This is a genomic window from Bacillus sp. FSL P4-0334 (assembly GCF_038004825.1).
Taxonomy (GTDB): Bacteria; Bacillota; Bacilli; order Bacillales; family Bacillaceae; genus Bacillus; species Bacillus velezensis.
The window spans coordinates 3,251,380-3,307,843 of sequence record NZ_JBBORX010000001.1; the positions used below are offsets into that span (position 1 = coordinate 3,251,380).

Below are 56,464 nucleotides of genomic sequence, written 5' to 3' on the forward strand. Positions count from 1 at the left end.
GGGCTTTTTCATATTTTTATAGATCTTTCTCAGCCGATCGGAATGGATAGTTCAACGTGGCAGACAAACGCTTCCGGATCAATGACTGATTGATCGGTCTGTTTGGGCGGCGTTTCTTTAAATGTCTTCAGCTGGGCTGAGGAATAGTTGACGATGCCGAGTCCGAGCTCTTCTCCCTGCTGATCAAGCAGCCTGACAACCGCTCCGCTGCTGAATCTGCCCTTAATCTGCTCGATGTCCTGCGGTGACAGCTCCATATTTCCGTTTGCGACATCGCGGCTGCTTTCTTTTTCCATCACAATTTCGCCTTCGGGGCCGGAATTAAATGCAAGCCATTGTTCTTTGTGGTTTAACGGCAGGGTTCCTTTCGCTTCAAAATAAGTTCCTTCAGCCGCCTCATCTACCGCTTGAAGCAGAATGTCCGGAATGTTAGCCTGCCCGAGAAAGCCTTTAATACCGGAGGCCATCACAATTTTAAAAGCATCCAGTTTCGAACGCATTCCGCCGGTTCCCATGTCACTCCCGGCATCTCCCGCGCTTGCTTCTATTTCCGGAGTGATGTCACTTACATGACGGATTCTTTTCGCTTTCGGGTTGCTGCGCGGATTATCATCATATAAACCGTCAATGTCTGATAAAATCACAAGCATGTCGGCATCAATTAAACCTGCCACCTTCGCTGCGAGTGTATCGTTATCTCCGAATTTCAGCCGGTTGACTGTGACCGTGTCATTTTCATTAATAATCGGAATAATGCCCCGTTCCAAAAGGACGTTCATCGTATTGCGCACATTATGGTAGCGGTATTCATCGGAAAAGTCGCTTCTTGTAATTAAAATTTGTGATGCGACATAACCGTGCGCTAAAAACAGCTTTGAATAAGCCTCCATTAATAATCCCTGCCCGATGGAAGCAGAAGCCTGTTTTTCAGGGAGGCTTTCCGGTTTCTGAATAAATCCGAGCTTCCGATAACCTGCCGCCACTGCGCCGGAAGATACTAAAATCACTTCATAGCCGCTGTCTTTCAGCTGTGCGATTTGATCCACCAATGCTTCCAGCTTTCTTCTGCTGATTTCCCCGTGCAGGCTCGTCAGTGAGCTGCTGCCGATTTTCACCGCGACTCTTTTGATCTTCGTCCGAGACGTCACTGTATCACTCCTGTTTTTTAACGATTATAGTGCTGCCGTTTTTTCAATTGTTTTGCTGATCTCAATAGAACGTTCGGTCGCGTGTTTAATGGCTTTGGCAATGGCTTCTCCGCCGCCTTCTGACCTGAGCGCATCGAGGCCGGCTTCCGTCGTGCCGTTTGGAGAGGTGATGTTTTCCCGAAGCACATCCGGTTTTTCACCCGTTTCCATCAGCATTTTAGCGGCGCCCAATAACGTTTGCGCGCCGATTTTGCGGGACAGCCGTTTGTCTAAGCCGGCTTCTTCACCTGCTTTTTCAATAAACTCCATTAAATAATAAAAGTACGCCGGTCCGCTGCCTGCGATGCCGGTGAAAATGTCCATCTGATCTTCCTTGATCACGTACACTTCCCCGAGGCATTCCAAAAGGGATACCGCGGTTTTTGCTGAACCGTAAGAGACATGGTCTCCGAAAGCCGCAGCTGTTGCCGATTCGCCGATCATGCTGGATGTGTTCGGCATCACTCTTACAACCGGCTGATTATCATGTAATGATTGTTGTATAAATGAGGTTGTTATGCCTGCCAGAACAGACAGGATGATTTGATGAGGTTGAATACGCCGTTTCAGCGCAGCCAGAGCGATTTCAGCATCCTTCGGTTTCATGGCTAAAATAAAGACATCAATGTCTTCGGTTTTCATGCTGTCAAAAGCAATGCCTTGAATACCGTATTGATGTTCCAATTCAGCGAGTCGCTCTGTATTGCGGCGGTTTGTCACGCAGATGTTTTGGTTGGGAATTTTTTTTGCGCGGACCATGCCTGATATCATTCCTTCAGCCATTGATCCTGCTCCGATAAAAGCAACTTTCTTTTGATCTAAGATCGGTAACATCTCCCTTGTTCGTATTTTGTTCGTATTTTTCACACGTTTTTTATGTTACCACTTCAGGAGTTGATGTCAAGTTTGAAGGTATTATTGATATGTATTGTTCCGAGCCTGCTATTATGTATAATGAATCACAGAACAAACCTTTTGAGCCCGGGAGGCCGGGGGCGTTCCGGCCGGATTTAAAAATTATCTGAAATGGCTTTTTCTATCAGCTTTTTGCAGCGGTCAAGCTCTGTCTTCAGCTGTTTTTTGTAAAGCTTCGCAGCCTCATAGTCTTTAAATTGATAGAGAACGACTTCCTGGAGTTTGGCTCCCTCTTTTTTCACTTTTACTTGCTTTAAAATCCCGTCATCCAAAAGTTCGTGAAGCGAACGGTACACCTCGGTATGGTTCGGCTTAAAACCGATGGGTTTAAATTCCGAACGCAGCACCTCGAGAAGCTTCAGTCCGTATAGCCGTTCCTGCTCTGTCATTGTAATCATGTAAAGCTTTAAAAAAGCTCTTTGTTTCACTAAAAAACCGGTTGAACTTCTTTTTTCTTCTTTCAATATGTGCACACCCTTTCCTCTAACAAATGATTCCATGTACTAAATATTCTCTATAGATGCCCTTTTCCCTTTTTATATGCTGTATCAGTTTTATTTGTATCTTGTTGTTTTTATGGATAGAGGGAAAAATTGAATAACTGAACATTTGGTACATAGTTTATTTAGTATAATTATAACCTGTTTGTGCCGATATTTCATTCTTCCGTTCAGGGGTAGTACCACATCACTATCAAGTTAAAAAACAAAATACCCTTAAAATGAAAAAATACTGTAAAGTAATAATAAAGATTTGATATTATAATCAAATTATCGAAATGTTTATTTGGAGGTTTTATTAATGAACATTTTAAGTTCGTGGTTATATAACATGAAAATCATAAAATACTTATTGGGAAGGAGTTGATAATTTAAAACTAAAGGAGAGATATTAATGATATATAGAAAAGCAAATCAGAAAGATTATGATACAATTTTGAATATATGGGAAGAGTCGGTTTTAGCTACTCATCATTTTTTAAGAGATACCGATAGAGAAGAGTTTAAAAAAGAAATACCCTCATATTTCCCACATCTTAATGTCCAGTTATGGTATGAGAAAGAAGATTTAATTGGCTTTTCTGCTATAAATAAACAACACTTAGAAATGTTATTCTTAAAACCTAATAAAATAGGTAAAGGATACGGTAAAGCTATTATTAATTCTTTAATTAAAGACTTTGATATTACAACAGTTGATGTAAATAAAGACAATAAGAGTGCAACTAAATTCTATATTAATAATGGCTTTTTTATAGTAAGTGAAACGGAAACAGATTCTTCTGGACGTCCATACCCTATACTAGAGCTAAAGTTAAAATAAGGTAAAGGTGAAAATCCTCCCTTACCTTTGATTTTTGCACTAAACTGCACGTTAGTCCAATAAGAATTAAATATTTGGCGGTGTACGCAGGTGAAAAAATTGCTATACATTGTGCCATCACCAAGTTAGATAGCTACTTAGAATTGTAGTGATTATAGTAAAAATAAAAAACAACAGGATAATCATAAATGTATGTTATCCAACTTTTTTTATATTATCGCAGGATTGAATGTTTATATTATTAATTGTAATTTCCAAAGTTCCCAAAGCGTCTTTTGGGAACTTTATTTGCTTAACGTTGTAAATCCGCATTTTTCTGACGCTACCCCAATTATAACTTATTTTAATCTTGATATTTCCTTATTTCGGGTTGTGACAGCTTCGCTGGTACTCCCCCGTTCACGGAAATTCAGAAGATGAATCTTTTGATCTATTAACACTCCCTTCAAAAGATAATCAGAAGCGCCGATGGACCGTTTCGAATGGAATAAAAAAGACCCGTCATGAAGACAGGTCCCCTTTTGTTTAAGGATTGGTTGACCACAAACCGGCAGTTTTGATGAAAATGCGCGGATGTAATTTCAATTGAGCAACCATATATTCTGCAAGATCCTCAGGCTGCATGACTTTTTCCGGATTGCCGTCTGTCAGATTTAATTCAATAGACATGTCGCTGGCAACCGTGCTCGGAGTCATTGCGCTGACACGGATATTGTGTTTTCTGACTTCCTGCATGAGAGATTCAGTCAGACCGAGAACGGCAAATTTAGAAGCGCTGTACGCACTTGTCGCCGCGGCGCCTCTTTGGCCCGCCGTAGAAGAAATATTAATGATATCTCCTGATTTTCTCTCAATCATTTCAGGAAGAACGGCGCGTGTCACGTGGTATACACCCATTACATTAACTTGAATGATGTCTTCCCACTCTTCAGGCGTAAGATCCAAAAATCCGCCGAATTTGCTGATTCCGGCATTGTTAATCAAGATGTCAATCTCACCGAGTTCTTCTTTAATAGAGGAGACGGCTTGTTCAACCTCTTTTTGGTTTTTTACATCGGCAGCAGCGAATGATGCCTTTACACCAAGGGCTTTCACTTCTTCCGCAACCTTTTCGACATTTGCTTCTGTGCGCCCGATTAAACCGATATTGACTCCTTCTTTGGCTAAAGCGATAGCGGCGGCGCGGCCGATTCCTCTGCCCGCACCCGTGATAAGAGCCGTTTTGTTTTGTAAACTTTCCACGTCTTTCACCCTTTCTGAATGTCCTTATGTACGATTTCACATTATAAGCAGAAAAAAAACAATTAGCAAATAAAATGATTCAACACGATCCGTAAAGGGTATCAACTGAAAAAAAGGAGTGAAAAGCAGATGATCATCATTTTGTATATCAGTGCTGCCGTTGCGGCTGCCGCATTAATTTATGCAGCCGTATCCGCCGTGCATTTTAAAAGAAACACAGCGCCTGATATAAAGAAGATTAACGCCGCGACAGCGTCCATGCAGACGGCCGTTGATGAAATCAAAACAGAAACCGATCTGTTATCGCAAAAGCAGAAAGAGCTGAAAGAAGATTTTCTCACTAAAAAAACAGCCGTGCAAACGACGGCGGCCGAAGTTAAAGGAACGCCTCACGTCCTGAAGATGCTCTGGAACGCCGGTAAAAGTGATGTATGAGCCTGCATGTCATCCGACGTTTTTGATGACACTAAGAGAAACCGGCGGATTCAAGGAGGCATAACATGATTTGCGATCGTGAGCGGCTTGCGCATTTTTTGCAGCAGCTTAAAGCACTATCTTCTTCGGGAGGGTTTACAAAATCGGATTTGCTGACTCCGGCTTTCCATTTAGCTAAGGACGGAGATCTGGATTTGTATTATTCGCCTCATAATGAATATATTAACCCTTATGCAGTCGTTGCCATTTCCGGAATCACACCCGGTTTTTTTCAAATGCAGCTGGCTTACAAAAAAGCGGCACAGCTTTTAAAAGATGGCGAAACTTTTGAAACGATAGCCTATGAAACAAAAAAAGCGGCCGGACTTTCCGGTTCAATGAGGCAGAACATCATCGAAATGCTTAATGAATGCGGTCTGCCGGCCGCGCTTCACGTTGAGGATTCATCCCGGTTATTTGATTCAAAACGGGAGCTGCTTCATACAACGTCCGTTATCAAACACCCTGTTTTTTATAAACAGAAAAACTATACGGGACATCGGCCGGCAATCAGCAGGTCAGCTCTTCTCAGCCGTTACGCGCTGACATGTTTTCCGGATGAAATAGAAATGATGAAAAAGGACATTCTGCTTATCCCTCTCGGCAAAGCAGCAGAATCAGCCTGCCGCATGCTGAAGAAGAACGGCAGAATGGGTCATGCGGTCATTCTGGAAGGCTTCCCGCATCCGTCCGGAGCAAACGGACATCGTTTCAAACAATTTCACGAAAACAAACAATCGTTACGTGAACAAATTCAGCGCTTTGCCGGGTTTCTTCAGCAGCTGTAAAAAAACGCCCCGAATTTTCGGGGCGCTGCTGTTAAGAAGCGTATTCAGGCAATGCTTTATTGTGTTTTGCCGTTTTCTCTTCAGGTATTTTGATTTGATTTGTCAAGATTGCACTTACGAAATAGAGCGCTGCGAAAATCCATACAACGCCTTGTGCGCCGACAAGTCCGATGAACGCCCAGGCAAGCGCGGGGCCGACAAATGCCGACAGGCCCGCAGCCAGATTTAACACAGACATGGCAGCACCTTTATCGCTGCCGGCCGCCGTCGGCACGATAGCCCCGATCGGAACGAACCCGGCGAGGAGCCCTCCCCATATAAAACCGACAATGCTGACGAAAAGCAAGTTCCCATGTGATACAACAGGAGCATAATATAATAAAAGAGTAAAAATGCCGCAGCCCACTCCCCCGAACCACATGACAGTCTTTTTCCAGCCGAAGGCATCGCCGACTGCGCCGAAGATCAAGTTAAAGACGATATTTCCGAGAAAGATCGTTCCCCAAATTTGAAGCCATACATTTGTAGAAATGCCGTGCTGCGCCATATGCATCGGAAGAAATACCGGAAATCCGTATGTACCGATGCTGTTAATGATCCGAATGATCCCCCCAGAGAGCACGCGCGGATTTTCAGCAAGGATGGTGATTCCCTTCATTAATTCCTGCGCCTTTTCCCGCTTATCTGCCTTTTTCTTTTCAAAGCGGTCCCTATTTAAAATCAAAGCAAAAAACGCGCCGAGGCAGACCCAGAAAATTGAACTCCACAGTGTATTCAAATAGCCGAAGGATTTGATGGCCCAGCTTGAATACCAAGCACCGAATACAAACATCCCGCAGCAATATGCAATCCAGAACCAGCCGACCGCCGTACTGAGCCTGTTTTTCGGCGACCGGTAAATCACCCATGTCAAAAAAGAATAGGCAAACAGCGGATAACCCAGCCCTTTAATAAAATACGTGACATACATCACCGGCAAATTAAGATTTTCAAATCCGTATGCGATAAATGCGGCTGTTCCGATAACGTAAAACAACAGCCCCATAAACATCGTCCGCTTTGCGCCGAAGGCTTCGAGGCAGACCCCTGAAAACCAAGACGCCACAGCGAGAGAAATACCGTAAACTGTAAACAGGGATGCTGATTGCTGTACCGTCAAGCCGTTTTCAACTAAAAACGGGCTGAGCCAGCCTTGTTCAAGGCCGTCCCCCATCATAAACAGCACGACTCCCAAAAATCCCCATGCGAGCTGTTTTGGAATTCCTATTTTATTAAGCATTTTTGTTCCTCCTCAGCAATCTTTCATGTTGTCATCTCATCCCCAAGTCAGGCTTTCACCGCCGGCTGAAAATGAGTAAATAATTTTTGCGTATGTTTCCATTCTTCATATAGGAAGAGATCCGTCTGATCCGCTTCCGGCTCAATTACCTTTGTGCGGCTCGAAAGCTCTGCTTTCACACCGAGAGCTTCGTTGCAAATCATCGCCGCTCCCATTGCGGATGCCTGGCTGAACCCCTCTCTCTTATAGATTTTCTTTTGGAGAAGGTTAGCAAGAAACTGCGTCAAAGCATCACTTTGGAAACCGCCGCCGCACACCTTCACATCATCTTGTGAAAAGGAAGCCACCTCTATTAACGCCTCATAGTTCCATTTGATTGAAAAAGCGATTTCCAGCAGTGCGGCTTTGACAAAATGGGCTCTGCTTAAGTTTTGGGACAGCGGAGCGTCAAAAATAAATCCGCCTTTTGCCAGTGCGTTTTTCTCAGGCGATAAATAGGAGCCTAACGCAGAAATACAAGCATGATCATGTTTCGGCAGACTTGCGATTTCCCGTTCCATAACGCCGTAGGATTCATTCGGATAAAAAATGGATTTTAATTTTTGATAATTGAGTCCTGTTACACCCGGATTCGTTTCAAGAAGCCATTGACCTTCTTCTGTATGGCAATTCAGCCATGCATTCGTTAAACTTTCGGTTCCGGTCTCCGCTGTTATCTTTGTAATCGGCGTCGTCGTGCCGGATACGATGACGATATCTCCCGGCTTTGCATCTGCACTTTTGATGGCAAGCTGTGTGTCTCCCCCGCCTGCAATCACAGGCACTCTTTCAGATAGACCGAGAACCGCCGCTTTCTTAAACGTTAACATTCCGACAACCGTCCCAGATCGGACGAGTGAAGGAAGAATGGCAGAAGGCACACCGAAGATGTTGCATAATTTCTCTGACCACGCCTTTTTCCTTACGTCAAACAGCAGTGTTTCAGCAGCCTGTGACGGTTCATAGCTTAAAATACCGCTCAGCTCAAATGTCACCCAGTCACTGATGCTTGTGATGTACTTCACTTCTTTCCATAAAGACGGCTGTCTAGCTTTTAATCCGACAAGTTTCATGGCGGAAAATAAAGCGCTCGGAAGACGTCCGGTTTGCTGATGCACTTCTTCTTTTGTCTCAATCCCGTCTTCCCATTCACGGCCTCTGTTATCAATGTTGGGCAGACCGAGAAATGCCTTTTTACCTTTATTGATCAGAACAATTCCCTGCCTCTGGCTTGTGGAGGTGATTCCGATTAATGTAATATGTGGGCTTTTGGCAATAACCTTCCTTGCCATAGCGCTGATTTGCGTCCATAATCTTTCCGGTGAGAAATATCGTCCGTCCGGATAAAGCGGATCCGTCACATATTCAATGTCTTCCCTTTCAAGCGCGGTCACTTCGCCGCCGGCAGTCACGACCGCGACTCGCGCATTCCCCGTCCCGATGTCAAATACAAGGTAGCCTTTTTGTTCAGCCATTACAGCCTCCTCCTTCCGTTTCAAGTTCTCTTTTGTTATAAAGTTCACGTATTGAGCAGGTTTGATCTTGTTTCCATTTGAAAAGCGCTTCATTTAAAATCTTCACATGATGATCTTCCACTTCAAATGTTGCGCCCGCTAAATGGGGAATCGCTAATACATTAGGCAAAGAGATCAATTCATAATCAGAAGATTCTGGCGGTTCGTGATAAAACACGTCAAGGATCGCTCCCTTAATCCGCCGTTCTTTCAGCACCCGCAGCAGCTCTTCCCTGTCTGTAACCACCGCTCTTGACGTATTGACAAAAACAGCTTCCTGTTTCATCAATTGAAAGTGCCGGGCGCCGATAAGGCCGATGGTTTCTTCTGTACGCGGCAAGTGAACGGAAACAATATCACTTTCAGAAAATACCCGTTCAATCGTCGTTTTTTCATACTCCCGGTTTTCATGATGGACAAATGGATCATAGTAAAGCACCTTGCAGTCAAAAGCGGCCAATAGCCGGGCGATTCTCTGTCCGACGGCTCCGAAACCGATAAGGCCGACTGTTTTCCCCGTCAGCTCATTTCCTCTGAATTTGACGTAAGCCTGCAAATAATCACCATTCCACTTCCCGTCTTTCAGCCACTGATGGGAAGAATACGTATGACGCAAAAATGAAATCACATTTCCGATAAACATTTCAGCAACAGCCTGGGCATTGCGGGCCGGTGTAAAGAAAACGGGGATTTTTCTTTTAGTCGCCGCCGCAATATTCACGTTAGACGGCATTCCTCTGCAGACACCGATAAAAGCGGAATCAGGCAATATGTCAATAACACGCTCAGACACCTCATCAAGTTCAGTGATAAGCCCCGACGCGTTTGTCTCTTGAATCATTCGGATCAATTCATCTTCCCGATAGGCCCGGCCGTGCTTCTTCCACGGCCGGTGCACAGTCCGGCCGAACAGCTCAGTCAGCTCCTTCAGCCCCTCGTCGTGATATGGTGCGGTAATTAAAACCGTCATGGTGCAAAACATCCTTTTCACATAAATTTTGTCATAAAAAAATCTCTTTCCCCAAAGAAGGAAAGAGATTCATATACCGTCTTTATGCGCTTGAAGCGCACAAATATGTATAGATCATTCTTTCCTATCTTTCAAGCATACGCTTGCTGGAATTGGCACAATAAATGTTGCCGAGGTTTCGTAGGGCCAGTCCCTCCACCTCTCTGGATAGAAAATAAAATGATGAAATTGTCAGGCTGTTTAAAAGAATAAACTCATCATAGAAAAGTCTTTCCGTGATGTCAACACTTTTTTTCTGAATTGACGTTCGATTTTGAAATGTTATAATGCTTACAATATAAACAAAGAGGAGAAATGGGCTATGAATTCTGCTGCAACACAGCCGAACGGGGTCTTTAAGTCGGTATGCTCACTAGACTGTCCCGATCAATGCGGCTTGCTTGTGACAAAAAAAGACGGAAAAATCGTTAACATTCAGGGAGACCCCGATCACCCGGTCACATCAGGGAATATTTGCAACAAAGTCAGACACATGGCTGAGCGCATTTATGATGAAAAGCGCGTAACCGTTCCGTTAAAACGGATCGGTAAAAAAGGTGAAGCCGCGTTTGCGCCTATTTCCTGGGAGGAAGCGATCAATACGATCAGTGCGCGCTGGAAAGAGCTTATTGCCGAAGAAGGAGCGGAAAGCATTCTTCCGTACAGCTTTTACGGCAATATGGGAAAACTGGCGGCAGAGGGAATGGACCGCCGTTTTTTCCATCGTCTCGGAGCGAGTCATCTCGAACGGACGATCTGCAGCAAAGCCGGTTCTGAAGGCTATAACTATACAATGGGAGAAGGAGCGGGTACTGATCCGGAGGAGACCATACATGCAAAGCTCTTTATTTTTTGGGGGATCAATGCCGTCAGCACGAATATGCACCAAGTCATGATTGCTCAAAAAGCCCGGAAAAAAGGGGCTAAAATTGTCGTTATCGATGTACATAAGAACCAAACCGGCCGGCTTGCCGATTGGTTTATTCCCATTCGCCCCGGCACAGATGCCGCACTCGCCCTCGGTATCATGCATGTCTTATTCGACGAAAACCTTCACGATGAAGCATTTCTCACAGAATACACCGAAGGCAGTGACGAATTAAAAGCGCATGTTAAACACTATGATCCGGAAACGGTTTCTGCTATTACAGGCGTTAAAGCCGACGATATCAGACGCCTTGCGAGAATGTACGGGGAAACCTCCCCTTCCCTTATCAGGATCGGAAACGGCATTCAGCACCATGACAATGGCGGAATGATCGTCCGCACCGTTGCCTGCCTTCCGGCTGTTACAGGACAGTGGCTCAACACCGGAGGAGGCGCAATCAAGCACAACAGCGCGGTATTAAACTATAACAGACAAGCGCTCCAGCGGCCTGATCTGCTTTACGGCAGGAAGCCACGATCATTTAATATGAACAGGCTCGGAAGCGTTCTTTTAGAAACAAAACCGCCCGTGCGCTCCCTGTTTATTTACGGTACGAATCCCGCAGTGGTTGCGCCGGAAGCGAATAAAGTCAGAAAAGGCCTGCTGCGGGAGGATTTATTTACAGTCGTTCACGATCTGTTTTTAACGGAAACCGCCAAATACGCGGATATCGTGCTCCCTGCTGCATCCGCTTTGGAAAACACGGATTTTTACACGTCTTACTGGCATCATTTTATTCAGCTGCAAAAACCGGTGATCGAACCCTGCGGGGACAGCAAATCGAATACGGAAGTGTTCCGTTTGCTTGCCGGAGCAATGGGATTTACCGAGCAGGAGCTTCAGGATACCGATGAAGAATTGATCAGACAGGCGCTGGACTTTCCCGACAATCCGTATATCGAGGATATTGATTACGAAGCGCTCTCACGCCATTCCTTCATGAAAGCCAAACGGAAAAAACCGCTTTTTCCGGGAAAGCTCAAAACACCGAGCGGAAAAATTGAATTATATTCGGAAAAGATGAAACAGGACGGTTATCCGGCGCTGCCGACACACATCCCTCTTGAGAGAGATGACGATTTTCCGCTTTTATTTGTCCCGGGACCGAATCATAATTTTTTAAATTCGACATTTTCGAATAACGAAAAACACGTAAAACTGGAAAAAGCGCCAAAGCTTTTTATTCATACAGAAGATGCTGTACGCCGGAACATAGAAGACGGGGAAACCGTTAGAGTTTGGAATCACCGCGGAGAGTGTGAATTGACAGTTTCGGTCGGCGAACAGGTGCTTCCCGGCGTTGCAGTCAGCCAAGGTCTTTGGGCCGATATGGATGATAAAAAACAGCTCGTCAATTCGCTCACGCCCGATCGGCTGGCGGATATGGGCGGAGGCGCTGTTTTCTTCTCCGGAAAGGTGCAGGTGGAAAAGCTCAGCAATCAAAACCGTCCGCAATAAACGCCGGGCGGTTTTGATGAAGGCTGAATCCTTTCAGCCGGCTTCACCGTATAAAAAGTGATAACGTTTATTGGAGGTTTGCTGTATGGATATCATACCGGCATCGGAATCGCTTTAGCCGGATATTTCATAGGAGACGGATTGAAAAATTTTAAATCACCTGATCCTCATGAACACACTGACCACATTCTCATTAAAGAAAAAGATTTACACTTCTATATTGGTATTATTTCGGAGTTACCAAGGAAGAAGCGAAACAAATCGTGCCCGACACCTCCGACATTCCGCATATCACGAGAAACGGAAAGCGGTATGTACAGAAAACTGCATTAAGAGAATGGCTGACTTCCATGCTGGAAAAAGAATAACAGCTGCCATGAAAAGCGGGAAGAGTTTTTCTCTTCCCGTTTATTAAGATTCGCCGCCCTGCCTCTCTTCAACCCCAAACATACGACAGATATCATTCTTACGTAACGAAACATCCCCTTCTTTAGATTTCAAATAAAACCCTTTCTTATATAACCGTATGACTTCCTCATATGTAAGCTCATGACGAAGGAGCGCCATTAAACGCCCGTCTTTTTCATCTTGTTTATTGAACCATTCATACTGTTCTGACCAGTTCACTTTCTGCATGTCAAACACCTTCTCACTTTGGATTAATGCCTTTTCGCATTCTTTTACTTATTACCCCTTCTGTAAACACTCCGACTGCCTGTGACATTTTTGAAAACAGCCGTAACCCCTCCAATTAGTCACCATGTTGACTTGTTCCCCATTTCGTTGTATATTATAATTGTCAACATGGTGACAATTAAGATAGGAGATACCTTATGGATATTAATTTATTAATGAAGGAACTGCATGTTATGCAACAAAGTTACGCATCATTATTTTCGGTTGTCAATAAAGTGCAGGCTCGGGGGGACGAATACTTAGAAATGTTGACTTCCCGACAGCACATGACTCTTATTGCTATTGCCCATTTACCGACGGAAGATACCACACTTATGAATATCGCTAAAAAGCTGGGCACAACAAAACAAACCGCTAACAAATTAATTTCAAGCCTCGCGAAAAAAGGATATGTTCACACTGTGCCAAGCAAACTGGATAAACGTGCAATCAATATTGAGATTACCGCTGAAGGAAAAAAAGCGTTAATTTCCTGTTCAGAAAAATCCACCTATTTTTTAGCGGATATGTTTCATGACTTCACAACTGATGAAATTGAAACATTCTGGAGGCTATTGCAAAAACTTTATCGTTTTGATGGTGAAGAACAGGATGGTTTTGAAGAAAAAGCACATTTGAAAGTTGAAGATCAGGCACAATTCATCTCAGATGACTATGAAGAAAAAATCATGGCTGAATTTTCAAAACGGCGATATGGGAGTGCAGACGATGAATAATATGCTTTATCGAAAAGTAAAAGAAACAGAGGATAAAATGAAGGAAAAATGCTATGAGCTGAAAGATAAAATTGATCAATTTATTTCTCATACTAAATACAAAATTCATTGCAACCGTAAACTGGACCGAGCCGGCAATTATATATCAATTGCCATTGGACTCTTTATCCTAACTGCCTCATGGCTGACCGCAACACAATGGCTGCTTTGGATAGGCGCGGCGAGTATTTTGAGTAATGCCTGCTTGCTCATTATAAAGCCTGTTAAAAATTGAAAATCTGAAAAAAGCTCTCTAAAAGAGAGCTTTCTTTTATTAATCGTCCCAGTCTTCATCTTCTTCCCAGTCATCTTTCGCTTCCTGAATCTTATTATAAAAAAATTCGATAAAGCTTTCTGCAACGATATCTTGATAGCCAATTATCCTATCCCATTCCACTACAGGGCATTCTCCGTCTTTCATTTTATTCGTATCTAGACAGTAAGCAAAGAAATCAACATCTTCTATGACAACAAGACCATCAGCAAGTCCATAATGTTGTTTATATTCTTTAGTTTTATCTGCAACTGACGCATGATCGAAGTTATAGCCTAAAACTAAAACCCCAAATAAACCACCAGCACCGTATTTTTCTAAGAACCATTTATAGCTAATAGGAAGTTCGCATTGGAGGATTTCTTCAATGCGAGTTATGTTTTCATGGCTTGCACCCTCTGTGAATATAGCATTTTGCTTGTTTTCATTAATAAAGTTTTCAACCTTTGAATAAATCATTTAATTTAAACACCTCAATTCTCATTCTCAAATTGTTTCGCTCTCCACTTCCAATATCTCTTTCGAAAGCTTTCATATTGTGCTTTTAAAACCTTATCATTTCTAAAACTTTCACCATCAGTCTTAAGCTTATGAATAACATCACTATATTTTGTATGTAAACTGTGTGGGATTTCAAGCATTGGGCCAGGTTCTTCTTGAATCAAGTGATGTAAATTAATCTGTGTGCCATCTTTTGCATAAGGAGCATTACCGTTTTTCATAAGCTGAAGATTTGTTACGCCAAATTCTGTTTTTTGGTTCATATCAATATCTTTCATAGTATACACTCTGCGGCTTATGTCTTTAACTTTTCCCTTTGCTTTTACCTTGCCCTTAACCTCAAAGGCACCATACTTTTCTTTATTTAAAACCAAGGAAGGTTTATTTCTTGACCAGTAAACGGCTTTCTCGTTCCATCCGGGATTTTCTTTGCATAGGTCAAAAGTTCATTTTTAAGGTTTTGGCTGTCAACCACATTGTATGGTACGTCACCCGCCAGAGCAAGATCATACTTAGAGTTATAAGGAAGCAAATCTGCAATCTTAACGTCTTTAATTTTCTTCCCTGCCTGTCCTGCCTTGTTTATGACCTTCCCCGCCGCATCAGCTTTGTTAACAGCTCCTGCGCCTTTCGTTCCGACGACAGCCACAGCTGCTGAACCAATTGCATATGTCACCCATCTTGATCTGGAGTAAGCATCTCCATTTACCATATCCTTTTGATACGATTCCTCGATTGCTGCTGAAACAGCATCATATGTTTTAACAGGATGAAGTACTGCATTCCCCAGTGCTGACAAGGTTTCTCCCGGATCGGTTATGAAGTCCCATAGACCGGTTACCGTGTCTTTCCCGACATCATATAAACCAACGCCGGCTCCTTTTAATATATTCCAAGTCACTTCTCCGGCTTCTTCCAGCTGTTTTGCTTGTTCAAGCTGAATGACATATTGCTGCTGGGAAGGTTCAAGGGTTTCATAGCCGATCTTCTTCGCAATTTCTAAATATTCATCTGGATCGGTCACACCGTCGGCGAGTTTTTTCTTCAGATCCTTGATTTCCCGCTCTTTCGCTTCTTCCTTTTTAAACGTTAAATATGTGTCTGAGTGTCTTGCAATCTCGTCTTTTTTCTTATGTATGTCGCTTTCTCGGTATGCCTTGGCGTTATAGTGAAGCGGAGTGGCGTTTTTCCCTTTACCCGTTGCATTTTGAAGCTGCTGAAAATCTGCCTGAATGAAATGTTCGTTTGCCTCGGTTTCTGCGTATTCTTTCGTTAGATCATGATCAAGCTTTCCGAGCTTATGTATGGTCTCATCCCGTTTTTTATCTGCTGAATCCAGCTTTTGATCGACATCCTCTGTCGAGAAAACATCAAGATGAATGATATCACTTATCTCATTAAGAATATCCCTCATTTCATTCCGCTGCTCTTGCATGATGGCTTTTGATTTATTCTTCGCATGAATCAACTCATGTTCTAAAAATGACTCTTCCACAAACGAATCGGCTAATCCGGCATCAGCTACTTTTCCTGAAATACTGTTAAGAAAAGCAATCTTCATATCGATCAGATCAAGCCAGCTGTCTGTGACACCAGCGTGATCTTGGAAGAATGCTTTGATGTTATCAGCGCCTTTGCCTGAAAACCCACTGTCATCTAAATCAGCCATTCCTTGAAATGCTTTTCTGAGATTAATAAATTGTTCTCTAATCTGATCGTATTCTTTTGCTCGCTTTTCTGCGGCTGAAATGAACGAGGCTGCTTCAAATACTTTCATTTACGTCTCCTTCCCGCTTCTTTATTCCTAAATTTTACCACAGGATATAAGATTAGATGAATCTCTTGCATTTGTCGAACTGCTTTATTCAAGATCATAAAATTTCAAACAAAACCTTACACGAAAGATCGGGGATCGGCAAAACAAAGCCAGATATAACATATATTAAAAAATCTCTTGCATTTCCGCACCCGCCATGCTATATTGATATAGCGATGAGCTGAATTGTGTAAGTCGATGCACATGCCCTTGCGGCACACACGAATGTGGCGTGTGGTGTATCGCCTCAATACGCAAAAGACGTTTGCTTCTGCAAACGTCTTTTTTTATTATCCGATTTTCGTTCCGTTCGGTACTGTCTGCTCTGGCGTAAGCAGGACAACGTCTCCTTTTTCCGGGATGCCGCCGAGAACGAGAACTTCTGACTTAAATCCGGCGATCCGCCGCGGCAAAAAGTTGACAATAGCTGTAACCTGTCTGCCCGTCAGATCACCCGGTTCGTACCGTTTTGTAATCTGGGCGCTTGATTGTTTCATGCCGATCTCTTCGCCGAAATCTATTGTCATCTTAATGGCCGGCACCTTTGCTTCCGGGAATACTTCCGCTTTTACGACCGTTCCTATTCTGAGATCAAGCTTGATAAAATCTTCGATGACTGCCATATCAAAAACTCCTTTTTTACAATCATGATATCAAAAAAAGACGTAGTTTATTTAACCGATTTTCAGGATTATTTATCAGATTGAAAGGTGTTTCGGAAGACACGCGGCGTTATTCCCTTATGTCTGACAAACCATCTGGTAAAGGAAGACAAATTTTGAAAGCCGACCTCCTGACTGATGTCTGTCAGCCGGCATTTTGTTTCAATAAGCATTTGTTCCGCTTTCTTCATACGGAGCTCAGCAATATAAGCTTGCGGGCTTTTCCCCGTCTGCTTTTTAAACCAGTCGGAATAATACGCCGGGTGGTAATGTTCCATTGCGGCAAGCTCTTTAATTGTAAAAGTCTTTGAGAGATTTCGGCGGATATACGCAATTGAATCATTTGTACGGTTTTCTTGTATCTTTTCAGCAATATATTCTGCAAGCAGACTCAATGAATGAGCCGATTGCTGCTTTGTCTCTTCTGTCAGCAGAAACCGAATCGATGTCCAAAAAGGATCAAGCTTATTCAGAACGCCGGGGGCAAATGAACCTTTGAAAAAATATGCCGGTATGTCGAGAACGAGACATTCATTTCGCTCCAAAGAACGGAACCGATGTTCATGCCCGGGCGGAATATACAACATTTGATCAGGTTTTAATCTGATTTTACGTCTTTCTGTCTCCAGGTCCAGCTGTCCTTCGAGCGGAAAGAGCATTTGACAGTATGTGTGTGCATGAGAATCAAAAATATGTGAATAGGTGCGCCGCTCACAAATGATATGTTGTAATGAATCCATTTGTCCCTCCTTTTTACATGATGCGTCTTTTTATTTAGTTTACATAATAATATTATTGTTTCCTCTCCTGCAAACCTCTTAGGAAAGCAACAACTGCAAACTTCCGGCTTTCCTTAATTGATTCGGTTAATTCAAATGCACTCTGTTTTCTCAACACGGCAAATCCGTGAAGAAGGCTCCTCAGTCCTCTCGCAGCATGAATCGCAGTGTCAGACTGTGCATATCCGTTAGCTGTCAGCTGCCTGACAACAAGCCCTACAAGCAGGCTTGACAGATTCTCAATCCGGCCATCTTTTATCTTTTGAAATGTTGCGTCATATAATCCGGGATTGGCTTCGGCGAAATTGATATAGGCATCGGCGAGAGCAAGCAAAGCCGTTTCGCCCGTCAGTCCTTCTGCAGAGGCCGCCATTTTTTCATATAACATAGTTAAACCGGAGACAGCCAGCTCTGCTTTAATTCCTTGAAGGCCATTGACAAAATTGTAAAGGGAAGGCGGTTTTACGTTTAAGGACTTTGCAACAGCCGCAAGCGTCACTTCGTTCAGCCCTTTTTCGTCAGCGATGCCTGCTGCGGCTCTCAATATCATGTCAAGGCTCATTCCGACTCTCGGTGACATTATGATCGGCCTCCCGGCAGGCTTCGTTCGGCTTCCTCAGCAGCCTCAGCCATCATTTCAACGGGATTGCAGAGAACATTTCCATGTCCGGCGGCCAGACTGCTTGGTTGATGAGCGATAAGCGTTCTTGCTGTTTTTACAGCTTCTTCTTTATTCCACGTAGCAAAAGCCGGAAACGGAAATTTCCATTTCAGCTTCCCTGAAACAGCAAGGCCGCCCCGTACTTGAAAGGCATCTCCGACGATCAGCATATCATTTCTCATATCTTTAAAAGCGAGGCTTCCCGGCGTATGACCGGGAGCGGGAATGACAAGTAAAGATCCGATCCGCTCGCCGCCTTTCAGCAGGCGATCAGGTTCGGTCTGAACATTTTTCGGCACTCCCCCCTTTATCGGCGTTTGTGCTTCATGCTCAAATAATGAAGTGTCACCTTTCAGCAAGAAAGAATCCCGCTCAGAAATACAGACGGAAGCATCCGGAAATTCCGCAGCTAATGAGTCAAGCGAACCGATGTGATCCCCGTGCGCGTGGGTGAGTAATATGTCATTCAGCGGCTTCCCAAGCTGCCGCAATGCTTGTTTGATTCCTTTATGACTGTTAGGCAGTCCGGCGTCAATCAGGGTTACTCCTTCTTCTTCTTCAACCAAATAACAATTCACCGGGAAGAGCGCGGGAAAAAAAGTCAGCTGCCAAACGGTTCCGTATTGTAAGATTCTCATCAACATCCCCCCAAAAACTAATATCATTAGTTTTATTATAACTAATACCGTTAGTTTATCAAGAGTTTTCTGTTTAAATCCTGAAAAAGGCGCGGGCGCTTCTCTTATGCAAAAAAAAGAAACGTGCATACTGTGATAAAAGATGCTTTCAGCCTGCGAATAAATCAGACTACTAAAACCAGCCGGATAAGCATACACTACTCAACGGAGGGGGAGTTCTACACCATGCATATCACACTTCAAAGCATCTGCCCTGTCTTAATGATTGCCTTTTTTCTGTATAAAAAGGTGAAACGGTCCGTCGGCTTTCAGCCTTTGAAACCCCGCTGGCTTTATACAAGAATGATTTTGTTTTCATTGCTGGCCGCAGCTCTGGCGTTTTTCAGCATCACACACCCGGCTTTATACGGCCATCTTATATTCGGCACTTTTTGCGGCTGGCTTCTGGTCCTGTTTGCAAAACGGAACATTTCATTTGAAGAACGCCGCGGAAAAATGTATTTTCGCACTCACCTGTGGATTGAACTTATTCTATTAACGTTATTCCTATCGAGATTTGTTTATCGCGTTATTGAAATGTACCGGGTCACAGCGGACTTTACCCATCCGGAGGCATACAGCCAAACGGTCGGGGCCGATCCGCTGACCATCAGTATCTTTTATTTCATCGCAGTTTATTACAGCGGCTTCTCTTTTTATGTTTTAAAAACGAGCAGAGACCAAACCAATAACAGTCAGTACGGTTGACATCCCTGTCTAAAAAGCAGGGATGTTTTTTAATCGTGCCGCGTATGGTGAATCATTTGCTGAAGCACATCTAACACATGTTCATCCTCAGGAGAATAATAGATGGATGTTCCTTCTCTGCGTGATTTGACGAGGCGCAGATTTTTAAGAAAACGCAGCTGATGAGAAACGGTAGACTGCAGCAAATTCAGCTTTTCTGCGATATCATTTACCGCGTGCTCACCCTGTGACAGCAAATGGAGAATTCTGATTCTGGTCGGGTCAGACAGCGCCTTAAAAGTCTGGGCAACCAAAAATAAAGTTTCCTCATCTAAATCGACAGCGGGGTCATTTTTGTTTCCGGATTCGTGAAATTCAGTCATATACCTCACCCTTCTTTTCTCAAGTAGCCCAATTATACCAAATGTCAATTGATGCAGATACATCCTGCGCCTGACAAAAGAACCGTTATTTTAAATTTATGTTTCAAATACGGGTTTCCGCTTGGTTTCGCGCATTCATCTGTGTCATAATGAAAAAGTCATAATGCTCCTGAAATTGAGGGTGAAACACAGTGGAGAAAAAGAAAAAAGGCTGTTTCGCTGCCGCGGGTCTTATGATGATATGTGTTTTTGTCATGGTTTCCTTCTTCCTCATTCTGCTATTTTCAAATAATGAATGGCTCAAAAGTCTTCCGTTTGATGTCAAACCGATCGTCCTTGAACGGCTGACAGATTACAAACCGCTTGTTGAAGACGAACTGGATGAAAAAGGACTCACCAAATATACATCGCTTGTACTCGGCATGATATATCAGGAGTCAAAAGGAAGAGGAAATGATCCCATGCAGTCTTCAGAATCTCTGGGTTTAAAGCGAAATGAGATTAAAAACCCTCAAACCAGTATCAAACAGGGAATCAAACAATTCACTCTCATGTACCAAACAGGCAAGAAAAAAGGCGTAGACTTGGATACGATTATACAAAGCTACAACATGGGAGCCGGCTATATTGATTTTGTGGCTGAACATGGAGGATCGCATACTGAGGAACTGGCAAAACAATACTCCGAGCAGCAGGTCAAAAAGAATCCGAAACTTTACACTTGCGGAGGGAACAAAGACAATTTCCGTTATCCCTACTGCTATGGTGATTACACGTACGCAGAAAAAGTAAAAGCAAAAACAAAAACCGTTGAACAATCCTTAAATGTAACAACACTTGAAACGCTTGAAGAGTAAAAGGCGCCCTGATGAGGCGCCTTTTTCAATCAATAGAAAAAAGCCGCGCAGAGCACGGCTTTTTTTAATAATACGGTGAGATCATTAAGTATACAATGACACCCGTCAGACTGACATACAGCCAGAGCGGCATCGTCCATCTCGCGATTTTTTTGTGGCGCTCCACTTGCATGCTGAATCCTCTGATCAGCGTAAACAGCGCAAGCGGCACGATAATGAAGGAAAGGCAAATATGCGTAATTAAAATAAAGAAGTAAATCCCGCGCATGATGCCGTGGCCGCCGAATAAAGTATTCTCAGCTATCGAGTGGTACACGACATAGCAGATCAAAAACAGCAAAGTCGTCGTAAACGCCGCTAAAATAAAGCGTTTGTGCGCTTGAATGTTTTTTTGCTTAATCATAAAGAGCGCTGCCAGCAAAAAGATAAACGTGAAGCTGTTAAAAATGGCATTTAACATCGGCAGAATATGAATATTGGCAATGCTGACCTGTCCCGATTTCGGCATAAAAAACAGCACCGCAATTAATCCGTTGATCAGAACGGTCAATGTCAGCACGACACCGGTATAACTTTTAGGTTTGTTTTCTGTCTGATTCATCTTATGACCTCTCTCAATTTTACTGACTATCCAAATGGTATGAGAATTCAGCTTTGATGTCAACGGTTTCGCCCGCTTCGTCAGAAATTAGACAAACTTAAGCCCTAAAAAGACCGGGTGTTTGAGACCCGGCCTTTCGTCATATTATGCTTCCTTCAACAGTTCTTCTATCACCTTATGTTCGTTTTCATTCAACAGATTTTTTGGAATGATCCGATCAATCGGTTTATTCATGTGCTGATCGAGAATATCGGCTGTTTCTTTGTCCCCTGCGATTACGAGACGCTCCCATTGGTGTGAAGCGGCCTTCTGATCAAGGTTCGAAGCCAATCGTTTATACAGCCTGTTTTGGTTTTCTTCGACGTGGGCTTTGGCGGCGTCTTCGTCCATCGATGCGGAGTTTCCGCTTACATCCTGCGGTTTCCACGATTCATTGATGACGTCGTAATGATAATGCTCCACTCCTTCAATTTTTCCGAGTACGGTTTCTATGATCTTCACTTCATTCTGCTGGGTGAGAATAAAAGCCGTGCTCGGAAATTGTTCACGAAGAATTTCTAATTGATCAAGGACAGGCGTCTCTTCCCAATAAAATCGTGTTTCAACAGGCACCTGCAATTCAATCGTCTCCCAAATACCGCCTTCTCCCGACGCAAAAAATACGAGACTTCGCGGCATCTCTTTACCAAGCCCATCGATATATTGATAGACACGTTCCATGATGCGGACGAGAGATTTTTCTTCTTCCGGATCACTGGCAGACAGATACTCTTTTAATCTCCGAAAACCGGTTTTCAAGGCGATTTTCCACTCTCCCCCCTGCTGATCCGGATTTCTCATATCCGTATTTACATATAAGGAAAGCATTTTATCAGGAGATTCCGTCATTACGTACTTCAATTTGCCGATGAGTGAGTCAATTGCCATTATAGATTCCTCCTATTTCCGCTGCTCACTGTTCCTTTCCCTATCCGCACCGCCTTAAAAACGTCAATCCACATATAAACGGCAGACTTTTCTAAAAAAGTTTTTGCAAAACCCATTTACAAACCAAGACATCATTTACTACAATGGATACTTGTGTTTAACTAAGACTTTTACGCTGTGAAAGGAGTATGATTTTGTTTACTGCAGAAGAAAGAGATCAGAAAGAGCTGGAAAAAGAGCTTCATAAACTTGAATTTCAGATTTTCAGAATGCGGGAAAATCTGATAGATGTATCAAAAGACGCGCGAGTGCTTGGTATTGATCAATCGAACAATGACGATTGGATCATTGTTTCCTCGATTGATGATGGCCAAACATGTAAGATTATGCTGACTGATTGTGAATCAGCCTACCGGGGAAGAGGCTGTTTTTCACTGATCGCCTCTTATTATGACAATGCCATTCATATCGGGGACATTAAAGGCCCGCCGAACCATGGCTACGGCTCGATCTGCATGAAATTTTTAAAACATATCGCCAGAGAGCAGAATATCCCGAAAGTGACGGGCGACATCGCTAAGCGTGATTGGGATCATGTCGACAGACTCGTTCATTTTTATGAAAAGCATCACTTTGATGTCTGGATTGACAATGATACGCAATCAGGCGGCATTAAATGGGTCGACCTGTAAAAAATAATAGAGAAACCCTCTTTTATATGGTGTAATAGATTAAACCATATAAGGAGGGTTTTTTTTGTATCCGGAAAAATTGAAAAAAGGTGACGGCATTCGTATTGTGTCTCCGGCCACAAGCATGTCCGTTATGTCAGATGAAAATATAAATGCCGCGAAGACAAAATTGGAGGAGCTGGGCTTTTGTGTCTCTTTTTCAGAGCATGCGAAAGAAATAAATGAATTTGATTCATCATCCATTGAATCGCGTGTACGGGATCTGCACGAGGCTTTCGCTGACCCTGACATCAAAGCGATTTTGACGACACTCGGCGGGTTCCAATCAAATCAGCTGCTCCGCTATCTTGATTATGAAAACATCAAGCGGCATCCGAAAATCCTTTGCGGCTATTCAGATATTACCGCTCTCGGCCATGCCATATATCAAAAAACCGGCCTTATTACATATTCCGGTCCCCATTTTTCTTCATTTGCCATGAAAAAAGGGCTGGACTATACGATTAAGTCTTTCTTGGCCTGCTGTGCTTCTGACAACCCGTATGAGGTAAAGCCTTCATCCGAGTGGAGTGATGATAAATGGTATTTGAACCAGGAGGACAGACGTTTTTATCGGAATCCGGGACCGCTCGTTATTCAACCCGGATATGCGGAAGGAACACTGATCGGAGGAAATCTATGCACGCTGAATCTTCTGCAGGGCACCGAATACTTTCCGGAGATGGAGCAAGTGATTCTGTTTATAGAAGATGATCATATGTCGGACATTCATATGTTTGACCGGGATTTGCAGTCACTCATCCACCTTCCCGCTTTTTCAGCCGTGAAGGGAATTGTCATCGGACGTTTCCAGCATGCTTCAAATGTGTCTGAGGAGGCTCTGCGTGCCGTCATCCGTACAAAAGAAGAACTGTCATCCATGCCTGTTATCGCAAATGCTGATTTCGGCCATACCTCCCCTTTGATGACATTCCCGATCGGAGGAACATGCAGGATAGAAGCCGGCTCAGAAGGCGGACGGATATGGATCGATCGGCATTAATACATAAAGACGGGAAAACCGCCCCGTCTTTTTATTTTGACGCCTTATGCCGCGGCGTGCGCGGAGCGATCATAATTCCTCCGCCGGCCGCTGCCGTCACCCATACGGAAGCTCCTTCATAAAAACGGCTGATCTCTTCATTATATACGGCATGTGTCAGTTCACGTTTATCATGCGTTCCGTCTTGGTTTTTTACGTTTAAAATAAGCACAAGCTCGTGCCTGCCATTCTTCATCACGCCAGTACGTCTCACCTTTTCAATAACGGCTGGCCTTCCTCTCCCTCTGTCAAGCGCCTGAAACAGCCTGACAGCAGGCATAGACAGTCCGATAACGAGCACAATGGCGAAAGCGGTGCATATACCTGCTTGAAACACCGGTGATTCTATGAAGGCATTCCATAAACATATAAATTCCGGCTCCATCAAATTCATACATCCCTTCAGATTCCGTTTTCACATCCATTCCTTATTATAAGAGAAACGCTTTTTCTTTTTCCGCATATAACGATTATATACAGTCAAAAAAGGGAAGAAAAAAAGAACACAAAGCATTTCGCCTTGTGTTCTTCATCTCTATATGAAACTAGTCTAATACTTTAACATTTACTGTTCTGACGCCCCAGTTGTTAGCGTCACTTTTCTTTGCAACAAATACGTCAATTTTATTTCCTTTAATTGCGCCGCCTGTATCTGCTGCTGTTGCCACTCCGTAACCTTCAACATAAACCTTAGAGCCAAGCGGAATGACACTAGGGTCTACCGCGATGACTTTTGCATCAGGGTTTTTGTTTAAGTCAACACCGGTTGCCGTTACACCGGAAATGCCGCCGTCGTTAGCAGAGTAAGCAGTTGCAGTCATTGTCAGCTGCTTTTTAGGCTCTTGTTGGTTTGTATTTGATTGAACAGGCTGCTGTTTTGCTTCGACAGCCTTCGCTTCTTGTTTAGGTTGTTGTTCTTGAACAGGTTCTTGTTTAGGCTGCTCGTTTTTGACAGCTTCTTGTTTCGGCTGTTCTGTCTCGGCAGCTGGTTTTTGTTCAGTTTGCGGCTGGCTGGCTTCTTGAGCCGGCTGTGCAGCCTGAGCCTGACCTTTCACATTTAACGTTGTGCCTGCGTAAATTATATCTGATTGCAAGTTATTCAAGCTTTTCAGATTGCCGACTGATGTTCCGAATTTCTGAGCAATTTTCCAGAGGCTGTCGCCCTGCTTCACTGTGTACTGCCCAGATGTGGTTGTTTCTACTGAAGAAATAGTCAGTTTCTCTCCTTCAATGATTAAATCAGAAGATAACTGATTCCATTCTTTTAAGTCCTTTAGGTTCACTCCGTTTTTTTGCGAGATCCCCCAGAGCGTGTCACCCTTTTGCACCGTGATTTCTTTAGCAGAAGCGTGAGCTCCAAATGCAGTTGTTGAAATTGCTGCAACTGCGACAAAGGACATAATCGTCTTCTTCATAAGTAAATCCTCCCTTGTTAGCTTTTTATTGGCGGCTAACAGGTGATATCGTAACATATGAAAATGTCAGTTCAATAACAAAACGATTTGAATTAGATTACAGTTCCTTTACATGAAACATTTCTCTCGCTTGGTAAGTCTTGCTGAAACCCTGATACAGCAAGGGTTTTCAAGCTTCTGATTTTTCCGGCGCGAATGAAAAACACAATGTGCAAATTTCTAAAAAAACTTTTTTTCACTCTGTTTCTCTTACATAATTTCGGATTTCTTCTAAAAAAACTGCTCCGTATTTCAATCTTTTTTGTTCCCCGACCCCTTTTACGGAAAGAAGATCCTGATCCGTTTTCGGAAGTTTCGCCGACATTTCTTTTAACGTCTGATCTGAGAACACGACAAATGGAGGCACGCCCTGTTCAGCTGCAATCTCTTTGCGGAGACGCCGGAGAAGCTCAAATAATTCATCATTTTCGGTAACGGCGGCGGCCTGTAAGGCTTCTTTTCTCGCGACTGCGCTTTTTCCAAGCAGAACGTCCCTGCCTTTTTGGGTGACCATAAGCGTCGGAAATGTGCCGTCCGCCATTCTGATATATTCATCTGAAATAAGGAATTCGATAAAATCACTGATTTCCGCTGCGGATTGATGCTTCATAATGCCGTAAGTGGACAGGCTGCTGAAGCCGTTTTCCAGCACTTTTTTATTTTTTGACCCGCTAAGCACCTGCGCCACCATCGTTTTTCCGAAACGCTCATTCATTCTGATGATGCATGATAATACCATCTGCGCTTCTTTTGTGACGTCATGGGCGGTCCTTGTATCAGTGCAATTGCCGCATGCTCCGCAAGCTTCCGCCTCATTCTCGCCGAAATACTTCAGAATAAACCGCTGCAGGCAATCTTCCGTATGACAGTAATCCACCATCTGTCTCAGTTTTTTGAGATCCTGCTTTTGTTTTTCTTCTCCGGCGGCCGATTGGTCTATTAAAAAACGCTGCACCATAATATCCTGCGGCGAAAACAAGAGCACACACTCGCTGTTAAGACCGTCGCGCCCGGCCCGTCCGGCTTCCTGGTAATAGCTCTCCATATCTTTCGGAATCTGCGCGTGTAAAACGAACCTGATGTTGCTCTTATCGATTCCCATTCCGAAAGCGGACGTAGCTACCATCACTTGTATCTGATCGTTAAGAAACCGCTCCTGCTGGTCTTTTCTGTCATCATCCGCCAATCCGCCGTGATAACGGCCGGCATTGATGCTGCTGCGTTTTAATTTCTCATATAAACGGTCGGTTTCTTTTCTTGTCGCTGTATATATAATGCCGGCTTCGTGTTTATTTTTTTCCAGGTACCGCTCGATAAACCGGTCTTTGTTTTCGCCCTTTACTACTTTAAACGTTAAATTCTCTCTGGCAAAACCGGTATATACAGTTTGTTCTTTCTTAATATGAAGCTGCTTGCAGATGTCATCATGAACCTCAGGCGTAGCCGTCGCCGTTAATGCGATGATGACGGGCGGTTCTTTTAATTCATTAAAAAGGATTTCGATATTCCGGTAACTCGGCCTGAAATCATGTCCCCATTGCGATATACAGTGAGCTTCGTCAATGGCGACAAGAGGAACCGTAATATTCTGCAGGATGTGAATGAATTCAGAAGAAGTCAAACGCTCCGGTGTGATGTAAAAGAGCCGGTAAGCCCCTTGTTTCAAACCGGTCAGGCGCTCATGAATGTCACGGCTTGTCTGGGTACTGTTAATATAAGCTGCCGCGATACCCGCTTCTTCAAGCGCGTCGACTTGATCTTTCATTAAGGAAATAAGAGGGGAAATAACGATTGTGGTTCCTTCAAACAGCAGTGCGGGAATCTGATAGCAGATTGATTTTCCGCCCCCCGTCGGCATAATGCAGACCGTGTTTTTTCTCTCCTCTGCAACTGATTGTATCGCCTGCTTTTGGCCCGCGCGAAGACTGTCGTAGCCAAAATAATGCGCCAGAAGGGATTGGGCTTTCTCCAGCATATGTTGTAAAACCTCACTTTGTCTTTGATTCTTTTATTTTATCATACTGATAAAGTACGCTGCTCAAGGGAAATTCAAAATAAAAAGCCATCTCCGCAAGGGAAATGGCTTTCGCTACGTATGCCGTACGCAAGTAAGAAAGTTTTAAACCACCACTCCTCAAAGTGGGTGTTTGCAGAAGCGTTCCTGTCGTCCTCTGCAATGGAGGCATGACATTCCGGCTTCGATATAAAACTCCCTATTACAGCTTAAAGGTTAAAACTTAATTAACAATACGAACAATGTAGCTTCTCTTATATCCTACACCATCAGTCGTATTTTGGCAAGAGGGTTAATTCTTTTACAGAAAACCTTTTTTCTTTGTGGAAAATGCTTTATTCTACATAAAAATTGTTTTTTCGACAAAATATCAATATATCAATATAAGATCAGATCGAAAGCAGCCGCCAGTTTCTTCTATAATAGAAAAAACTCTCACACCCTGTAGGGGCGCAAGAGTTAATGAAAATTAGAATTTTGCAGCCAGATCTTTCGCTTCTTGCAGTCCTTTTTCAATGATCGCTTGAGCGTTATCCGGTGCAGCATTATGGCCTTCAACGACAACAGTGTGAAGATCTTGGACACCCCAGAAACCGAGAACGGTTTTCATGAAGTTTAATGACATTTCAAGAGATGCCATCGGTCCTTCAGAATATACGCCGCCGCGTGCGTTTAAGAGCGCTACTTTTTTATCTCCCATTAGACCTTTAGGGCCTTCAGGCGTGTATGTGAAAGTAACTCCTGCGCGAGACAGGTAATCAACATAAGTATGAAGCACAGCAGGCACTGTGAAGTTCCAAAGCGGGAATGCAAACACGACTTTGTCAGCTTTGACAAATTGATTTAAGTAAATGTCAGCAGTTGACGCTTGTTTTTTCTCTTCGTCTGTCATTTCAATTCCTTTTGAAGCTTTGAATGTTCCGTTAATCATATCTCTTCCGAGGTAAGGAAGGTTTTCTTTATGAAGATCAAGTTCGATCACTTCATCATTCGGATTGTTTTCTTTATAAGCAGCCAGAAACGCTTCGTATAATTTTACGGATACGCCTTCTTCAGCCGTACGGTCACTTGATTTTACAAATAATACTTGAGACATTCTAAATTCCTCCCGGTAATCTTTTAATATTTACTTACAAATAGTATGTTACTTTCTTTTTTATATAAAGTCAATGATTTTATTTCGATTTTGAGATTTTTTATGGAATAAAAAAACAGGTACATATGAATGTACCTGCTGCTATTATTGTGAATCCTGCTCGCGATCCAGGATTTCGTAAGTTTGTGAGCTTTTTTGATCAACGGTTTCTTTATTTGAGAGGTCTTTCACCTGCTCGTGAAATTCCCTTTCATATGACGGAGCGTCTGTTTTCACATCCCCTTCTGTTTCTCGCTGCGCTTCGACGGTCATTCTGGCGTACGGCACGGCTTCAAGTCTTTCATAAGGAATTTCTTTTCCTGTTTTCTCGCAAATCCCGTATGTTCCTTTATCCATTCGTTCAAGCGCGGCGTTCACCTCATCTAAAAGATTCTGATCGACACCGTCCAGCGTCTGATTCGTGACCCTGTCCAAATAAATGCTTCCGTGATCAGCTAAGTGATTATCTACTCCGTTCGACAGTTCTCCTGTGTCTTCACTCATTGAATGATTTTCTTTTGATTCTCCCTGGAGACTTTCCTTTAAATCGATTAATTTATGATAAAGGCTGTCCTGCTGTTCTTTTGATAATGACATATTCATCATCTCCTTTTTCGTCTGTATTCTTCGCTGCATCTGTTAATACATACCCTCGAAAAAGGAGGCTGAAACAACGGGGTCAATGCTTTCTCCCCCTGATGGTGACATTGGGTGTCTGCTGCTTTGTCTGTCTTTTTTCTTTCGCAGCATCATTTTGCGGGTTGTCCCGAAATTCTTCAGCGCAGGCTTGTTTGAGCCTGTGCGCCGGTGTATGGTAAGTGGCGCCGATATTCAGCATACCGCTCAGCTCTTCTATACTCAGCTTTTCAAAATCAATATTGTACTCAACCTTGTCCACTTTGACGTGCTCAATATGGACATATGTTTTTTCCCCTTCCACCGTTTGCGGCTCAAAATGACACTTATCCTGAAGCTCATCAAGCTGTTGTTCCACTTTCTTAAGCCGGTCTAATTCTTCTTCACACACTTTTTTGAAAATCTCTTTCATTATTTTTTTCAAAGAAAATCACTTCTTTCCCCGTCACTCTTGGAAAGTTCTATGCGTCCCGCATTGCGAATATATAAACATGATATACAAAAAGGAGGCGAATCATGATGTTTTTTCCATCCGTTATCAATTTTGAGTATATAAAAATGAACGGAATAAGCGGCGGAGCAACTTTTAACACCGGCTCTTCCGTTATGGTGAGAAACACAGCAGCCAATAAAAGAAATGAAGGGTACGGTGAACAAAACGGTGATTGCACCGTTGTCGTCATCCCTATCATGAGTATCGATGATTCAGATCTGATAGATGGCACAGCAAACAAGATCAGCCTTCGATAATGATCTGGCTTGCATCCCCCAGATGTTTAGCAATCGATATATATAAAATCCCGTCTTTGAATACCGCCTGCATTCCCTTCGTACCTTGAGCGGAATGCGGAAGGTCGAGTTTTTTTTCAAAATCGCCGTATTTTCCGGTCTTCTGTTTAAAATCCTGTTCATTGAAAAAGGATTTTCTCGTGCCTTTTACGACGATATATTCTCCGTAGGACAGCAGCTGAACATCTTGTTTCCGGTAGCCGGGCAGATACAGCAAAAATTGGAGCTCATCATGGGTTTCCACAATATCTATAAGAGGAAAAGCACCCTCATTTCTACTCATTTGCCCATCTCCCTGTTGAAAGGGAAAATGAGAATGGCCGTTTTGAAATGATTTCAGTTGTTCATCATCAAAAACGTTTTTCCAAAAGTCGCCGCCGGACATGTTTTGCGCCATTTCCATCCATTGCTTCATCTTATCGAAATCCATTTTTATCGCCCCCTGTCTAAGCATACGGTCATAACAGCCGGCATACACCTGTATTAAAGGAGGTTTGCCTGTGGTTCAACCAACTCCATATATCAATATTAATATTTTCATGTTGAAAATTAATTCCTTTGAAAATGCTTCAGCGGTGAATGTCGGACAAAATTTACTGGCGGAATGGCAGAATTCTGATAAAAAGAATCAGGGATACGGACAGAACTTCGGAGATGCAAGCGGCTTCATCGGCACGAACGGCAAAGTGGATGACCGGGATCAAATTGATTCTCCATCTACCTTTGAGTCTGCATGCGATAAAATCCCTGCCGGAAAAGGAGGCCCATTATGATGTTTTCGCCGGTTTTGGTAAATGTAGGAGGCTTTAAAGTAAATGCAGTCGACCGCGGTTCTTCCATTACGATCGGCCCGTATCAGCAAATCGATTATTTTTTATCCAATAAGATCAACTACGGATTCGGTGAAGAGAATGGTGATTTGGCGCCGATTTATATCCCCATCAGTTCTATTGCTGATCCGGATCTCATTGATTCGAACTCCGGAAAAACAAGCATTATATAATAAAAAGGCCATCCGCATGCATTCGGATGGCTTTTATGTGATATTTAACTGCATAAGTATTTTGTTAAGATGGCTTGAACCTCAGTCAAGTCCGTTTCTTTTGCAAATTCCAATTCGAAAGTTTTTCCCCTTGTCATTAATACAAGCCCGGTATCTGGATCAAACATCCCCGCTTCTTGAATGGCGAAGCTTTCAATTGTTTTATATGGAAGAAATACGCGCACTTTCTTTTTGGAGAACATTTTATTATCAAAGAAAATCACTCGTTTATTCGTAAAGCATATTTGGTCAACCCGCAGTTTATAAATCGTTTCGATCCGTTCTCCCTCAACGAGCAAAGCCTCCAGCTTTTTTGTGTCGGTTGATCTGCTGACAGAAAAAATTCCCAATGAAGAACCCCACTTTCTGCTTCTATACTATTGTTTTATTACAATCATAAAAAAATAAGTTCTTTATCCCTATATAAGAATACGACATAGACGGCATTTAAACCATTACGAACAGATTACATTTTTAGAACGTTCATCAAAAAAGCCCTTCGCGAAAGGTGCCGCTGTTATGAAGTAGTACGGTTCAGCGAAAGAAAAGGTTTCAAGAAAACGGTATTTTTTTCGAAAAGTCAGTTTTTTATTTTCGCCATAAAAAACCGCGGCTTCTCCAATGCCGCGGTTTCAACAAAACATCAACGATCCGTATCTTCAATTGTTCCTTCTTTATAGGTATCTGAAATTTGTTCCATCGTCGTGTCGGTGCCTTCTTCAGTTTGCACTTGCTGAAGCTGATCTGATGTTTTATTTTGTTTGTCTTGCTCTGTTTTTTTCATTTTGCAGCCACCTTTTATATGTAGTCTTTTTTAGTATGGCTCAGGCAAAATGAATTCATTCAGCTTTAAACTTCTTCAAAATACTCTTTGTAGAAGCCTCCGACTTTGTTTGTATTGTCTACAACAAAAATGAATTCTTCTGTTTCATTTTTGACTTCATACTCTTTACCCGGCGTCAGCACATTTTTGACAATGTATTTTTTCGCATCTGTATGTACGCATTTGACCTTTTTGACGCTTTCTTTTGTCTGCCAATTATTATGAATCATTTATAAAACTCCTTTTCTTAATCGATAAGCTTATTGTAGCCGTTTTTTCTTGTGAATTGCAATAACGGTTATCGATTGATTTTACCGGAGGTGTTATTATAAAATGACTGTATGCGCTTACTTTGCGCGGACATCAAGATGCTCAAAACAGACCATAAAAAAATTTCGGGAGGTTTGTTACGAATGAGTTCTTTAACGATGCAGATCACAAAAAGGCTGGAAACATTTTTGCAGGGCACGAAAAAACTTTATATTGACGGAAAATTTGTTCCGAGCGCTTCAGGATCAACATTTGTCACACCGAATCCGGCAACCGGAGAAACGCTGATGACGCTTTACGAGGCACAGTCAGAAGACATTGACAGTGCAGTGAAAGCGGCACGCAAAGCCTTTGATCACGGCGAATGGCGCACTATGCCGGCCGCTTCCAGAAGCAGGCTGATGTATAAGCTTGCCGATTTAATGGAAGAGCACAAAACGGAACTCGCGCAGCTTGAAACACTTGATAACGGAAAACCGATTAATGAAACGACGAATGGGGATATCCCGCTTGCAATTGAGCATATGCGTTATTATGCCGGATGGTCTACAAAGATAACCGGACAAACAATTCCGGTCGCCGGCTCATATTTTAATTACACCCGCCATGAGCCTGTCGGCGTCGTGGGGCAGATCATCCCTTGGAACTTCCCGCTCCTTATGGCGATGTGGAAAATGGGCGCCGCCCTTGCCACAGGCTGCACAATCGTTTTGAAACCGGCCGAGCAGACACCGCTGACCGCCCTCTATTTAGCGGAATTAATAGATCAGGCGGGCTTCCCTGACGGCGTCATCAATATTGTTCCAGGGTTCGGCGAGACGGCCGGGGAAGCGCTGACCAACCATGACGATGTCGATAAACTCGCTTTTACCGGCTCTACAGAAATCGGCAAAAAAATCATGGAAAAAGCCGCAAAAAAAATTAAACGCGTGACACTGGAGCTTGGCGGAAAGTCACCTAACATCATTTTACCTGACGCCAATTTGAAGAAAGCCATTCCCGGCGCTTTAAACGGGGTCATGTTTAATCAGGGGCAGGTATGCTGCGCAGGCTCCCGCGTCTTCATTCACAAAGACAAATATGATGAGGTCGTCAGCGAAATGGTTTCATATGCGAAATCGCTTCAGCAAGGCGCCGGCCTTCACCAAGATACACAAATCGGCCCGCTCGTCAGTCAGGAACAGCATGAGCGCGTGCTTTCATATATTGAAAAAGGAAAAGCGGAAGGAGCCAAAGCTGTCGCGGGCGGCAGCTGCCCGTTTGAAGAAGGGTATTTTGTCTCCCCGACTGTATTTGCGGATGTGGATGACAGCATGACCATCGCAAAAGAAGAAATTTTCGGCCCTGTTTTAGCCGCCATTCCGTATGATACGGTAGATGAAGTCATTGAGCGGGCGAACCGCTCGGAATACGGCCTTGCAGCCGGACTTTGGACTGAGAATGTGAAAAACGCCCATTACATTGCTGACCGTCTCCAAGCCGGCACCATTTGGGTCAACTGCTACAATGTTTTCGATGCGGCATCTCCTTTCGGCGGCTATAAGCAGTCCGGCCTCGGGCGGGAAATGGGCTCTTACGCGCTGAATAATTATACAGAAGTGAAAAGCGTCTGGATCAATCTGGAAGATTAAATCAAACAAGAAACTGCTGCCTGTCAGCAGTTTCTTTCTTTTGTCATGCCGACTTTTACATATGAATATATATGCTTCTGAAGGAGTTGAGCGAGTGTGAGCACAATTCATGAAAACGTCAAAAGCCGCCAAAAGAAAACCATCTCTCTATTAAGAGAAACGCAAAATGCGGACGGCTCATGGTCATTTTGTTTTGAAGGACCGATTTTGACAAACGCCTTTCTGATCCTCCTCCTCACTTCTCTTGGAGACAATGATAAAGAACTGATCGCTGAGCTTGCAGAAGGCATTCGCGCTAAACAGCGCCCGGACGGAACTTTTGCCAACTATCCTGATGACCGGAAAGGAAATGTGACCGCCACTGTACAGGGCTATGCCGGCTTGCTGGCTTCCGGTTTATATAGCCGTTCTGAGGCGCATATGATTCAGGCCGAACGCTTTATCATCTCAAATGGCGGCTTGCGCAACGTACACTTCATGACAAAGTGGATGCTTGCGGCAAACGGCCTTTATCCATGGCCCGCGCTGCATCTGCCATTATCTTTCTTAGTCATTCCCCCATCCTTCCCGCTGCATTTTTACCAGTTCAGTACATACGCCCGTATTCATTTTGTACCGATGGCCGTGACGCTTAACAAAAGATTTTCGCTGAAAAATCCCAACGTTCCGTCTCTCGCGCATTTAGATCGGCATATGACTAAAAATCCGTTTACATGGCTTCGTTCCGATCAGGATGAGAACAGAGACCTCTCTTCTCTTTTCGCGCACTGGAAGCGGCTTTTGCAGATTCCTGCCGCTTTTCACCAGCTCGGTCTGCGTACGGCCAAAACGTATATGCTTGACCGGATTGAAGAAGACGGCACATTATACAGCTATGCGAGCGCCACTATTTTTATGGTGTACGGCCTGCTCGCTCTCGGTGTATCGCGCCACTCCCCCGTTATCAGAAAAGCGCTTGCCGGCACGAAAGCTTTGCTCACGTCTTGCGGCGATATACCGTACCTGGAAAATTCAACGTCGACCGTTTGGGATACGGCGCTTCTCAACTATGCGCTTATGAAAAGCGGCATCTCAGATAACGATCAGATGATAACCAGCGCCGCCCGGTTTCTGCGTGAACGGCAGCAGACGAAAGTCGCTGATTGGGCCGTTCACAACCCGCATGCTGAACCGGGAGGATGGGGTTTTTCAAACATCAATACAAATAATCCTGATTGTGATGACACAGCCGCAGTGCTCAAAGCCATTCCGCGAAAACTTTATCCCGCCTCATGGGAACGCGGACTGAGCTGGCTTTTGTCCATGCAAAACAGTGACGGCGGCTTCTCTGCTTTTGAGAAAAATGTCAATCATCCGCTGGTCCGCCTGCTGCCGCTGGAATCGGCTGAGGAAGCTGCCATCGATCCCTCAACAAGCGACTTAACCGGACGGGTGCTGCACTGTTTAGGAGAAGCGGGGCTTTCTTCTGATCACCCTCAGATTGAAAAGGCCGTCCAATGGCTGATCCGCCATCAAGAAGAGGACGGATCGTGGTACGGCAGATGGGGTGTCTGCTATATTTACGGCACATGGGCAGCGCTGACAGGAATGAAGGCTTGCGGCGTGAGCCAAAACCACCCGGCCGTGAAAAAAGCGATCCGCTGGCTGAAGTCCATTCAAAACGAGGACGGAAGCTGGGGGGAATCCTGTAAAAGCGCAGAAGAGAAAACCTATGTTCCGCTTTCTTACGGGACGCTTGTCCAGACGGCTTGGGCGGCCGAAGCTTTGCTGCAATACGAAAAAACTCATCATCAAGCCGTCACAAAAGGCATATCTTTTCTTATTGAAAACAGGCATTACGAAGGCGCCGCTTTCAGCTATCCGACCGGAATCGGCCTGCCGAAACAGTTTTACATCAGGTATCACAGCTACCCGTATGTGTTTTCTTTGCTTGCGCTCAGCACTTTTATGAAAATGAGTGAAAAGGAGGAAGAAAAATGAAACGGCACGCTTATCAAACCGAGATGCTGAATTGGTGTGAAACCTTGAAGGAACAAGTTATTCAGCAAGGTCGGTTCGATCGCTTCGCGGCACAAATCGACCGGATTTTTCACACCCTTCAGGATGATGGATTAACGGAGGCGGAATGGTACGAACAGGCATCGGCACTTTACCGGGACATTACTGAACCCGAAGAGCCCGATGAGCGCAGAGCTTATGTGCCGATCGGCAAGCATGTCCTCCCTAAACTGCCTTACAGTTATTCCGCATTGGAACCGTATATTTCAAGAGAGATTATGAAACTTCACCATACCAAACACCATCAGAGCTATGTTGACGGTCTGAATAAAGCAGAACTGGAGCTCAAAAAAGCGAGACAGACGAAACAGTACGACTTAGTGGCGCATTGGGAGCGGCAATTGGCGTTTCACGGCGCGGGCCATTATTTGCACAGTATTTTCTGGTTTTCGATGAATCCAAACGGAAAAAGACGGCCGACGGGGGCGCTCTTTCAAATGATTGATGTGTCATTCGGAAGCTACTCCGCTTTTAAAGAGCAATTTTCTCAAGCGGCGAAAAAAGTCGAAGGAGTCGGCTGGGCTATCCTAGTCTGGGCGCCGCGCGCCGGGCGGCTGGAGATTTTGGCCGCTGAGAAGCATCAGCTCTACAGCCAGTGGGACGTCATTCCTTTGCTTCCGCTGGATGTGTGGGAACACGCTTATTACTTACAATATAAAAACGACCGAGCGGCTTACGTGGATCAATGGTGGAATGTCGTTGATTGGCGGGAGGCGGAGAAACGGTTCGAGCAAGCGCACCGCGTGATATGGCCGCTTTATTAAAAAAGCCCCCGTCTTGAACGGGGGCCTGGTTCTTTTGGTTTAAAAAATACCAAGCACGTGCAGAAAAACGATAATAATGGCTACAGGAGCCACATAACGGATTAATAGGAGCCAGACTGCAAACCATTTTCGTTTTATACCGGAACCGCTTTTCAGTTCGTCAAACAGCATCTGTTTCGGGATTTTCAGCGGTACGAAAACGGCAATTAAAAGCGCGCCCAGCGGCATTAAGACATTGCTGACCAGAAAATCCGCAGCGTCAAAAATACTGCGGTGAAAAATAGAAACATCACTCAAAATTCCGTACGACAGCGCCGAAGGGACCCCGACAATAAATATAGCAAGTCCCCCGATCCATGCATACCGCTTCCGTTTTGCCGAATCGCCTTTTGACAAAACAGCAACTAAAATTTCAAGCATTGAAAAAGCCGATGTCAGCGTCGCAAATAAAAACAGCAGCAAAAAGGCGAGCAAAAACACGATGCCCAACGGCATTTGGTTAAAGACGGTCGGCAGCACGTTAAATAAAAGCTGCGGGCCTTGATCCGGCTTGAGGCCGAATGCAAACACCGCCGGAAAAATCGCCACTCCCGCCATCACAGCAACAAGGACATTTAATACCGTCACCGATACGGCGGATTGAACAATATTTTCTTCTTTTTCTAAATATGCGCTGTATGTAACCATTACGGACACTCCGACGCTTAACGAGAAAAATGATTGTCCCATCGCATATAAAATAGTATTGGCATCCATCGCGCCAAAATCAGGCATAAAAAAGAATTTTAATCCTTTTGCTGCATCATGCAGCGTAACGGAGCGGATCATTAAGAGAATAAACAGAATAAACAGAGCCGGCATCAGCACCTGGCTTACCTTTTCGATTCCGCTGCTCACCCCTTTTGCCACAACTAAAATCGTCAGCACGATAAACAGCAGCTGACCGAAAACGGCTGCATAAGGATTTGAAATGGTATCGATAAATAACGTATCAAATCCCGAAGAAAGCGATAAGCCGCCTGTAAAGCCTTTTATAATGTAGATTAATATCCATCCCCCCACTACGCTGTAGAAGGATAATAGAATAAAACACGTAATGATTCCGAGATATCCGATCCAGTGCCACTTTTTCCCCGGCGCGAGCGCCTTATAGGATTCAACGGCGTTTTTTTGTGTTTTTCTGCCGATAATAAATTCAGCAAGCAAAAGCGGCAGTCCGATTAAAACAGTAAATAAAATAAAAACAAGCAGAAAAGCGCCGCCTCCGCTGGTTCCCGCTACGTAAGGGAACTTCCATATTGCGCCGAGCCCGATTGCAGAGCCGGCCGTAGCTAAAATAAATCCCAGCTTAGATGACCATTGATTAGCTTCTTTCACTTCAGCACTCCCAATTCATTTCAGTATAAAAATCAATTGTAAGAATATATGTCTGAATAGTCAAGAAGATGTTAGTTTACATAATAATTTTATTGAAAACTTATATTTAATATTGAATTATTCAGAAAATTATTTATAATGGAATACAGAAAAGTCAGTCATATTTTCTGACTGATTGATTGAATGTAAAAGGAGCTGTGTTTATGGAATGGCTGAAAAAAATAAGCGGGTTTGCGGGCCAAACCTTTGGCTTGTGGGTTATCGTCTTTGCCGGTTTAGGATTCGCCTACCCTGATTTATTTTCTTGGATCAGTTCTTATATGACGATTTTCCTTGGTATTATTATGTTTGGGATGGGGCTTACTCTTCAAGCAGACGATTTTAAAGAATTAATCAGAAAGCCTTGGCATGTCGTGATCGGAGTCGCTGCCCAGTTTACGATTATGCCGCTTACGGCTTTCTGTTTATCAATCGGGCTCCGCCTCCCCGCAGAAATCGCCGCGGGCGTCATTCTGGTCGGATGCTGTCCGGGCGGTACGGCATCAAACGTCATGACGTTTTTGGCGAAAGGCAATACGGCGCTTTCTGTTGCGGTCACCACGATCTCAACATTGCTTGCTCCTATTGTAACGCCGGCACTTATTATGCTGTTTGCGAAAGAGTGGCTCCCCGTTTCTTTCGGCTCACTGTTTGTTTCCATTATGCAAGCCGTGCTTTTGCCGATCGTCCTCGGGGTGATTGTGCAGCTGTTCTTCAAAAAACAGGTCGGACAAGCCGTGCACGCGCTTCCTCTCGTGTCGGTAATCGGCATCGTAGCGATTGTATCCTCTGTCGTCAGCGTAAATCGTGAGCATCTGCTTCAATCAGGACTGCTGATTGTGTCTGTCGTCATCTTACATAACGGAATCGGATATTTGTTAGGATTCCTGACTGCAAAGCTGTTCAAAATGGATTATGCTTCACAAAAAGCGATTGCGATCGAAGTCGGAATGCAAAACTCCGGACTGGGTGCAGCGCTTGCGACAGCGCATTTCTCCCCTTTGTCAGCCGTGCCGAGCGCAATTTTCAGCATATGGCACAATCTGTCGGGGTCTGTTCTTGCCACCTACTGGTCTAAGAAAAAAGAGAAAAACAGCGCCGAAGAAGAAGAAACGGCAAAGATTCCGTTTTCATAACTGAACAAGGATAGGATAGGCTGCTGCCGCTCCTATCCTTGTTGATTCTGCAGATCACGAAGCAGACGCAAAAGCGCTTTTTTTACATCCCCCTGAAATAAACCTCCATGATAACAAATCAATTGGCGGATATCGTAATCGAGCAGCCGCTGCACAGAACGGACCGCATCATCCATATGTAACGTATAGCCGGGATTAGCAAGGTTCAGCTTTCCGTCTTCAATGACGACTGCATCACCTGTGACCATAGTTTTTTCGGCAGGCAGATAAAGACTGATATGGCCGGGTGTATGACCCGGCGTGGCTACAACGCGAATGCCTCCGCACCAAGGCAGCAGCTCGCCGTCAGTAACTGTCCGGTGAACTGGAGCCGGTTCGACTGATTGAAGCGAGCGGATGAACTGTTTTGCATAAGGCTTTGCATCCTCTGGCAATGAACAAAACGTTGATTCAGCCTGCTCAAGCCGTAAAGATTTTTTAGAGCCGTCAATATACGGCGCTTCACGCTCATGTACTGTCACGCTGACATCCGGATGCAAACGGTATAATGCAGCGAGTGAGCCGATATGGTCTATGTCGTGATGCGTTACAATGATTTTTGTCAATGAATGAAGCGACATTCCATGCCGGGCAGCAGCATGTTGAAGATGGTTTGTAAAACCGGGATATCCGCAGTCTATTAATATCGTGTCATGTTCGTCTTGCAGAAGAACCGGAGTGATAGAATGCAATTCTTCATTATATTCAAATTCGATCTCAAGCGGATAACAGCTTTTCATATAAATTCTCCCCTTCTCTCAATAAAAAAAGTACACTGCTTGTAAGGGCAGTGTACTTTTTGTCTGTCTCAAATTATCCTTCCAGCAACAGCTGTTCCGGATCTTCAAGCAGGTTTTTAATGGTAACAAGGAATCCGACCGCTTCTTTACCATCTACAATTCTGTGATCGTATGATAAAGCGATGTACATCATCGGACGGTTTTCAGAGCGCTCCGCATCAATCGCTACTGGGCGCAGCTGAATTTTGTGCATACCTAAGATCCCAACCTGAGGGCTGTTTAGGATCGGTGTTGACATAAGCGATCCGAATGTACCTCCGTTTGTGATCGTGAAGGAGCCTCCTTGCAGCTCACCTAATGTTAATTTATTGTTTCGCGCTTTCTTCGCAAGTTCGCCGATCTCTCTTTCAATGCCGGCAAACGTCAGGCGGTCAGCGTCACGCACGACTGGGACGACAAGCCCTTCTTCAGCCGCGACAGCGATACCGATGTCATAGAATTTTTTCACGATCAGCTCATCGCCTTGAATTTCAGCGTTAAGGAGCGGGAATTTTTTCAATGCAGCCACGACGGCTTTTGTAAAGAACGACATGAAACCGAGTTTTACATCGTTTTGCTCAAGGAATTGGTCTTTACGGCGTTTTCTTAGATTCATAACGGCCGTCATATCAACTTCGTTAAATGTAGTCAGCATCGCAGAAGTCTGCTGCACTTCAACCAATCGTTTCGCGATCGTCTGTCTGCGGCGGGACATTTTTTGCACTTCGACAGGTTTGTCAAAGCTTTGCTGTGTTTTTGGAGCCTGCTGTTTCGACTGTGCCGCAGGTTTTGAAGCCGGTTTTTCATAAGCTTCCACATCTTGTTTGCGCACGCGGCCGAGCGGGTCTCCCGTCGGAATTTGTGATAGATCAATTCCTTTTTCCCTTGCCAGCTTGCGTGCAGCCGGAGACGCTATCGTTCTGGATTTCGCTTCTGATTGTGCTTCCTGGCTGACTTCTTGTGCAGCAGGTTCAGCTTTTGCTTCCTCTTTCGTTTGTTCATTGGCTGGAGCACTTTCTGAAGGGGCGGGTGCAGAACTATCGCCAGCGCCTTCTGTAATGGTACCGATAATTTCTCCTACTTGGACGGTATCACCCGAATCTTTCAATACCTCTTTTAGAACACCCGATTCTTCTGCTGTCAATTCAACATTTACTTTATCCGTCTCCAGTTCAAGCAAGTACTCACCCTGTTCTACATAATCACCGGGCTGCTTTAACCATTGGGCTATCGTTCCTTCTGAGATTGATTCTGCTAATTCAGGTACCTTAATTTCCGCCATTTTTTCATTTCCCCCTTAGTTTTTGCGAGTCAAGCTATCAGATACAATGCGTTCCTGTTCTTTTTTGTGGACTGTCGGATCTCCTTCTGCGGGACTGGATCGTCTTCTTCGGCCGATGTATTGGACATTTACTCCTTTTGGCGCGATTTCCGTCAGATACGGGCTGATATAACTCCATGCCCCCATGTTCTGCGGCTCTTCCTGAACCCAAACGATCTCTTGCAGGTTCGGCAGTTTGGCGAAAAGCTCCTTCGTATCTTTTGCCGGGAACGGATACAGCTGTTCGATTCTGGCAATATGAAGCCAATCCTTATCGCCTTCCATTTTGTTGAAGTGATCGCTGATATCAATTGACACTTTTCCGCTTGATAATACGACGCGAGTCACTTTTTCGTAAGCATGGGAAAGACCGGACTGCTCATAGACAGGCTTGAATCGGCTTTCGCTCAGTTCCTGCACTTCAGATACCGTATTCGGGTTGCGCAGCAGGCTCTTCGGCGTCATGATCACAAGCGGGCGGATTTCCTCACGAAGCAGCATTTTCGCTTGTCTTCTTAAAATATGGAAATACTGAGCCGCACTTGTCAGGTTGGCCACCGTCCAGTTGTTTTCCGCCGCCAGCTGCAGGAACCGCTCGACGCGGCCGCTGGAGTGTTCAGGGCCCTGCCCTTCGTAACCGTGAGGCAGCAGCATGACCAGTCCTGATTTTTGTCCCCATTTTGCCCGTCCTGCAGATATGAATTGATCAAAATAGACTTGAGCCGCATTGGCAAAATCCCCGTACTGCGCCTCCCACATCACAAGCGTTTCAGGCGAATACACGTTGTATCCATATTCAAAGCCGAGAACCGATCCTTCAGAGAGCGGGCTGTTATGCACCGTAAATGAAGCAGCGCAGTCGTCTAAGTGATGGAGGGCAACAAATTCTTCTCCTGTTTCGCTGTCATGCAGCACAAGGTTTCTTTGAGCGAACGTTCCGCGTTCTGAATCCTGTCCGGTCAGCCGGATCGGCGTGCCGTCTTTCAAAATGGAAGCAAACGCAAGCGATTCAGCCAATGACCATTCAACTTTACGGTCATCATCAAACGCTTTTGCACGTCTTTCCAGGATTCTTTTCAGCTTGCCGAACACGTTAAAAGATTCCGGCCAGTTGATAAGTTCGCCGTTCAGCTTGCGGAGAACATCAAAATCAATGGCTGTGTCAACGTCTGGAAAACCGTTGGACACCGGTTCCGGCAATTCAATTTCCCGTACGGCGTCTTCTTTTTTGGCGGGCACCTTTTTATAGGCGTCTTCAATTCGTTTTGTCACTGCCGTTTCGATGTTTTGCGCTTTTTCCTCGCTGATCAGTCCTTCACTTACGAGTTTTTCCGCAAAGATCCGCTTGACAGTCGGGTGTTTTCTGACGGCTTCATACAGCATCGGCTGTGTCGTTGACGGCTCATCCATTTCATTGTGGCCGTACCGTCTGTACCCGATTAAATCGATTAAGAAATCTTTATTGAACCGCTTCCGGTATTCAACCGCAAATTTAACGGCTGACAGGCATGCTTCCGGATCATCCGCGTTGACGTGAACGATCGGAATTTCATAGCCCTTCGCCAAATCACTGGCATATTTCGTGGATCGTGATTCATCGCTTTCAGTTGTAAAGCCGATCATATTATTGGCGATGATATGAATGGCCCCGCCGACCTGATAGCCTTTCAGAGAGCTTAAGTTCAGCGTCTCGGCGACAATGCCTTCTCCCGGAAACGCTGCGTCACCGTGAATTAAAATGGCGAGCGATTTTGTTTCGTCTTGAACCGGGTACCCCTTTTGCGTTCTTGTTTCCTGTGCCGCCCGCGTGCTTCCTTCAACAATCGGATTGATGAATTCCAAATGGCTCGGGTTGTTTGCAAGCGTAATCCGCGCGCTTTTGGTTTCAGCATCCTGAAGCTGTCTGTCTGCACCGAGGTGGTATTTTACATCGCCCGTCCAGCCGTAGCTGATGCCGGTCGATCCTTCAGACGGCACAAGGTCTTTATTCGGCGCGTGCTGGAATTCTGAGAAAATAATCTCATACGGTTTGCCGAGCACATGCGCAAGCACATTTAAACGGCCTCTATGCGCCATTCCGATATTGACATTGGTTGTGCCCGCTTTCACAGACTGGGCGATAATGTCGTCAAGAACCGGCACAAGCGCGTCTAATCCCTCAATTGAAAAACGCTTCTGACCGACGAATGTCCGGTGTAAAAATTGTTCAAATCCTTCTACTTCCGTCAGTCTTTCTAAAACGGCTGACAGTTTTTCCGGTGAATTTTTCCGGAACAGTTCTCCGGATTCGACCATTTTTGTAATCCATGCGCGCTCTTCGAAATCATGCACATGGTCAAACTCGAAGGAGATGGTTCTTTTATAGGTATTGCGTAAATGCTGGATGGCTTCTAAGCCGTTTGTTATATTGGCAGGTGCGTCTTTACAGATGACAGACGCGGGTATTGCTTTCATTTCTTCTTCTGTAAGCCCGTACTCGGATAACGGAAAGAGCTCGCTCTTTTTCGGATCCTTTCTGAGCGGATTGACGGAAGCGTTCAGATGGCCATAGGTTCGAATATCTTCTGCAAGTTTAACTGCTGCTGCGATCTTTTGAATCAGATCTGCGGTGACGCGTCCCTGTTCCTTTGTACCCGATGCCTCTTTTATTTGGCTTGGCGGAGCGCCGAGTTCGTCAAACATGTCTTTCAGATCCGGATCAATGCTGTCTGGATCTTCAGCATATTGGTCGTACAGCTCCAGTGCGTAGCCGAGGTTCGGTCCGTAAAAATCTTCCCAATTCATTCTTTGTTTCATATTATTTTGAAACATTTGAATATTACCCCCAACCTAGATAATCAAGTGATCAATTCACTATCTTGAAATAACTTTTGAACGCTGTGCCCAAAATTATGTAATAAAAACGCTTCCAAGGATATTTTACCACTGATTGCGTTTGGATTCTACCTTGATTGTTCACAAAATAGTAAAAAAAACAGATCAATACCGAAAAAATTAAATCATTTTAAAATAAAAAGCGAAAAAGCATAGGAAAAAGCCTATCCTATGCTTTTATGAAGCAGTTTTTTCAAGAGCGGATACAGCACATCGGGCAGCTGATCGACATCCGGAACAAAAATACTGTACTTTCCGTACATATCCTGAATGGTTTTCATCTGTGATTCCTCTATTGCAGTATTGGACAGAAAAACATTTATGACTTCTATCCCTTTTTTTCTCGCTTCGATGACAGCCTCGCTCGTATCGACGATGCCGTTTTGTTCGTATCCGAATGCTGCCGGCTCTCCGTCTGAAAACACGATTAAAAATTTTTGCGCCTCACTCCGCCGCATCAGCTGTTTCGTCATTTGTCTGATGGCGTATCCGTCTCTGTTATCTTCTTCAGGCGCAAGCTGCATGATCAGCGGACCCGCCGCCTGCAGCAGCGACTCTTCAAACGGAATGACGGTATTGAAGAAATTCGGCTGGCTCGTTTCAGTCGCTTCGTTCGTATCCTCCCAAAATCCGACGATCTGGTGCGGTACGGACACTGATTTCAAGGCTTCATGAAAAAGAACGATCCCTCTTTTTGTTTCATCCATTTTGTCGAACATGCTGGCCGAACAATCGACAAGCAATGTAAAAACGGCGTCAATGTCTGAAGACGGGTCCTGCTTTTTAAAGAAAAGGCGCGGGTTCCGCTCCGTAAAATAGCGGATCAGTTTGCGATTCAGCCGGCCTGCGTGAAGGTCGGTCCGCGGGAGCGTCTTTTTGTGCTCAAGTGTTTTTTGTATCATCTGCTTCAGGCGTTTTTGATATGATTCTATCGTTTTTGCCTGTTCTTTATAAGACTGCTCCTCTTCAGGAGACGCTTTATGAGGCGTTTGATAAACCGGGAAGGCAAATTTGTTTTCTTTTCCGTCAGCCAGCCCCGCGCCCTCATGTTCATCCTGAATGGATTCAAGCGCTTCCAGTTTGGAGTAATCCTCTCTTTTCGTCTGACGTGCGGAACCTTGAACGGAGCCGAGCGCCTGGTCACCGTCATCGCCTTCTCTGGCCGCGTCTTTCCCAAGATCTGATTTCGCGCCGTGCTCAATATCAAATTGAAGGAAACTTTTTGACGGCGCTTCGGTTTCCCGGTGCCACGTATTCATTTTCTCTTCAAGGATTTCTTCATCTCCGTCGGAAGACTCAGGGAGCGTGAGATCGTCACTTAACGAAGGCGCTTTTTTTACACTTTCGAATAAAGGCTCTTCAGCCGCTTTTTCGTAATCAAGTTCCGGCAGAAAAAAGTACGTGTTCAGCATATCTTTCTCAAGCACTTCATCAAGGCCTTCCATGAGGTCTTCCGTTATTTTTGCGATTTGTTCCGTAGAATCCGCCTCATACACCCGGATGAGCTGACGTTCAATATACGGTATCATCATATCAATATGTTCATGCATGGAAGGAATGCCTTCAAGCGGAGACTCAGCCGTCAGCTTGACAAACATCGCGCAATACAAAGCGTCGGTGAAAATGCTCCGTTCTAAATTCAATGTCAGCTGCGTCGTGAAATATTTCCTGTACATCTCCCTCCGCTTCTGAAAAACACGTTTCGTTCCCGGCCGTTCTTTTTTGATCAGCTCTTCAATTCTGATATCCTCAAGCAGCATAAACAGCTGCTTGGCAAAGCTTTGGCGGGTGAAATGCCGGTGAACGTCATTTAAAAACCCCGCAAATTCCCGAAATGAGCTGCTGCGTGTTCCGACAGCGCGCAAATAGACATCGCTTTTCAGGCCGGCTTCCATATCCCCGGCTGATCGGTCTTTCCAAAAGTGGCTCATGTAAATTTTCTTTTCAAAGGGATTGTAGTAAGACTGCACGCCGTATTCCACTTCAACTTCACTGCTTCTGGTCAGTGTTTTGGCCAGATCAGTCAGCATCATGAACAAAAACGAATCAATCGTGCTGTCATTAAATTTGATAAACTTCATTGTATATCCCTCATTCGAACAGCGTTTCTGCAATATTTCTGACAGCGGCTTTTTCCCTGTCATCGTCAAGTTTTTCTACGATGCCTCTTTCAATCGCCCGTTTCGGCGGGATGTACGCAGCCAAGTCGCACGTATCAATGAGAGCCCTGATGGACGCCGCTTCTTCTGACACTTGTCCGTTATGCGCTTGTGCGATTAAATCAGAAGACAGCGTCATAAAGCGCTCAATTAATTTCTCATCTTTTAAGACAGACTGAGAGGTCAGCACCTGCTTCAGGAGGCTTCCTTTAATATACGGAACATCAATGATGACAAAACGGTTTTTAAGGGCTTCGTTCAGCGGAACGGTGCCGACGTAGCCTTCATTAATCGCGGCGATAACACCGAATCCTTCGCTTGCCTTAATCACTTCTCCTGTAAAGGGATTTGTCATCATTTTTCTGTAATCTAGCACGCCGTTTAGAATCGGAAGGGTTTCAGGCTTTGCCATATTGATTTCGTCAATGTATAAAAAATGTCCCTCGTTCATTGCGGTTGTTACAGGTCCGGGAACGAATTCAATTGTCGCCTGTCCCTGTTCATTTTCAATCGTTTTATAGCCGACAAGCGCTTCTGCATCGAGGTCTACGGAGCAGTTGACGCTGTGCATCGGTTTATGAAAATAGTTCGAAAGCGTTTCCGCCAATTTAGTTTTCCCTGAACCCGTCGGTCCTTTTAATAAGATATTTTTTCCCATAGTCAAAGCAATGACGGCATCGAATACAATCGCTTTATCTTCGGCCTCATAGCCTGATGATCCGATTAAATCCCGGAATTCTTGGGAAACGGGATGATTTTGATAAGCCTGCAGTTTGTTTTGTATATCTTCCGGAAGTGATAGGTGCTGTAATTCTGAAGTCATAGGTGATGTTTCCTTTCCATTTGTATTCCATAACCGAGTATACTAAAAAAGCCCTTGTATACTCAATACAAAAGGGCTCATTCCCTGCGGGCGCTTTTTGTCAGGGGAGCGCAGGCGATTCTGGCTCCGGAATTTCCGCTCGGGTTTGTCAAATAATCGTCCGTATGTTCATGAATGACGAACGCGCTTCCGTCCCGGTCGAGCAGGCTGAGTCTGCTCCCTTCTTTTAATGAAGTTTGCGGCGCGTTCATAATGACATCCACTTTACCATCAGCCCCCACTTCAAGATTGGGGAGATCCCCGGCGTGATGACCCATCGGATTGTTGAAGCCGTGTTCTTTGTTCAAAGGGTTGAACGGACCGCCGGCTGATTCGAAATCAGGTGCCTGACATGTCCCTTTTTCATAAATATGAAACCCGAGAGAAGTGCCGGGCGGCAGATGCCCCGCTGATATATGAATGTCTGACCCTTCATCATCAGATTCCCTCACTTCGATATATCCGATCGTTTTTCCGTTTTGATTGATGAGTCCGGCATGCTCACGGTATGCAGATGCTTCCAATGCGCGGCTTTCCCCATGTTTTTTGGGCGGAACAGGAGCGGGTCTCCCCCCGCAGCCGCAAAGCGTAATTGATACGAGCATGAGAAAAAGCAAGAGACGATTCATGCTTCCTCCCCCTTATTTTTTTACCCATCAGTCTTGTCAAAACGTGAAAATGGTAAACAAAAAAAGCCCCGAAAGGCTTTTTTTAAAAATAACTGCGCGCTCCTAAATAAGCTTTTTTCCAATACGGATTGCTTAAGTTTGAAACTTCAACCCCGGAGGAGCTTGCGTGAATAAAATCTCCTCCGCCTAAATACATCCCCATATGAGAAGGGCCCGCTTTATATGTCGTAAAGAAGACAAAGTCGCCTGCTGACGGCTGGCTGATATGTTTCATCGTATTCCAATATCCGGCCGTGCTCAGACGGGAAACAGAGCTTACCTTATTTAAAAGGTAATAGATGTAACCGCTGCAATCGAAGCCCGCAGGCGTATTGCCTCCCCAGCGGTAAGGCACGCCGACATGTTTTTTCGCCTCGCCTATCATTCTGTCAATCTTTGACCCTGTCACCGGAGGTTCGGGAGTATTCGGCTTGTTTGGTTTTGCCGGTTTGTTATCCGGCTGCCGCACAGGATCTTCTGTTTTTCCCGTTCCGTTAATCACCAGAACTTGTCCGATTTGAAGCACATCAGTTGTCAATTTATTTTTTTCTCTGATGAGCTGAGCGGTGATGCCGAACCGATTAGCAATTTTCCAGAGGGAATCGCCTGCTTTTACTTTGTAAGTGGATGGCTTCTCAGAAGGGTTTGAATGAGATGGCGGTGTTGTGCCGCTGTTTCCGTTATGTGAAGAACCTTTGATCTTTAACACTTGATTCGGATACAGCATGTCTGATGTTAATTGATTCAGCTTTTTCAGTTCGGCGATGGTGATCCCGGTTTGATTGGCGATTTTCCACAGCGAGTCACCCGGCTTCACAGTGTAAGTCCCTGATGCGCCTTTATCAGGCTTTGTCTGTCTGCCGCCTCCGTCCGTGCCGCCGGCAGACCCTTTAATTTTCAGTTTCTGGCCAGGATAGATGACATCTGAACTCAAACGGTTCAGGCTTCTCAGCTCAGAAACGCTCATTTTGTATTTTTTTGCGATCACCCATAACGAGTCTCCGTATGTAACTGTGTAGGCACCCGTGCTTCGTTTTCCCTTTTGCCCCGTTTTATGTGTGCCGCTGCCGTCGGGAATGTGCAGCCGCTGTCCTGGGTGGAGTATCGTTGATTTCAGTTTATTTTCCGCCTGCAGGGCTGAAATACTTGTATGATATTGCCGGGAAAGCTTCCAAAGAGAGTCGCCGCTTTTTACTTGAATGGTTTTTGCTTCAGCGGGATGCACGGCGAAGGTTGAAGTCATTACTGCAGATACAGCCAGTCCGGCTGCGATTTTTTTCTTCATATAACGAAAAACCTCCTATTTATCATTGCTGAAAGGGACGTTCCTTTTCTTTGGACGCCGCCTGTTATGCAGGATTCATTCAGAAGTCGACATTAATTCCGATTCATTTGGCCTTAGATCATCACCAATGCCACACATTTTACATAAATTGAGAACATTTCACAAAAGACTTTGGAATCATTTTCATAACATGGCTTTTTTCCGCGACATTCCACCTTTCTTGTCTGTTTTTCATACAATTCTCTTTACGGCGTGAAAAATCCTCCCGAAAAACAATCAAAAAAAGCCCGCTTCCTTTAAAGGAAGCGGGTGAGGGCTGATTACAGAACCCGGGTCTCGGCAGTTTTCACGTCTTCTGCTATCAATTCCGCTGCACGCTGTGCTCCGCCGGCCGCTTTCAGGGATTCTCCGATTTCAGAAGCTTTTGTCTGATATTCAGGATTTTCGCTCAATTCTTTTATTGCTTCAGTAAGCAGTTCCGCTGTTACATCTTCTTTTTTAAACATTTTGCCCGCGCCCGTGTTTTCCACTTGGCTTCCGACGGCGAACTGATCTGCGCCCATCGGAATGACGATCATCGGGGTTTTGTAGTAAAGCCCCTCGCTCGTACTGTTCATTCCGCCGTGAGTGATAAATAAGTCCGCTCTCTTCAGGATCTCAAGCTGCGGAACATAAGGCTTGACAATGACATTCTCAGGAATTTCATCAAGCTCCGCCGGATCAAGATGTTTGCCGATTGACATGACGGCTTTTCCGTTAAAGTTTCTGACCGCTTTTAAGCATTTATTAAACAATTCCTTCTGATTGTTAAAAATCGTACCCATGGAAATAAACAGGACTTTTTCTCCTTCAAGCTGTTCAAACGGGAAATCTTGAGCCGCCGCCCTTTCGGTTATGGACGGACCGACAAAGAGATAAGAATCGCCAAACTCTTCTTCTTTCGGCTGAAACGCTCTTGAAGTAAATACGATGGTTTTTCTGCCGTCATTTGAGAAAATATCATACGGCGTTTTAATGTCTGCGCTGAATTCTTCATTGAGCCGGCTGACCGCTTCGGTATAAGCCGGATAATGAGATGATTCCTCTGATACAAGGTTTGTATTTGAAAACACTTCTTTAATAAATGCTTCATTCATTGCAAATGTCGTACAAAGTGAATATGCCGGCAGTTTCAGCTGGTTTCTCACGAGCCTTCCTGCCAGAAAATGATGATCATACAGGATGTAGTCGTAGGATTCATCTTTTACTTCCTCAAGAATACGGAGTGCGGCTTTTTTGGAAGTCTCAATCATTAATAGCAAAAACTCGGTAGCGTCCCGCTGTTCATCACCCGTTGCGTTTTTTCCGAATTCATCTTTACGGAAATCTTCATATTCACGGAATTCCGCTCCGCTTGACGCGATTTTGTTCTCATATTCCTTCACGCCGTAATATACGACATGTTCCCCTTTTGCCTTCAGTTCTTTTACGACGCCTAAAGACGGATTGATATGCCCTTCTCCCGGAAAGCCGATCATCAATACATTTGCCATCTTTCCACTCCCTATTCTTTTAAATTTTATGTATATTTAAACGATAACATCAATACAGAAAAAGGTAAAGATGTTCACCTTATTAATATTAAATGGGTACAATATTCCCATTTTCTTATTATTTCGTATGAAGCGCCCGCGGCGAAACAAGCGGATACAGTCCGCCGTCTTTAGCAAAGGACATTTTTCCCGTTTCTTCTGAAACAACGAGCACGAGTGCATCAGTCACGGCCGAAAGTCCCATCGCGGCCCTGTGGCGCGTCCCGTATTTGAGATCGACATGTTTTGTTGTGAGCGGAAGCACATTGGCTGCTGATACCACCCGGTTTTCTCTGACCAATACGGCTCCGTCGTGAAGCGGATTGCCGGGATAAAAAATACTCTCAATTAAAGCTGCACTGATCTCGGCATGCAGGCTGGTCCCTTTTTGTATCATTCCGTCCAGCGGATCTGCACGTTCAATCACAATCAGCGCTCCGTGTTTTTCTTCCGCCAGATGCTGCACAGCCCTCGCCAGCTCTGTATAGGAAGGCGTAAAATGTTCGATATATGACTGCAGGTAAAACGACGAAGCGACAGCCTGCATTTCCTGAAACGTATGTCCCAGTTCATCTAATTCGCAAAGAAGGCATTGGTCTTTTTCATCCAATGTCCGCAGTATCATTCCGGCATCCTCTGTAATTTGTTTTAAATACGTTTGAACGGCAGCGGTAAACGCGCTTTCCGTCATTTGAGTGTGGCGCATGTCACATCAGCTCCTTTCCCTTATTTTCTGCATCGCGCGCATGGATATGCGCCGCTGTGTGCACCATAATCATGAAAGGAGGCGCACATCATATGGAATTCGCACGGCTGATGCAATATATCTGCACCTTTTTAGGGGTCATTTCACTTTCATTCATTTATGCCAAGATGTTTAAAAAGCCGAAACCGGACAAAAAAGAGTAGGCCGGCTTTCATTGCTTTTTATACATAAAATGTTATAATTTCTCTCGTTAAAATAAAGAAACGGGGAACCTAACTTGAGAGAAACGAACACGATCGGCCAAAAGGTCAGACAGCTGTTACATATCTTCATTCCGATTTTAATCACACAGGCGGGCCTTTCCCTGATCACCTTTTTGGATACGGTGATGTCAGGGAAAGTGAGCGCTGCCGATTTAGCCGGGGTTGCAATTGGTTCAAGCCTGTGGACGCCGGTTTATACGGGCCTGGCAGGAATATTAATGGCCGTTACGCCCGTTGTTTCGCAGCTGTTTGGAGCCGGCAGACAAAAGGAAGTGCCGTTTTCCGTCATCCAGGCCGTTTATGTAGCGGCCGTTCTCAGTGCGGCGGTTATCCTGATCGGCTTTTTCACCGTTGATATGATCTTGGGACATTTGGGCCTGGAACCTCGTGTCCGGACGATCGCCAAACACTTTTTAGGATTTTTATCCCTCGGTATTTTTCCTTTGTTTGTGTACACCGTTTTGCGCTCGTTTATTGATGCACTCGGCAAAACGCGAGTCACTATGCTTATTACGCTTTGCTCATTGCCTATTAATTTTGTTTTAAATTATGTATTTATTTTCGGGAAATTCAACATGCCGGCATTGGGAGGAGTCGGGGCGGGGCTCGCTTCCGCCCTGACTTACTGGTGTATTTGCGCCATCAGCTTTTTTATCGTCTGCAGATTTGAGCCGTTTGCCGGGTACTCTGTATTTCGGAAACTGTACCGTTTTTCTCCGTCTGAATGCAGAAAGCTTTTGAAAATCGGATTGCCTATCGGTTTTGCGGTATTTTTTGAAACGAGCATTTTTGCGGCTGTCACACTGCTTATGAGCCATTTTCAGCCGGTGACGATTGCAGCCCACCAAGCGGCAATGAATTTTGCTTCCCTCTTGTATATGCTGCCGCTCAGCGTATCCATGGCCATGACCATTTTGGTCGGCTTTGAAGCAGGCGCAAATCGCTATAGAGATGCCCGCTCATACAGCTATATCGGGATCGTGATGGCGCTTAGTTTTTCTTTATGCACGGCGGCTTTCATTTTACTGTTCAGACCGCAAATCGCCGGAATGTATACATCAGATCCGGCTGTGCTCATGTTGACACAGCACTTTTTAATCTATGCGCTGTTTTTCCAGCTTTCTGATGCCGTAGCAGCTCCGATACAAGGCGCTCTGAGAGGATATAAGGATGTCAACTATACACTCGGCGCGGCTTTTGTGTCGTATTGGATTATCGGGCTTCCGGTCGGTTACGCAGTCGGCACTTATACGGGCCTCGGGGCATACGGCTACTGGATCGGGTTAATTGCAGGACTTGCCGCAGGAGCTGCCGGTTTATTCTTCAGACTGATGAAACTGCAAAAACATTATGTGAAAAAAATGATTTCATAAAGGAGGAGAAGCAATGCCAAAACATAAACTGCTGTACGATTATTTAACTGAACGGGCGGAGGACATCAGTCAGACATGGTTTGATACCCTTCATGATACAGATCCTGATTCTGTTTATGCTTCTACTGACCCGGCTGTACTCACGAATCTGAAAAAACAAAATCTGGCGTTTAATTATCAGCTCAATCGGATTTTTTCTGAAGAGAAGGAAGTATATACAGCGGCATTGGAAAAGTGGGCGTTCGAAGCCGCACGGGATGAAGAACATTTAAAAACTCCCATCCATTATATTATTCGCGAGTTTATCAGAGTTCGTGATTTGTATGTCGGCCATGTCAAGCAGTTTACCAGACTTTATTCAGACACCGTGACAGAAGAAGATGCCGAAGATATATTCCATACGCTGATTAAATCTTTTGATGTGGTCATTCATATTTTCATAGAGGAAATGTATAAAAACACAAACATTCAGCTTGAAGCGCAAAAAGAATTGATTACCGAGCTGAGCTCGCCGGTAATTGTGCTTTTTGACAATGTCGGACTGCTGCCGCTGATCGGGGATATTGACACGGCAAGAGCCAAAATGATCTTGGAGAATACGCTGCACCAGTGTTCAGAGAAGCGCATCACGCAGCTGTACATTGATTTATCGGGCGTAGCCATGATTGACACTATGGTTGCCCAACAGCTTTTCACCTTAATTGAATCACTCGGAATGCTCGGCGTGAAAGCGACATTATCCGGAATCCGTCCTGAAATCGCCCAAACCGCAGTGCAGCTGGGACTGAGTTTTTCAAATTTATCAATAAGGTCTTCGCTTGCAGAAGCGATCGCTTCCGATCTGACACAAAAAAAGGGATAAGGCATTTCAGCCTTATCCCTTTTTTTATCAGTCTTTCCACGGATATGTCCAATACACTTCTTCTTCAAACCATGTCTGAAGAACCGGCTCGTTATTTTTTATTTTTTCTTCCAGCTCTCTCAGCATGCCTTCCGTTTGGGTGCGGTGCGCTTTTAAGGCATTCATTTTAATATCGGCAACCTCTTTAATATCAAGAATAACATCAGGCTTGCCGACGGCTTCCTCCCTGTTGCGGGTGATTGCCATGCAAAGCGTGCGCGGGCGGTCCTCTTTTTTCTTTCTGTAAAGCGCTCTGATAACCGCTTCGCCGCATGCATCATGATCCGGATGGACGCCGTGCTCCGGATAGAATGTGACAATCAGACTCGGTTTTACATCGTCGATAATCTCTTCCATCATATCAGCGAGCCACTCGTCATCTTCAAATTCAAGTGTTTTATCACGAAGCCCGAGCATTCTCAGGTCAGTAACGTCCATTGCTTTGCATGCGTCGATCAGCTCTTGTTTTCTTAACAGCGGCAGTGTTTCACGGTTCGCGAAAAAAGGATCTCCCATGTTCCGGCCCATTTCGCCAAGCGTTGCGCATGCATACGTAACGGGAATATCTTTTTGTCTGTGTAAAGCAATCAGCCCTGCCACTCCGTATGATTCATCATCAGGGTGAGGCAGGATGACGAGTACATGTTCTTTCATGATTTTCACCCTTTTCTTTAAACTGTAAACGGCTTTTCGCTGATTTGAAGCGAAATCGCCAATTTTCCGCCCGGCAGATGCCCTGCCATTAACAGACGGTCTTCGTCATCTACTGTATACTCAGTCAGACCTTCTGCGTAAATCCAGCCTTCTTCCGTTTTCAAACCGACGCGGTACGGGCCGTTTCCTTTGATTTTCGCCTGATGGTACGTCACTTTTGCATTGCGTATATAGGCTACAACCGTCATGTTTTTCTCATTCAGATGCGCTGAATAAGAACCGGTCGTTGTTTCCAAATGGATATATACAGGACGATCGGCATATCGCTCTAAAGAAGTTTGCACATCTTCTTTTATGATCGCTTTCATAGCTGCTCCCCTCTTTCTTCTTTTAAAAATTGCAAACGCTTCGTATGTAGTTCAACCAATTCATATTTCTCAATCGGCCGCAGCCGGGAATCTACAATTCGCTGCACCGCCAGAGCAAACTTTTCCTCGGGTGACTTCCGGAGCCTCGGATGTGTTCTTTGATCAAGCAGTTCAAGATCAATTGCCTTCTCCGCTTCTTCAAGAGTTGAAGCCGGGAGAGTGCGGTTATTCCACAGTGCCTGATAGGCTTTTGCTATGTCTTTATCAGTGCCCATTGTACAGCTCCTTTACATACTCGTAATGATTATACATAATTTAAGCTATCGCTGGAAAGCGAAAGGCTTAGCGGCTTTTTATCGGCCGCTTCCATTTTATCTGTGAAAAGGTAAACAAAAGCAATGCTGCCCATATACAAATGAAGGTAAACGCTTTTTGCCCGGAAAACGGTTCATGATACACAAATACGCCGAGCATAAGGGTAATGGTCGGCGCTATATATTGCAAAATGCCGACTTGATACAGCGGCAGACGCTTTGCCCCCTCTGCAAACAGCAACAGCGGCAGGGCCGTAAATACGCCTGCGAAGAATAGGAGCGCCCATGTTCCTGCCCCCAAGGACCCGGAAGTGCTCCCGTCAGCTGTATATCCTAAATAAATAAGTGCAGCCGGGGTAATCAAAAGCGTCTCCAGCGTCAGTCCGATCGTGCTGGACATGCGGGTTCTTTTTTTACATAAGCCGTACAGGCCGAAGCTGAATGCAAGCAGCAATGCGATATAAGGAACCGCGCCATATTGAAACGCAGATATGATCACGGCCGCCCCGGCAATAGAAACGGCTGCTGTTTGCATCTTGTTAAGCTTTTCTTTTAAGAATAGGATGCCCAAAAGAACGGAAACGAGCGGATTAATGTAGTACCCGAGACTTGCTTCAAGCAAAAAGCCGTGATTGACGGCCCATATGTACACAAACCAATTAACGGAAATTAAAACGGAAGCGAAAAAAAGCGCCAGCAGGCCCCCTTCCGATTTCAAAAGACGCAGTTCACGCCATCCGGTTTTCCACTTCTTAAGCACAGTTAAAAGCACACACATGAAAACAAATGACCATAAAATCCGGTGAGCTAAAATGTCCAATGCGGGTATTTGTTCAAGAAGTTTCCAATAGACCGGAAACAGCCCCCACATGACGAAAGAACAAGCGGTATAAATGATTCCTTTTCTTGCGTTATTCCCTTGCACGGCCTTCCCCTTCCTTTCTGTAAACAGAT

The 56,464-nt window shown here is 44.6% G+C and carries 59 protein-coding genes, 1 other RNA gene, 2 pseudogenes and 1 riboswitch; of the genes and pseudogenes, 20 read left to right on the forward strand and 42 right to left on the reverse strand.

The features are described from left to right. Positions 1-29 precede the first annotated feature (29 nt). The 3 genes from proB to rtp all read right to left on the reverse strand — a co-directional run bounded on the left by proB (position 30) and on the right by rtp (position 2,566). Positions 30-1,148 carry a glutamate 5-kinase gene (gene proB, locus NSQ37_RS16230; protein ID WP_046702310.1) on the reverse strand — a complete coding sequence of 373 codons (1,119 nt, stop codon included), beginning with the start codon at positions 1,146-1,148 and terminating at the stop codon, positions 30-32. 24 nt (positions 1,149-1,172) lie between these two features. Further along, positions 1,173-2,021, reverse strand: coding sequence for a pyrroline-5-carboxylate reductase (gene proC, locus NSQ37_RS16235; protein WP_007407345.1), 849 nt, complete (start codon positions 2,019-2,021; stop codon positions 1,173-1,175). A 176-nt stretch (positions 2,022-2,197) separates the two neighbouring features. Further along, positions 2,198-2,566, reverse strand: a complete 369-nt coding sequence (gene rtp / locus NSQ37_RS16240) for a replication termination protein (RefSeq protein ID WP_003153833.1) — start codon at positions 2,564-2,566, stop codon at positions 2,198-2,200. A 430-nt stretch (positions 2,567-2,996) separates the two neighbouring features. On the opposite strand from rtp, the gene NSQ37_RS16245 reads away from it, so the two are divergent. Next, on the forward strand, positions 2,997-3,425 hold the full coding sequence (locus tag NSQ37_RS16245) for a GNAT family N-acetyltransferase (RefSeq protein WP_000640391.1): 429 nt from the start codon (positions 2,997-2,999) through the stop codon (positions 3,423-3,425). A gap of 525 nt (positions 3,426-3,950) precedes the next feature. On the opposite strand, the gene NSQ37_RS16250 is transcribed toward NSQ37_RS16245, so the two are convergent. Beyond that, the gene (locus NSQ37_RS16250; protein ID WP_007407344.1) at positions 3,951-4,667 is read right to left on the reverse strand and encodes a 3-ketoacyl-ACP reductase; all 717 of its coding nucleotides are present in this window, start codon (positions 4,665-4,667) and stop codon (positions 3,951-3,953) included. A gap of 129 nt (positions 4,668-4,796) precedes the next feature. On the opposite strand from NSQ37_RS16250, the gene NSQ37_RS16255 reads away from it, so the two are divergent. Both NSQ37_RS16255 and NSQ37_RS16260 read left to right on the forward strand, forming a co-directional pair. Further along, the gene (locus NSQ37_RS16255; protein ID WP_012117722.1) at positions 4,797-5,102 is read left to right on the forward strand and encodes a hypothetical protein; all 306 of its coding nucleotides are present in this window, start codon (positions 4,797-4,799) and stop codon (positions 5,100-5,102) included. A gap of 65 nt (positions 5,103-5,167) precedes the next feature. Further along, positions 5,168-5,929 carry a hypothetical protein gene (locus NSQ37_RS16260; RefSeq protein WP_007407342.1) on the forward strand — a complete coding sequence of 254 codons (762 nt, stop codon included), beginning with the start codon at positions 5,168-5,170 and terminating at the stop codon, positions 5,927-5,929. A gap of 31 nt (positions 5,930-5,960) precedes the next feature. On the opposite strand, the gene NSQ37_RS16265 is transcribed toward NSQ37_RS16260, so the two are convergent. Genes NSQ37_RS16265 through NSQ37_RS16275 form a run of 3 tightly spaced genes read right to left on the reverse strand, consistent with a single transcriptional unit; the run spans position 5,961 to position 9,731 of the window. Further along, a complete protein-coding gene (locus NSQ37_RS16265) occupies positions 5,961-7,208 on the reverse strand; it encodes an RbtT/DalT/CsbX family MFS transporter (protein ID WP_007407341.1) in 1,248 nt (415 codons plus the stop codon). Positions 7,209-7,255: 47 nt separating this feature from the next. Beyond that, complete coding sequence (locus tag NSQ37_RS16270; protein WP_047935793.1) at positions 7,256-8,722, reverse strand: FGGY-family carbohydrate kinase; 1,467 nt, start codon at positions 8,720-8,722, stop codon at positions 7,256-7,258. Further along, the gene (locus NSQ37_RS16275) at positions 8,715-9,731 is read right to left on the reverse strand and encodes a 2-hydroxyacid dehydrogenase (RefSeq protein ID WP_341124175.1); all 1,017 of its coding nucleotides are present in this window, start codon (positions 9,729-9,731) and stop codon (positions 8,715-8,717) included. Before NSQ37_RS16275 ends, NSQ37_RS16270 begins: the two co-directional genes overlap by 8 nt. Positions 9,732-9,852: 121 nt before the next feature. Continuing rightward, positions 9,853-9,945: riboswitch (SAM riboswitch) on the reverse strand. Between the two features lie 147 nt (positions 9,946-10,092). Here NSQ37_RS16275 and NSQ37_RS16280 point away from each other — a divergent pair. Both NSQ37_RS16280 and NSQ37_RS16285 read left to right on the forward strand, forming a co-directional pair. Beyond that, the gene (locus NSQ37_RS16280) at positions 10,093-12,156 is read left to right on the forward strand and encodes a molybdopterin oxidoreductase family protein (RefSeq protein WP_032869938.1); all 2,064 of its coding nucleotides are present in this window, start codon (positions 10,093-10,095) and stop codon (positions 12,154-12,156) included. Positions 12,157-12,297: 141 nt separating this feature from the next. Further along, positions 12,298-12,524: pseudogene (locus tag NSQ37_RS16285) on the forward strand (hypothetical protein). Between the two features lie 43 nt (positions 12,525-12,567). Here NSQ37_RS16285 and NSQ37_RS16290 read toward each other — a convergent pair. Then, positions 12,568-12,792 (reverse strand): hypothetical protein, encoded by a 225-nt coding sequence (locus NSQ37_RS16290; RefSeq protein WP_015417608.1) that lies wholly within the window; start codon positions 12,790-12,792, stop codon positions 12,568-12,570. A gap of 197 nt (positions 12,793-12,989) precedes the next feature. On the opposite strand from NSQ37_RS16290, the gene NSQ37_RS16295 reads away from it, so the two are divergent. Continuing rightward, positions 12,990-13,568 (forward strand): MarR family winged helix-turn-helix transcriptional regulator, encoded by a 579-nt coding sequence (locus NSQ37_RS16295; protein WP_032869940.1) that lies wholly within the window; start codon positions 12,990-12,992, stop codon positions 13,566-13,568. Continuing rightward, the gene (locus tag NSQ37_RS16300; RefSeq protein WP_061581688.1) at positions 13,561-13,842 is read left to right on the forward strand and encodes a hypothetical protein; all 282 of its coding nucleotides are present in this window, start codon (positions 13,561-13,563) and stop codon (positions 13,840-13,842) included. The genes NSQ37_RS16295 and NSQ37_RS16300 overlap by 8 nt, the downstream gene beginning before the upstream one ends. A 39-nt stretch (positions 13,843-13,881) precedes the next feature. On the opposite strand, the gene NSQ37_RS16305 is transcribed toward NSQ37_RS16300, so the two are convergent. The 6 genes and pseudogenes from NSQ37_RS16305 to NSQ37_RS16330 form a co-directional block, all read right to left on the reverse strand. Next, the gene (locus tag NSQ37_RS16305; RefSeq protein WP_061581687.1) at positions 13,882-14,340 is read right to left on the reverse strand and encodes an SMI1/KNR4 family protein; all 459 of its coding nucleotides are present in this window, start codon (positions 14,338-14,340) and stop codon (positions 13,882-13,884) included. Positions 14,341-14,354: 14 nt separating this feature from the next. Next, a pseudogene (locus NSQ37_RS16310) lies at positions 14,355-16,159 on the reverse strand (T7SS effector LXG polymorphic toxin). A gap of 329 nt (positions 16,160-16,488) precedes the next feature. Then, complete coding sequence (gene csaA / locus NSQ37_RS16315; RefSeq protein ID WP_025284843.1) at positions 16,489-16,821, reverse strand: chaperone CsaA; 333 nt, start codon at positions 16,819-16,821, stop codon at positions 16,489-16,491. Positions 16,822-16,889: 68 nt separating this feature from the next. Continuing rightward, complete coding sequence (locus NSQ37_RS16320; protein ID WP_007407997.1) at positions 16,890-17,600, reverse strand: AraC family transcriptional regulator; 711 nt, start codon at positions 17,598-17,600, stop codon at positions 16,890-16,892. A 52-nt stretch (positions 17,601-17,652) separates the two neighbouring features. Further along, positions 17,653-18,219 (reverse strand): TetR/AcrR family transcriptional regulator, encoded by a 567-nt coding sequence (locus tag NSQ37_RS16325; protein ID WP_076425261.1) that lies wholly within the window; start codon positions 18,217-18,219, stop codon positions 17,653-17,655. Continuing rightward, complete coding sequence (locus tag NSQ37_RS16330; protein WP_014418104.1) at positions 18,219-18,938, reverse strand: MBL fold metallo-hydrolase; 720 nt, start codon at positions 18,936-18,938, stop codon at positions 18,219-18,221. The genes NSQ37_RS16325 and NSQ37_RS16330 overlap by 1 nt, the downstream gene beginning before the upstream one ends. Before the next feature lie 225 nt (positions 18,939-19,163). Here NSQ37_RS16330 and NSQ37_RS16335 point away from each other — a divergent pair, with 225 nt between their 5' ends. Further along, the gene (locus NSQ37_RS16335; RefSeq protein WP_063095052.1) at positions 19,164-19,685 is read left to right on the forward strand and encodes a hypothetical protein; all 522 of its coding nucleotides are present in this window, start codon (positions 19,164-19,166) and stop codon (positions 19,683-19,685) included. 29 nt (positions 19,686-19,714) lie between these two features. Here NSQ37_RS16335 and czrA read toward each other — a convergent pair whose 3' ends face one another. Beyond that, positions 19,715-20,047, reverse strand: a complete 333-nt coding sequence (gene czrA, locus NSQ37_RS16340; protein WP_012117736.1) for a Zn(II)-responsive metalloregulatory transcriptional repressor CzrA — start codon at positions 20,045-20,047, stop codon at positions 19,715-19,717. Between the two features lie 191 nt (positions 20,048-20,238). Between czrA and NSQ37_RS16345 the strand changes: the two genes are divergently transcribed. Further along, the gene (locus NSQ37_RS16345) at positions 20,239-20,904 is read left to right on the forward strand and encodes a lysozyme family protein (RefSeq protein ID WP_003153802.1); all 666 of its coding nucleotides are present in this window, start codon (positions 20,239-20,241) and stop codon (positions 20,902-20,904) included. Between the two features lie 64 nt (positions 20,905-20,968). On the opposite strand, the gene NSQ37_RS16350 is transcribed toward NSQ37_RS16345, so the two are convergent. Further along, on the reverse strand, positions 20,969-21,505 hold the full coding sequence (locus NSQ37_RS16350) for a DUF420 domain-containing protein (protein WP_015239997.1): 537 nt from the start codon (positions 21,503-21,505) through the stop codon (positions 20,969-20,971). Positions 21,506-21,649: 144 nt separating this feature from the next. Beyond that, entirely contained in the window at positions 21,650-22,432 is a 783-nt protein-coding gene (locus NSQ37_RS16355; RefSeq protein WP_160242072.1) for a VLRF1 family aeRF1-type release factor, read from the reverse strand. Positions 22,433-22,620: 188 nt separating this feature from the next. Between NSQ37_RS16355 and NSQ37_RS16360 the strand changes: the two genes are divergently transcribed. Together NSQ37_RS16360 and NSQ37_RS16365 are read left to right on the forward strand one after the other, a co-directional pair. Further along, on the forward strand, positions 22,621-23,124 hold the full coding sequence (locus NSQ37_RS16360; RefSeq protein WP_014418107.1) for an N-acetyltransferase: 504 nt from the start codon (positions 22,621-22,623) through the stop codon (positions 23,122-23,124). A gap of 64 nt (positions 23,125-23,188) precedes the next feature. Beyond that, entirely contained in the window at positions 23,189-24,166 is a 978-nt protein-coding gene (locus tag NSQ37_RS16365; RefSeq protein ID WP_253612920.1) for a S66 family peptidase, read from the forward strand. Between the two features lie 31 nt (positions 24,167-24,197). Here NSQ37_RS16365 and NSQ37_RS16370 read toward each other — a convergent pair whose 3' ends face one another. From NSQ37_RS16370 to gerPC, 7 genes are all read right to left on the reverse strand, one after another. Further along, a complete protein-coding gene (locus NSQ37_RS16370) occupies positions 24,198-24,590 on the reverse strand; it encodes a hypothetical protein (protein ID WP_032866464.1) in 393 nt (130 codons plus the stop codon). Between the two features lie 160 nt (positions 24,591-24,750). Continuing rightward, positions 24,751-25,620, reverse strand: coding sequence for a 3D domain-containing protein (locus NSQ37_RS16375; RefSeq protein ID WP_007407985.1), 870 nt, complete (start codon positions 25,618-25,620; stop codon positions 24,751-24,753). A gap of 235 nt (positions 25,621-25,855) precedes the next feature. After that, entirely contained in the window at positions 25,856-27,634 is a 1,779-nt protein-coding gene (recQ, locus tag NSQ37_RS16380) for a DNA helicase RecQ (RefSeq protein ID WP_032866234.1), read from the reverse strand. A 107-nt stretch (positions 27,635-27,741) separates the two neighbouring features. After that, positions 27,742-27,927: non-coding RNA, 6S RNA (gene ssrS, locus NSQ37_RS16385), on the reverse strand. Positions 27,928-28,142: 215 nt separating this feature from the next. Next, positions 28,143-28,769 (reverse strand): FMN-dependent NADH-azoreductase, encoded by a 627-nt coding sequence (locus tag NSQ37_RS16390; protein WP_003153791.1) that lies wholly within the window; start codon positions 28,767-28,769, stop codon positions 28,143-28,145. Between the two features lie 144 nt (positions 28,770-28,913). Further along, positions 28,914-29,405, reverse strand: a complete 492-nt coding sequence (locus NSQ37_RS16395) for a TraR/DksA family transcriptional regulator (protein ID WP_003153790.1) — start codon at positions 29,403-29,405, stop codon at positions 28,914-28,916. Between the two features lie 82 nt (positions 29,406-29,487). Further along, positions 29,488-29,868, reverse strand: coding sequence for a spore germination protein GerPC (gene gerPC / locus NSQ37_RS16400; RefSeq protein WP_032866235.1), 381 nt, complete (start codon positions 29,866-29,868; stop codon positions 29,488-29,490). Positions 29,869-29,960: 92 nt separating this feature from the next. Here gerPC and NSQ37_RS16405 point away from each other — a divergent pair, with 92 nt between their 5' ends. Next, positions 29,961-30,194, forward strand: a complete 234-nt coding sequence (locus NSQ37_RS16405) for a hypothetical protein (protein ID WP_012117743.1) — start codon at positions 29,961-29,963, stop codon at positions 30,192-30,194. Here the strand turns inward: NSQ37_RS16405 and NSQ37_RS16410 are convergent. Then, the gene (locus NSQ37_RS16410) at positions 30,181-30,663 is read right to left on the reverse strand and encodes an Hsp20/alpha crystallin family protein (protein WP_032866236.1); all 483 of its coding nucleotides are present in this window, start codon (positions 30,661-30,663) and stop codon (positions 30,181-30,183) included. The two genes, NSQ37_RS16405 and NSQ37_RS16410, sit on opposite strands and share 14 nt — an antisense overlap. A gap of 70 nt (positions 30,664-30,733) precedes the next feature. Between NSQ37_RS16410 and NSQ37_RS16415 the strand changes: the two genes are divergently transcribed. Both NSQ37_RS16415 and NSQ37_RS16420 read left to right on the forward strand, forming a co-directional pair. Further along, entirely contained in the window at positions 30,734-31,006 is a 273-nt protein-coding gene (locus NSQ37_RS16415) for a hypothetical protein (RefSeq protein WP_003153786.1), read from the forward strand. After that, a complete protein-coding gene (locus tag NSQ37_RS16420; RefSeq protein WP_003153785.1) occupies positions 31,003-31,236 on the forward strand; it encodes a hypothetical protein in 234 nt (77 codons plus the stop codon). The genes NSQ37_RS16415 and NSQ37_RS16420 overlap by 4 nt, the downstream gene beginning before the upstream one ends. 44 nt (positions 31,237-31,280) lie before the next feature. Here the strand turns inward: NSQ37_RS16420 and NSQ37_RS16425 are convergent, their stop codons facing one another. The 3 genes from NSQ37_RS16425 to NSQ37_RS16435 form a co-directional block, all read right to left on the reverse strand. Continuing rightward, on the reverse strand, positions 31,281-31,625 hold the full coding sequence (locus tag NSQ37_RS16425) for a PH domain-containing protein (protein ID WP_003153783.1): 345 nt from the start codon (positions 31,623-31,625) through the stop codon (positions 31,281-31,283). Positions 31,626-31,918: 293 nt separating this feature from the next. Next, entirely contained in the window at positions 31,919-32,059 is a 141-nt protein-coding gene (locus tag NSQ37_RS16430) for a DUF4025 domain-containing protein (RefSeq protein ID WP_192452614.1), read from the reverse strand. A 65-nt stretch (positions 32,060-32,124) separates the two neighbouring features. Next, a complete protein-coding gene (locus NSQ37_RS16435; RefSeq protein ID WP_007407979.1) occupies positions 32,125-32,328 on the reverse strand; it encodes a DUF6501 family protein in 204 nt (67 codons plus the stop codon). Between the two features lie 183 nt (positions 32,329-32,511). Between NSQ37_RS16435 and NSQ37_RS16440 the strand changes: the two genes are divergently transcribed. From NSQ37_RS16440 to NSQ37_RS16450, 3 genes are all read left to right on the forward strand, one after another. Further along, positions 32,512-33,999, forward strand: a complete 1,488-nt coding sequence (locus NSQ37_RS16440) for an aldehyde dehydrogenase family protein (protein WP_007611960.1) — start codon at positions 32,512-32,514, stop codon at positions 33,997-33,999. 96 nt (positions 34,000-34,095) lie between these two features. Further along, positions 34,096-35,979: a terpene cyclase/mutase family protein gene (locus NSQ37_RS16445; RefSeq protein ID WP_043021815.1), complete on the forward strand. Its 1,884-nt coding sequence runs from the start codon at positions 34,096-34,098 to the stop codon at positions 35,977-35,979. Beyond that, positions 35,976-36,821 carry a superoxide dismutase gene (locus tag NSQ37_RS16450; protein WP_007611962.1) on the forward strand — a complete coding sequence of 282 codons (846 nt, stop codon included), beginning with the start codon at positions 35,976-35,978 and terminating at the stop codon, positions 36,819-36,821. The genes NSQ37_RS16445 and NSQ37_RS16450 overlap by 4 nt, the downstream gene beginning before the upstream one ends. 39 nt (positions 36,822-36,860) lie before the next feature. Here the strand turns inward: NSQ37_RS16450 and NSQ37_RS16455 are convergent, their stop codons facing one another. Beyond that, positions 36,861-38,198: a sodium-dependent transporter gene (locus tag NSQ37_RS16455; protein WP_007407975.1), complete on the reverse strand. Its 1,338-nt coding sequence runs from the start codon at positions 38,196-38,198 to the stop codon at positions 36,861-36,863. A 203-nt stretch (positions 38,199-38,401) separates the two neighbouring features. Between NSQ37_RS16455 and NSQ37_RS16460 the strand changes: the two genes are divergently transcribed. Then, a complete protein-coding gene (locus tag NSQ37_RS16460; protein WP_151280599.1) occupies positions 38,402-39,373 on the forward strand; it encodes a bile acid:sodium symporter family transporter in 972 nt (323 codons plus the stop codon). A gap of 32 nt (positions 39,374-39,405) precedes the next feature. On the opposite strand, the gene NSQ37_RS16465 is transcribed toward NSQ37_RS16460, so the two are convergent. The 9 genes from NSQ37_RS16465 to cdaS all read right to left on the reverse strand — a co-directional run bounded on the left by NSQ37_RS16465 (position 39,406) and on the right by cdaS (position 51,637). Continuing rightward, on the reverse strand, positions 39,406-40,152 hold the full coding sequence (locus NSQ37_RS16465; protein WP_076425277.1) for an MBL fold metallo-hydrolase: 747 nt from the start codon (positions 40,150-40,152) through the stop codon (positions 39,406-39,408). A gap of 73 nt (positions 40,153-40,225) precedes the next feature. Beyond that, on the reverse strand, positions 40,226-41,473 hold the full coding sequence (gene odhB, locus NSQ37_RS16470; RefSeq protein ID WP_253612919.1) for a 2-oxoglutarate dehydrogenase complex dihydrolipoyllysine-residue succinyltransferase: 1,248 nt from the start codon (positions 41,471-41,473) through the stop codon (positions 40,226-40,228). 15 nt (positions 41,474-41,488) lie between these two features. Then, entirely contained in the window at positions 41,489-44,323 is a 2,835-nt protein-coding gene (gene sucA, locus NSQ37_RS16475) for a 2-oxoglutarate dehydrogenase E1 component (RefSeq protein ID WP_015240008.1), read from the reverse strand. Between the two features lie 227 nt (positions 44,324-44,550). After that, on the reverse strand, positions 44,551-46,467 hold the full coding sequence (locus NSQ37_RS16480; RefSeq protein WP_012117751.1) for a vWA domain-containing protein: 1,917 nt from the start codon (positions 46,465-46,467) through the stop codon (positions 44,551-44,553). Positions 46,468-46,477: 10 nt separating this feature from the next. Further along, on the reverse strand, positions 46,478-47,368 hold the full coding sequence (locus NSQ37_RS16485; protein ID WP_003153758.1) for an AAA family ATPase: 891 nt from the start codon (positions 47,366-47,368) through the stop codon (positions 46,478-46,480). Positions 47,369-47,445: 77 nt separating this feature from the next. Beyond that, entirely contained in the window at positions 47,446-48,036 is a 591-nt protein-coding gene (locus tag NSQ37_RS16490) for a superoxide dismutase family protein (RefSeq protein WP_012117752.1), read from the reverse strand. An 82-nt stretch (positions 48,037-48,118) separates the two neighbouring features. Beyond that, entirely contained in the window at positions 48,119-49,360 is a 1,242-nt protein-coding gene (locus NSQ37_RS16495; RefSeq protein ID WP_032869970.1) for a C40 family peptidase, read from the reverse strand. Between the two features lie 320 nt (positions 49,361-49,680). Further along, positions 49,681-50,892 (reverse strand): macrolide family glycosyltransferase, encoded by a 1,212-nt coding sequence (locus NSQ37_RS16500; RefSeq protein WP_007407965.1) that lies wholly within the window; start codon positions 50,890-50,892, stop codon positions 49,681-49,683. Positions 50,893-51,010: 118 nt separating this feature from the next. Next, the gene (cdaS, locus tag NSQ37_RS16505) at positions 51,011-51,637 is read right to left on the reverse strand and encodes a sporulation-specific diadenylate cyclase CdaS (protein ID WP_007407964.1); all 627 of its coding nucleotides are present in this window, start codon (positions 51,635-51,637) and stop codon (positions 51,011-51,013) included. A 277-nt stretch (positions 51,638-51,914) separates the two neighbouring features. Between cdaS and NSQ37_RS16510 the strand changes: the two genes are divergently transcribed. Continuing rightward, positions 51,915-53,273 carry an MATE family efflux transporter gene (locus NSQ37_RS16510; RefSeq protein ID WP_341124216.1) on the forward strand — a complete coding sequence of 453 codons (1,359 nt, stop codon included), beginning with the start codon at positions 51,915-51,917 and terminating at the stop codon, positions 53,271-53,273. Positions 53,274-53,286: 13 nt separating this feature from the next. Continuing rightward, positions 53,287-54,135, forward strand: coding sequence for an STAS domain-containing protein (locus NSQ37_RS16515; protein WP_015240014.1), 849 nt, complete (start codon positions 53,287-53,289; stop codon positions 54,133-54,135). A 27-nt stretch (positions 54,136-54,162) separates the two neighbouring features. Here NSQ37_RS16515 and bshB2 read toward each other — a convergent pair whose 3' ends face one another. The 4 genes from bshB2 to rarD all read right to left on the reverse strand — a co-directional run bounded on the left by bshB2 (position 54,163) and on the right by rarD (position 56,435). Then, positions 54,163-54,828 carry a bacillithiol biosynthesis deacetylase BshB2 gene (gene bshB2, locus NSQ37_RS16520; RefSeq protein WP_007407961.1) on the reverse strand — a complete coding sequence of 222 codons (666 nt, stop codon included), beginning with the start codon at positions 54,826-54,828 and terminating at the stop codon, positions 54,163-54,165. Positions 54,829-54,845: 17 nt separating this feature from the next. Further along, complete coding sequence (locus tag NSQ37_RS16525; RefSeq protein ID WP_007611980.1) at positions 54,846-55,196, reverse strand: YojF family protein; 351 nt, start codon at positions 55,194-55,196, stop codon at positions 54,846-54,848. Beyond that, the gene (locus NSQ37_RS16530) at positions 55,193-55,471 is read right to left on the reverse strand and encodes a hypothetical protein (protein ID WP_003153742.1); all 279 of its coding nucleotides are present in this window, start codon (positions 55,469-55,471) and stop codon (positions 55,193-55,195) included. Before NSQ37_RS16530 ends, NSQ37_RS16525 begins: the two co-directional genes overlap by 4 nt. 67 nt (positions 55,472-55,538) lie before the next feature. Then, positions 55,539-56,435, reverse strand: a complete 897-nt coding sequence (gene rarD, locus NSQ37_RS16535) for an EamA family transporter RarD (protein WP_007407959.1) — start codon at positions 56,433-56,435, stop codon at positions 55,539-55,541. Positions 56,436-56,464 lie beyond the last annotated feature (29 nt).

Coding starts and splice junctions, on each gene's coding strand:
- proC (WP_007407345.1), bottom strand. CDS start 2,021: ATGTTACCGATCTTAGATCAAAAGAAAGTTGCTTTTATCGGAGCAGGA.
- NSQ37_RS16245 (WP_000640391.1), top strand. CDS start 2,997: ATGATATATAGAAAAGCAAATCAGAAAGATTATGATACAATTTTGAAT.
- NSQ37_RS16255 (WP_012117722.1), top strand. CDS start 4,797: ATGATCATCATTTTGTATATCAGTGCTGCCGTTGCGGCTGCCGCATTA.
- NSQ37_RS16260 (WP_007407342.1), top strand. CDS start 5,168: ATGATTTGCGATCGTGAGCGGCTTGCGCATTTTTTGCAGCAGCTTAAA.
- NSQ37_RS16265 (WP_007407341.1), bottom strand. CDS start 7,208: ATGCTTAATAAAATAGGAATTCCAAAACAGCTCGCATGGGGATTTTTG.
- NSQ37_RS16270 (WP_047935793.1), bottom strand. CDS start 8,722: ATGGCTGAACAAAAAGGCTACCTTGTATTTGACATCGGGACGGGGAAT.
- NSQ37_RS16275 (WP_341124175.1), bottom strand. CDS start 9,731: ATGACGGTTTTAATTACCGCACCATATCACGACGAGGGGCTGAAGGAG.
- NSQ37_RS16280 (WP_032869938.1), top strand. CDS start 10,093: ATGAATTCTGCTGCAACACAGCCGAACGGGGTCTTTAAGTCGGTATGC.
- NSQ37_RS16290 (WP_015417608.1), bottom strand. CDS start 12,792: ATGCAGAAAGTGAACTGGTCAGAACAGTATGAATGGTTCAATAAACAA.
- NSQ37_RS16295 (WP_032869940.1), top strand. CDS start 12,990: ATGGATATTAATTTATTAATGAAGGAACTGCATGTTATGCAACAAAGT.
- NSQ37_RS16300 (WP_061581688.1), top strand. CDS start 13,561: ATGAATAATATGCTTTATCGAAAAGTAAAAGAAACAGAGGATAAAATG.
- NSQ37_RS16305 (WP_061581687.1), bottom strand. CDS start 14,340: ATGATTTATTCAAAGGTTGAAAACTTTATTAATGAAAACAAGCAAAAT.
- csaA (WP_025284843.1), bottom strand. CDS start 16,821: ATGGCAGTCATCGAAGATTTTATCAAGCTTGATCTCAGAATAGGAACG.
- NSQ37_RS16320 (WP_007407997.1), bottom strand. CDS start 17,600: ATGGATTCATTACAACATATCATTTGTGAGCGGCGCACCTATTCACAT.
- NSQ37_RS16325 (WP_076425261.1), bottom strand. CDS start 18,219: ATGTCACCGAGAGTCGGAATGAGCCTTGACATGATATTGAGAGCCGCA.
- NSQ37_RS16330 (WP_014418104.1), bottom strand. CDS start 18,938: ATGAGAATCTTACAATACGGAACCGTTTGGCAGCTGACTTTTTTTCCC.
- NSQ37_RS16335 (WP_063095052.1), top strand. CDS start 19,164: ATGCATATCACACTTCAAAGCATCTGCCCTGTCTTAATGATTGCCTTT.
- czrA (WP_012117736.1), bottom strand. CDS start 20,047: ATGACTGAATTTCACGAATCCGGAAACAAAAATGACCCCGCTGTCGAT.
- NSQ37_RS16350 (WP_015239997.1), bottom strand. CDS start 21,505: ATGAATCAGACAGAAAACAAACCTAAAAGTTATACCGGTGTCGTGCTG.
- NSQ37_RS16355 (WP_160242072.1), bottom strand. CDS start 22,432: ATGGCAATTGACTCACTCATCGGCAAATTGAAGTACGTAATGACGGAA.
- NSQ37_RS16360 (WP_014418107.1), top strand. CDS start 22,621: ATGATTTTGTTTACTGCAGAAGAAAGAGATCAGAAAGAGCTGGAAAAA.
- NSQ37_RS16370 (WP_032866464.1), bottom strand. CDS start 24,590: ATGGAGCCGGAATTTATATGTTTATGGAATGCCTTCATAGAATCACCG.
- NSQ37_RS16375 (WP_007407985.1), bottom strand. CDS start 25,620: ATGAAGAAGACGATTATGTCCTTTGTCGCAGTTGCAGCAATTTCAACA.
- recQ (WP_032866234.1), bottom strand. CDS start 27,634: ATGCTGGAGAAAGCCCAATCCCTTCTGGCGCATTATTTTGGCTACGAC.
- NSQ37_RS16390 (WP_003153791.1), bottom strand. CDS start 28,769: ATGTCTCAAGTATTATTTGTAAAATCAAGTGACCGTACGGCTGAAGAA.
- NSQ37_RS16395 (WP_003153790.1), bottom strand. CDS start 29,405: ATGTCATTATCAAAAGAACAGCAGGACAGCCTTTATCATAAATTAATC.
- NSQ37_RS16405 (WP_012117743.1), top strand. CDS start 29,961: ATGATGTTTTTTCCATCCGTTATCAATTTTGAGTATATAAAAATGAAC.
- NSQ37_RS16410 (WP_032866236.1), bottom strand. CDS start 30,663: ATGGATTTCGATAAGATGAAGCAATGGATGGAAATGGCGCAAAACATG.
- NSQ37_RS16420 (WP_003153785.1), top strand. CDS start 31,003: ATGATGTTTTCGCCGGTTTTGGTAAATGTAGGAGGCTTTAAAGTAAAT.
- NSQ37_RS16430 (WP_192452614.1), bottom strand. CDS start 32,059: ATGAAAAAAACAGAGCAAGACAAACAAAATAAAACATCAGATCAGCTT.
- NSQ37_RS16435 (WP_007407979.1), bottom strand. CDS start 32,328: ATGATTCATAATAATTGGCAGACAAAAGAAAGCGTCAAAAAGGTCAAA.
- NSQ37_RS16440 (WP_007611960.1), top strand. CDS start 32,512: ATGAGTTCTTTAACGATGCAGATCACAAAAAGGCTGGAAACATTTTTG.
- NSQ37_RS16450 (WP_007611962.1), top strand. CDS start 35,976: ATGAAACGGCACGCTTATCAAACCGAGATGCTGAATTGGTGTGAAACC.
- NSQ37_RS16460 (WP_151280599.1), top strand. CDS start 38,402: ATGGAATGGCTGAAAAAAATAAGCGGGTTTGCGGGCCAAACCTTTGGC.
- NSQ37_RS16465 (WP_076425277.1), bottom strand. CDS start 40,152: ATGAAAAGCTGTTATCCGCTTGAGATCGAATTTGAATATAATGAAGAA.
- odhB (WP_253612919.1), bottom strand. CDS start 41,473: ATGGCGGAAATTAAGGTACCTGAATTAGCAGAATCAATCTCAGAAGGA.
- sucA (WP_015240008.1), bottom strand. CDS start 44,323: ATGTTTCAAAATAATATGAAACAAAGAATGAATTGGGAAGATTTTTAC.
- NSQ37_RS16480 (WP_012117751.1), bottom strand. CDS start 46,467: ATGAAGTTTATCAAATTTAATGACAGCACGATTGATTCGTTTTTGTTC.
- NSQ37_RS16485 (WP_003153758.1), bottom strand. CDS start 47,368: ATGACTTCAGAATTACAGCACCTATCACTTCCGGAAGATATACAAAAC.
- NSQ37_RS16490 (WP_012117752.1), bottom strand. CDS start 48,036: ATGAATCGTCTCTTGCTTTTTCTCATGCTCGTATCAATTACGCTTTGC.
- NSQ37_RS16495 (WP_032869970.1), bottom strand. CDS start 49,360: ATGAAGAAAAAAATCGCAGCCGGACTGGCTGTATCTGCAGTAATGACT.
- NSQ37_RS16500 (WP_007407965.1), bottom strand. CDS start 50,892: ATGGCAAATGTATTGATGATCGGCTTTCCGGGAGAAGGGCATATCAAT.
- cdaS (WP_007407964.1), bottom strand. CDS start 51,637: ATGCGCCACACTCAAATGACGGAAAGCGCGTTTACCGCTGCCGTTCAA.
- NSQ37_RS16515 (WP_015240014.1), top strand. CDS start 53,287: ATGCCAAAACATAAACTGCTGTACGATTATTTAACTGAACGGGCGGAG.
- bshB2 (WP_007407961.1), bottom strand. CDS start 54,828: ATGAAAGAACATGTACTCGTCATCCTGCCTCACCCTGATGATGAATCA.
- NSQ37_RS16525 (WP_007611980.1), bottom strand. CDS start 55,196: ATGAAAGCGATCATAAAAGAAGATGTGCAAACTTCTTTAGAGCGATAT.
- NSQ37_RS16530 (WP_003153742.1), bottom strand. CDS start 55,471: ATGGGCACTGATAAAGACATAGCAAAAGCCTATCAGGCACTGTGGAAT.